The organism is Nocardia sp. GP40 (assembly GCF_050434125.1).
GTDB classification, from domain to species: Bacteria; Actinomycetota; Actinomycetes; order Mycobacteriales; family Mycobacteriaceae; genus Nocardia; species Nocardia albiluteola.
Genome location: NZ_JBNPVW010000002.1, coordinates 573,123 through 630,793, shown reverse-complemented (window position 1 = coordinate 630,793; position 57,671 = coordinate 573,123). Strand labels below are relative to the sequence as shown.

Genomic DNA, 57,671 nt, shown 5'->3' with positions numbered 1-57,671 from the left:
GGCATCTCGGCATTCGTGGTGGAGGCCGATTCCCCTGGGATCACCGTGGAACGCCGCAACTCCTTCATGGGCCTGCACGGCATCGAGAACGGCGTCACCCGGATGCACAACGTGCGCGTGCCGCGGCGCAATCTGATCGGCCGCGAGGGCGAGGGCCTCAAGATCGCGCTCACCACCCTCAATGCCGGGCGCCTGGCGATCCCCGCGATGTGCACCGCCGCGGCCAAGTGGTCACTGAAGATCGGGCGCGAATGGGCCGTCAACCGCGTGCAGTGGGGGCGCCCGGTCGGTGAGCACGGCGCGGTCGCGGAGAAGCTGTCCTACATCGCCGCAACCACTTTCGCCCTCGAGGCGGCACTGGACCTGTCGGCGGCGATGTGCGACGAGGACCGCAACGACATTCGGATCGAGGCGGCACTGGCCAAACTGTGGGCCTCGGAGATGAGCTGTCGGATCGCGGACGAACTCGTACAGATCCGTGGCGGGCGCGGCTACGAGACCGCCGCCTCGCTGCGCGCCCGCGGCGAGCGTGCCGTCGGGGCCGAACAGTTGCTGCGCGATCTGCGCATCAACCGGATCTTCGAGGGCTCGAGCGAGATCATGCGGCTGCTGATCGCCCGCGAGATGGCCGATGCGCACATGGCCGCGGCCGGCGCGCTGGTCGATCGCAATGCCGAGTTCAAGGACAAGGCCAGGGCGGCGGTGGGCGCGAGCGGCTTCTACGCCAAGTGGTTCCCGCAGCTGGCCGTGGGGCCCGGCACGATGCCCGCGACATTCACCGAATTCGGGCCGCTGGCAAGGCATCTGCGCTTCGTCGAAAGGTCCTCGCGCAAGCAGGCCCGGGCGCTGATGTACGCGATGGGGCGCTGGCAGGCCAAACTCGAGTACCGCCAGGGCTTCCTGGGCCGCATCGTCGATATCGGCGCGGAGCTGTTCGCGATGTCGGCGGCCTGCGTGCGGGCGCAAGCACTACGCGCACAGGGTGATTCGCAGGCCGAGGCCGCACAGGAACTGGCCGACGTGTTCTGCCGCCAGTCCCGCGTCCGGGTGCGCGAGCTGTTCGACAAGCTGTGGGACAACACCGATGACGCCGATACCCGGCTGACCCGCGGCGTGCTCGACGGACGGTACAGCTGGCTCGAGGACGGCGTGATCGACCCGAGCGAGGGCACCGGCCCGTGGATCGCCGAATGGCAGATGGGCCCGTCCACGGAGACCAACCTGCTGACCCCCTTCCTGCCCTCGACCCGAAGCACCACGGCGACCTGACGCTCCGGCACCGACCGGAGAACCATCTCCGCCGGGGCGAAACCGTCGCTGTCGGTTGATCATCGGCACCGACGGGCCCGGCGGTGAATGGGGTCGTCGCCGCCTCGCGCCGATCCAGGCGTGCAACCGCCGTCGTCCGACGCGCACCCGGCGGGGATTCTTGCGGTGGATCCGCCGTCGCGATCGGTAAATATTCAGCAATCTAGATAATTTACTAGATTGTCGTATAAAGATCTGAGAACTCACGAGGCGGGCATCTATATCGATCTATAAGAGATCGGCTAGAAATTGGTAGAAACCCATCGGGAACCCTCCCTAATGACACCTGTAAGCGTCCGGCTCCACACCGGCCCGCCCGCAATCGACGCGCGGCGACAATCGCACAACATGTGCATAACGGCCGGTTAGAGCGGTTAACACGCCGGAAATATCTACCGACAACCGGGCAAGAGCGACTCTTACAGGAGGCGTTGTGTCCATACCAACAGGAGATGGCAAGTCGGCGGGTCCTGCGGAGCCCACGGGGCGGGTAGGACCTGTGCGCGCCGCCGACTACGACGGCCATCACATCACCGTCAGCGCGGACGACGGAACCCCGCTCGCCGTGCGCGAATTCGGCCCGTCCGACGCACCACTCACCGTCGTGTTCGTACACGGCCACTGCCTGCGCGCCGACTCCTGGTCCCTGGTGTGCGAACAGCTGCTCTCGCACGGGGAATGGTCCGGCGGCGGTGCGCGCATGGTGCGCTACGACCACCGCGGCCACGGCGCCTCCGGCGCGTCCGACCCGGCCGCCTACACCATCGATCAGCTCGGCCGGGATCTGGACGCGGTGCTGCGCGCGGTGGCCCCCGCGGGGCCGGTTGTCCTGGTGGGACATTCGATGGGCGCGATGGTCGTGCTCGCCTATGCCCGGCTGTTTCCCGCGGCGATCGGCACGCGCGTCGCCGGCATCGGCCTGATCGCCGCGGCGGCCGGCGGCATCGCCCACGTCGGGCTGGCCCGGTTCCTGAACCGGCACACCGTGACCTCGCTACAGGTCGCGGTGCGCCGGGCGCCGCGGGTCATGCAGGCGTCCAAGCGGTTCAGCCGTCACCTCTTCGAACCGATCATCCGCGAGGCAAGTTTCGGCACCCGGGCGGTGAGCCCGCGCATGCTCGCCCTCGCCACCACCATGATCAACGACACGCCGCTGCTGACCATGGCCTGCTTCCTGGATTCGCTGATCCGGTTCGACGAGAACTCGACGCTGCGGCTGCTGGCCGATCTGCCGACCCTGGTGCTGGCCGGTTCGGCCGACATCCTGATCCCGTTCGCACACTCGGTGGTGCTCGCCTCGCAGCTGTCGGGGGCCGAACTGGTCCGCCTCGACGGCGCGGGACACAGCGTGATCCTGGAGCGTCCACAGGAGGTAGCCGTCGCGGTCGTCGCCCTCGTCGAGCGTGCGCGGGGCGCGACGAGCGGACCGGGCACGGCACTGGCCGCGGCCGGATGACAAGGCGTTTCAGGCTCCGGACGAGCCAAGATGCCAAAGATCCGCTACTGTGTTGTAGATCACGATGTGCGGTCAGTCACAGGATCGCACACTCGGGCGGCGCAGCGCAGCGGTCGTCCACCACACGGGCTCGAGGAGGTTTCGATGACACGCAGCGATATTGCAGAGCTCCATACCGTCGTCAGCCAGCTGCAGAAGTGCATCGGCACGCTGCGGGACCACTACGGGAACGCCAATCCCGTGCGGCGTCTGGAAAACGACCTCGAGCGGCTGCTCCTCGACTCCGAAGACTTCGAGCAGGCGCCGCCACCGGAGATCACCTCACGCCGCGAGCAGGAGGTCATCTACGTGCCCGACAGCAAGTCCGACGAGGCGGCGTGGATGGGCGCACAGGACGAGGGCCTCGGCTTCCACTCCCGGCCTCGCACCAAATAGGTATCCAGCTTCGTAATCCCCTCGCGTAGTCCGGCCGGGCGCGTCGGTGCGTGTCCTTGGATGCGCGTGCCCTGGCCGGGCTTTGCCGTGTCGCCAAGCCCGATCCGCTTCTGCCGTCTACGCGTCGCCGCCCCACACGGCAGACTGTTCACCTGGGCCGCCGAGCCTGGGAACTGCCGAAGGGCCCGAGCGATGTTCCGCTCGCATCGCCGGGCTTGTTGCGACCGACCGGATCACCCCACTCGCGCGCGACGGCCGCCTCCGGCGCCCACTCGCCCAGCTACCGCATCGCCCACCCGCCGCCATTCGGATACGCCGAACACCCCTATCGGCGATGCCCGGCCGCTATCGATGCGGACGCTCCGCCCGCCCGTCGATCATGGTCCGCCGGGTTGTTGCTGGTGCGCGGGAGCGCGGCAAGGTAGTTCCGATACGAAACGCACCGATTCGAATCCGTGCCGAATGACCTTGTTGGCCAACCGAGTTCATTAGATTTGCTTAGGGTTCGCCCGCCTCCGGCACGCCCGGCCATGATCAGAAAATGTGGCGCAAATCATATGAATCGAGCCGGGTCGATATTCCTGAGACTCGTGACAGGCCATAGCGCAGGTGCCGTATGGTGCTCAGCATCACATTCGATGCCGGAGGTAACGATGACGTTCCACGGGGTAGATCAGCGAGGCATTCTGCTGTGAGCGAACTGGCAACACGTTCAGCTACCGATTCGGGCACGGGAGTCTTCAGCCGGGGCCGGGCACGAATCGCGGACCGCACACTGCGCACCGACCGTTGGTGGGTACCCCCGCTGGCGACGGTGCTCGGGCTGGCCGCATTCGTCATATACGCAACGGTCAGAGCCTTTGTGCGGACGGCCTATTGGGTCCCGGACTACCACTATCTGACGCCGTTCTATTCGCCGTGCATCAGCACCTCGTGCGCGCCGGGCGCCAGCCACTTCGGCCACTGGGTGGGCGCGCTGCCGAGCTGGATTCCGCTCGGCTTCCTGGCCCTGCCGTTCCTGCTGCTGTTCCGGTTGACCTGCTACTACTACCGCAAGGCCTACTACCGCTCGGTGTGGTTCTCCCCGCCGGCCTGCGCGGTGGCCGAGCCGCACGCGAAATACACCGGCGAGACCAAACTTCCGCTGATCATCCAGAACGCACACCGCTACTTCTTCTACATCGCGGTCATCGTCTCGCTGGTCAACACCTACGACGCGATCATGGCCTTCCACGGCAAGACCGGCGGATTCGGCTTCGGGCTGGGCAACATCATCCTGGTGGCCAACGTGATTCTGCTGTGGGCCTACACGCTCTCGTGCCACTCCTGCCGGCACATCGCGGGCGGGCGCCTGAAGCACTTCTCCGCGCATCCGGTGCGGTACTGGTTCTGGACCCAGGTGTCCAAGCTGAACACTCGTCACATGACGCTGGCGTGGACCACGCTGGGCACCCTCGCGCTGACCGACTTCTACGTCATGCTCGTGGCCAGCGGCACCCTCACGGACCTCCGGTTCGTCAACTGATCGCCGCAGTGGTCCCCTCACCATCCCCAAATCCCTGCCCTTACAGGAGTATTCGGTTCCATGCCTGAAGTCGAACGGCACAAGTACGACGTCGTGGTGATCGGTGCCGGCGGCGCCGGACTGCGCGCGGTGATCGAGGCGCGCGAACACGGCCTGTCAGTCGCGGTGGTGTGCAAGTCGCTGTTCGGCAAGGCGCACACCGTCATGGCCGAGGGCGGCTGCGCGGCGTCGATGGGCAACGCCAACGAGAAGGACAACTGGCAAACGCATTTCAAGGACACGATGCGTGGCGGGAAGTTCCTGAACAACTGGCGGATGGCCGAGCTGCACGCCCTCGAGGCCCCCGACCGGGTCTGGGAGCTGGAAACCTATGGGGCGCTGTTCGATCGGACGGCGGACGGGCGAATCAGCCAGCGCAACTTCGGCGGCCACACCTATCCGCGCCTGGCGCACGTCGGCGACCGCACCGGCCTCGAGATCATCCGCACCATGCAGCAGAAGATCGTCTCGCTGCAGCAGGAGGATTTCGCGGCCACCGGCGACTACGAGTCGCGCATCAAGGTTTTCGCCGAATGCACCATCTCCGACCTGATCAAGGACGGCGACCGGATCGCCGGGGCCTTCGGGTACTGGCGCGAATCGGGCAACTTCATCCTGTTCGAGACCCCTGCGGTGGTGCTGGCGACGGGCGGAATCGGCAAGTCCTACAAGGTGACCTCCAATTCCTGGGAGTACACCGGCGACGGGCACGCGCTGGCGCTGCGGGCCGGGGCGACGCTGATCAACATGGAGTTCCTGCAGTTCCATCCGACCGGAATGGTCTGGCCGCCGAGCGTGAAGGGCATCCTGGTCACCGAGGGTGTGCGCGGCGACGGCGGGGTGCTGAAGAACACCGAGGGCAAGCGGTTCATGTTCGACTACATTCCCGCGGTCTTCAAGGGGCAGTACGCCGAGACCGAGGAGGAGGCCGATCAGTGGTTGCGCGACAACGATTCCGCGCGCCGCACCCCGGACCTGCTCCCGCGTGACGAGGTGGCTCGCGCCATCAACGAGGAGGTCAAGGCGGGCCGCGGCACCCCGCACGGCGGCGTCTACCTCGATATCGCTTCCCGGCTGCCCGCCGAGGAGATCCTCAGGCGGCTGCCCTCGATGCACCATCAGTTCAAAGAGCTTGCGGACGTGGACATCACGAGCGAGCCGATGGAGGTCGGGCCGACCTGCCACTACGTCATGGGCGGTATCGAGGTGGACCCGGACACCGGGGCCGCGGCGGTGCCCGGATTGTTCGCTGCCGGTGAATGTTCCGGCGGCATGCACGGATCCAACCGGCTCGGCGGCAACTCGCTGTCGGACCTGCTGGTCTTCGGCCGCCGCGCGGGCCTGGGCGCGGCCTCCTACGTCGAGGGGCTCGCCGATCGTCCCGCGGTGTCCGAGGCCGATATCGAGATGGCCGAGAAAACCGCGCTGGCGCCGTTCGATCCGCCCGCCGACGGCGCGGCCGAGAACCCGTACACCCTGCACTCCGACATGCAGCAGACCATGAACGATCTGGTCGGCATCATCCGCAAGGAACACGAGCTGCAGGAGGCCATCGAGAAGCTCGGCGAGCTGCGCGAGCGCTTCGACCACGTCACCGTGCAGGGCAAGCGGGCGTTCAACCCGGGCTGGCACCTGGCGCTGGATCTGCGAAACATGTTGCTGGTCAGCGAATGTGTGGCCCACGCGGCGCTGCTGCGCACCGAGAGCCGGGGCGGGCACACCCGCGACGATCATCCGAAGATGGACGCGGACTGGCGCAATACGCTGCTGGTCTGCCGAGTCGATCCGGACGGGGTGGGCCAGACCGTGCCCGCGGTCACCGTCACCATCGAGCCGCAGCAGCCGATGCGCGAGGAGCTGCTCGCGCTATTCGACCTCGGCGAACTCGAGAAGTATTACACCCCTGCAGAACTCGTCGATCATCCGGCGGCAGCAGAATCCTCCGTGAAAGGGGATGCGTAGCAATGGGTTACGACGCCCAATTCCGAGTATGGCGCGGCGACACCGAGGGTGGCGCCCTGGCGGACTTCACCGTCGAGGTGAACGAGGGCGAGGTCGTGCTCGACATCATCCACCGTCTGCAGGCCACCCAGGCGCCCGATCTGGCCGTGCGCTGGAACTGCAAGGCGGGCAAGTGCGGATCCTGTTCGGCCGAGGTCAACGGCCGCCCGCGGCTGCTGTGCATGACGCGCATGTCCACCTTCACCCGGGAGGAGGTCGTGACGGTGACCCCGATGCGCACCTTCCCGGTGATCCGCGATCTGGTGACCGACGTGTCGTTCAACTATCAGAAGGCCCGGGAGATCCCGTCGTTCACCCCACCGGCCGACCTGAAGCCCGGTGACTACCGGATGCAGCAGGTCGACGTGGAGCGGTCGCAGGAGTTCCGCAAGTGCATCGAGTGCTTCCTGTGCCAGAACACCTGTCACGTGGTGCGCGATCACGAGGACAACAAGGCCGCCTTCTCGGGCCCGCGGTATCTGATGCGGGTCGCGGAGCTGGAAATGCACCCGCTGGATGTGGCCGATCGTCGTGATATGGCGCAGGACGAATTCGGTCTGGGCCTCTGCAATATCACCAAGTGCTGCACCGATGTGTGCCCGGAACATATCAAGATCACCGACAACGCCCTGATTCCGATGAAGGAACGGGTCGCCGACCGGAAATACGATCCGATCGCCTGGCTGGGCAACAAGCTCTTCCGGCGGTAGCCGGACACCACACTGCCCCGTCCCGATGGTCGATCGGGACGGGGCAGTGTGGTGTTCGGTGGGAATGCTTTACGGCAGGGCCCTGGCCTGGGAATCAGCCTCGCGGCGTGGGCCCGCGGCGGGCTAGAGCTGGGTGACCACCCCGACGGCCACGCCCGCGACGAGCAGGCCGATGAGCAACGCCGAAAACACCGCCCCGGTCAGTGTGTACACACCGCCGGCCGATACCGCGAACAGCATTCCCACAATCAGGCGTTCCACCCAATCGCCGGGCAACGGCTTGCGGTACCGCGGAGTATTTTTCAGCCCTCGGTCCACATATAGGGCTTACCCATAACAGACATTGGCAAACATGGTTTCGTTGCACAACGGCCACCGTTTCGTGATCATCACCGCCACTCGGGCCGAACAGCGAATATTCGGCCACGCCGATGGCACCCCGGGCGGGTCCGCGCCCGGATGCCGGACCCGCCCAGCGTGCGGCGATCAGTGGTCGAAGCGCCCGCCGCACACCGCCGAGGTGAACGACGCCCAGTCGTCCGGGCCGAAGATCAGCGCCGGACCGCCCGGATTCTTGCTGTCCCGGATGCCGACCCGCCCGGTGCCTAGAAAAGCGACCTCGACGCACTCCTTGCCCGCGCCGCTACGACTGCTCTTGAACCACCGAGCGCCGTCCAGCTCTGTGCTCATCCTCTCGTCCTTTCCGGCGCGAGCGCGGTTCGCACAGCGCGGGACCCCACTCATGCCATGTATTCCTTCGCGATCTGCCGAAGCAGTTGCCTGCTGCTGTCAACGTCCAACGCGCTGCGCTGCAGAGCCTCGTGCGCCTGTCGATACCGACACACGTCGGCTTTCCTCTCGAGATACAGGTCTCCGGTGAAACCCTCCACGTACACCACGGGAGGCTCCACCGGCTGCCCCTTGCTGTCGGTACCGAACTCGAGAATTACGAACGGGCCTGGCGAAAGCCCCAGGGGGACACCGGCTGCGAAGGGCAAGATGCGCAGCGTGACATTGTCCCGAGTACTGATGTCGGCCAAGTGCCGAAGCTGCGCCGCCATCACCCTTGCACTTCCGACGACGCGGCGCAACACGGACTCGTCCAGCACCACGTTCAGGGTTGCCGGGTGATTTCTGCGAGTTATCAAGGCCTGCCGCTGAAGTCGCAGCTGGACCCGCCGCTCCAGCTCCGCCTCGGTGTCCCCGGGATAGCCCAGGCCGTTCAGCGCACGGGCGTATTCGGCGATCTGCAGCAGGCCCGGAACCAGTTCAGACTGGTGGGAGGTCAGGCGCTGCGCCGATGCCTCCAAACCCACGAAGACATCGAAGTTTTCGGGGATCAGGTCACCGTAGGCGTGCCACCAGCTCTTCACCGCGGCCTGCTGGGCCAGGCCCTTGAGTCCCTCGGCGAATTCCTCCGGGATGCCGTAGATGCGGCAAAGTTCCTGAATGTCTATGGTGCGTATGCGATCTGCCTGTCCCTTCTCCAGGCGCTGCAGCGTGCTAGCGCCCCACTCCATCAGCCGCGCCGCCTCCGCGATGGTCTGACCCGACTGAGTTCGCCAGTCCCGCAGGTGTCTTCCGAGCTGGCGTCTCGGCAGGGTCGACGACGAGGTGTTGTCGGCACTCGTTTCGGAACTTTCAGGCACAGCACACTCCGTTCCATTCGGATGCCGCCGGCATCAAGCACTGGCCGGGGGAGAGTGGAGCCCCCTTGCGCGCTCCCCGCCCCGGCCTCCGTCGCATCGACAGGGGGCCTCTCGTCCACTATGGAGAATCTTCCTCCCCCAGATGGATTCGCTGCTGGACATTCGCCCGAATTCGCCATGGATATCCAATCCGGGCGCGTCCCTACGGCGATTGGCGGATGCTGGATGTGTGCTCGGAGTTAACATCTCTGGTACACGCGCTCTGTGGACGGCGCGATCTCGAAACCTCCGGGCACCATCAGGATTCGCACGCAGGAACGAGGAGTCATGGCAGTACACGTCATCGGGTCGTCGTTGATGACCAGCGACCGCACCCCCCACAGGGCCCGCAGCGTCGGGCAGGAGGGCTGGGTGGTCTCGTATCTGCCCGGCCGGACCCTGACCTGTGCACAGGCGGTGGCCGCATTGCAGGTTGCCGAAGCGGTGCCCCCACTGCTCGATTCGGTCGGGGGTCTGGCGACCAAGGTGGGACTGACGCTCCTGGAAGCACTCGGCATGGCAATCCATCAGCAGCCCTGGGACGACCAGCCGCCACCGCGACGACGCGGACAACAACGCGAGGGAGCCCTGTCGTGCAGCTGACCAACCTGAACATGCCCGTGGCGGGACTACTACGTTGCGGGGTCGATCCGGGCATCATGACCGTCGAACAGGCCCACGCCGCAATGCAATTGCACCTGGAGTGCTCGGTCGACCTGTGCCGGGTGCGCCGCCGAGCCCGCGCCGTCCTGGTCGAAGAGGGCCGCTGCGTACTCGACGAGCGGGCCCTGCCGTGAACACCCCGGCGGTCAGAGGGGCCGTTACCAGCCGCACCGGCGCCCGGCGGGCAGACGCGCCCGCGCGCCACACTCCCGCCCCCGGCCGGAAGGGCGCCACGCTGTATCTGGTCGCGCCGGCGGCCCGCAGGCCGACCCGCCATTGCGCCCCGGTGCCCCGCACGCTGTTCCGGGGCCGCCCGGCGCATGTGCCGCTCAACGGCTACGACCGCTTCTTGTTCTGGGTTGCGGGTTCAATGCTGCGACTACGCACGGCGATGGTCGGTGAGCGGGTCCTGTCGGAGCACTGCGCGCATTAGGGCCCAGGCACATCCGCCGGGCGGAAAGGGGTTGACGCCCGGCGGGCCTGGGTAGCGGCGAATCACGACGATGACCAGGGCCGACACGGTGAAGATTCGCCGCCGGCCGCGGGCCGCCGACGCACACCGCGATTCGGATCGGATATCGCTCCTGCGCCCTGGCACCTATTCTCTTCGGTACGGGGCGGGTCCATCGCACAGGGTTCCTGCTCGAGTGAGAGGAACCGCATGGCGCGCCGCAACCAGTCCGACGCCGAGGGATGGGCACCCCCGGGCGGTCCGTGGCCGGTTGCCGAGTCGCAGACTCGCGGCGTGCAGGCCCCTACCGCACAGGATCGGCATTGGCAGCCCGTGGATCTGCCCGTCCAGGCGCCCGCCGCGGATCCCTGGGACACGGTATTGAACAGTCCGATGCAGGCGCCCGCCGCGGAGCCGTGGGAGGATCGGCGTCCGGATGAGCGCTACGTCAATGGACAGCGCGCTGCATCCGCCGCGCGAAACGGCGCCCCCGCCAACGGACGAGCTCCAGGTCTACCCGATCCGATATCGGACGGGGGCTATTCCAATGGACAGGCCGTCCGGAACGCGCCGTCCGGGGTCGAGGGTGTCTACCCGACCGCGCAGACTCGCCGATTACCGGCCTCCCCTACGGAAGCCGGCCACGCCAACGGGAACGCTCACCGGCTACCGGCTTCGCCATCGGAAACCAACGGCGCCAACGGACATGCGCCCCGACTACCCGCGTCACCGCCGGAATCCAACTACGCCAACGGACAAGCCTTCCGACTGCCCGCTTCTCCGTCAGAAGCCAACCGCACCAACGGACATGCGCCCCGATTACCGGCCGCCCCGTCGGAAGCCGACTCCACCAATGGGAACGCTCCCCGACTACCCGCCTCGCCGTCAGAGGCCAACTACGCCAACGGCCGGACAGCCCGGCTCTCTCCCGCCCCGACGGAAGCCGACTACAGCAACGGGTACACCGCGCGACTGTCCCCCTCCCCATCGGAAGTCGGCTACACCAACGGGCATACGGCCCGGCTATCCCCGTCGGAAGACGACAGCAACCGGTATACCGCCCGCCTGTCTTCCTCCCCTTCTGAAGCCGGATACGCCAACGGCCAGGTCGGCCGGGCGCCGGACGACTGGTCCGGTAACGGACAGGCGCTTCGACTGCCCGAGCCGACCACGAACTATGCCAACGGACAGTCCCACCGACCACCAACCGACCGCGGCCACCCCAACGGACAGCCGGTCCGGCCGACCGCACCCGCACCCGACCGTGACTACATCAACGGACAGTCCACCCGACTACCCGCACCCGACCGCGGGTACCCCGGTGGACAGCCGATCCGCTCGTCCGCACCGGCCCCGGACTACGACGACATACAGACGCACCGACTACCAGCCGCCGTGGCGGAACCGGTCTCCGACAGCGGACACCAGACACACCGTTCGACTCCCGCGATAGAGAAGGCCTATGACACCGGACAATCCCGCCGAAACCCGGTTTCCGAACTCGAAGAGTCCTATGACAGTGCGGCAGACGAGCCGGTGGCTCCCGCGGCGGAACAGCCGCACGACACCGGCGCGCACCGGCAGGTGGTCGAGGTGACCGAAAGGCTGTACGACACCGGACAATCCCGCCGGGGCGCGGCCGCCGAGGAGGAGGCATACGAGACCGGCACCGTGCGGCGGCGCCCGCACGCGTCCGAGGAGGACGAGTCGTACGAGTCGAGGAGCCGCCGGCGGTCCGGGCGGGTGCGGGTCGAGGCGCCGCCGATCGTCAATCCGTATTCGATCGTCGCGCTGGTCGGCGCGCTGCTGGGATTGTTCCCGGTGGCGATCGTGTTCGGGCTCATCTCCTTCGGCCATCCGCGCGGCCGCATCATGGCACTGTTCGCGATGATGATGGGCGTCGCGGAGGTGATGATCGTCGGCGGGCTGCTGGTCATGTCCGGATTCACGGTGCCGCACAACCCGTTCCATACGCAGGCGGCCTCGGGTACCCCCACGGTCGCGCCGGCGACGCAGAGCGCCGCGCTCGCACCGTCGACCGCGCCGGTCACCGCCGCACCGGTCACCACGACCACGACGGCCGCATCCAACAGCGCGCCGGTCGGCGTCGTCCAGGGCGAGACGTGCACCGCCGCACAGGCCGCACTCATCGGCACCGCGGCCGACAGCAGCACCCTGTTGTGCCTGCAGGGCAGCGGCGGTTACCGCTGGACCGGGCCGTACAACGTCTCGACCGCCGTGTACACCAACGGCACCGCCTGCACCCCGGCCACCGACAAGAGCGCGCGGACCTCCGACGGCCGCGCCCTGGTCTGCCAGGGCAGCGGCCACAGCGCCGTCTGGACGCTGTGGACCTCGTGAGTTCCCCGGTTGTGAACTGATACCTACTCTCCGGTTCGTATGCTGCTCAGTGGACTGGCCCACAGCAGACGACAGGAGCACACCACCATGGCCGATAAAGTTGCCGTAGTTTCCGGAGCCGCCCGCGGGATCGGCGCCGCGGTCGCCAAGCGCCTGGCCGCCGACGGGCTGGCCGTGGGCGTGCTCGACCTCGATGCGGCGCACTGTGCCGACACCGTCGCGGCCATCACCGATGCGGGCGGGAAGGCGGTGGCGCTGGGCGCGGACGTGTCCAACGAGGCCTCGGTGGCCGCGGCCGTCGAGGAACTGGCCGGCTCGCTGGGCGGGCCGACCGTGGTGGTCAACAACGCGGGCATCCTGCGCGACAATCTGCTGTTCAAAATGAGCGTCGATGACTGGGACGCGGTGATGGGCGTGCACCTGCGCGGCGCCTTCCTGCTCACCCGCGCGGTGCAGTCCTACATGGTGGAGGCGAAGTGGGGCCGCATCGTGAACCTGTCGAGCACCTCGGCGCTGGGCAACCGCGGGCAGGCCAACTACTCCGCGGCCAAGGCGGGCATGCAGGGATTCACCAAAACCCTCGCGTTCGAACTGGGTAAGTTCGGCGTCACCGCCAATGCCATCGCCCCGGGCTTCATCGTCACCGATATGACCGCCGCGACCGCCGCGCGGGTTGGCGTCGGATTCGAGGACTTCCAGAAGGCCGCCGCCGCTCAGATCCCGGTCCAGCGGGTCGGACGTCCCGAGGATATCGCGCACACGGCATCGTTCCTGGTGAGCGAGGGCGCGGGCTTCGTCTCGGGGCAGGTCATCTACGTCGCGGGCGGGCCCACCAACTGATCCGCCGTCCCTCCGCTCGCGGTCTCGGCCGCCTGGATGACCTACAGGTACGCCGACGGCCAGGTCCGGATTCTCCGACGGGAAGCCGCACCGGGGTAGATCGCATCGGGCGGGCTGAAGTCGACCGGCAGCACTGCGCGCGCAGTCACCCGCCGTGCGATCGATCCTCACCCGCTGATCGGCGGAAATCCATGATCGATCGGGAGGATGTCGGCGTGCGCCCCATCGGGTCGCGCCCCGGGATCAACCAACAGCGATGTCCGAGGGCCAATTCAGCGAGAGCGGGACAGACCGCGTGCGGCTCACCAATCGCGGCGATGTGCACCGTCAGCGCGAGGCACACAACACACCTCGCCGACGGTGGTAAGCGAGCGCGGCGGTGCACGGGTAGGTTCGCACGGTGTGAACCGACGTGAGATGCGTCGTGCGCTGACAAGTTATGCGCTGCTGCTGCCGAGCCTGGTCGGGGTCGGCTGTTTTCTGCTGCTGCCGATCGCGGTCGTGGCCTGGCTGAGCCTGCACAGCTGGAATCTGCTGGGGCCCATGCGGTTCGTGGGCCTGCGCAATTGGCGTGCGGTACTGGGTGATCGGGATTTCGGGCATGCGCTGCTGGTGACGCTGGCGCTGGCGGTCATCGTGGTGCCGGTGCAGACCGTGCTCGGCTTCGCCGTCGCCGCGCCCCTGGCCCGGCGGCGCGGCGGGACGGCGCTGCGGGTGGTCTTCGCGTTGCCGTGGATGTGCGCGCCGGTCGCGGTGGGCGTGGTGTGGCAGTGGCTCTTCGCGCCGACCGGCGGTGCGATCGATGCGCTGCTGGGGCGCCGGATCGAGTGGCTGTCCGATCCGGCCCTGGCGCTGCCCTCGGTTGCCGCGGTGAGCATCTGGTCGAATTTCGGCTATGTGGCGCTGTTCTTCGTGGCCGGGCTGCGGGCCATTCCGCAGGAGATCCTGGACGCGGGCGCGCTGGACGGGGCGAGCGGGTGGCGGCGGATCCGCTGGGTGCTGCTGCCGCTGCTGCGACCGACCATGTTCTTCGTCCTGGTCACAGGGGTTCTCACCGCATTCCAGACCTTCGATTCGGTGTATGCGCTGACCCGGGGCGGGCCCGGGAACCACACCGATGTGGTGGCGATGCGGATCTTTTCCGAGGCCTTCGACGCGGCGCGGCCGGGGCGGGCGGCGGTGATGGCGATCGTGGTGTTCGTGGTGATGTTCGCGATCACGCTGGCGCAGCACCGGTACTTCCGGAATCGGACCGCGTATGAGTTCTGAGACCGCGCCCGGTTCGGTGCGTGAGTGTCGCGCCCGCTCCGAACGAATCACCGCCCCAGGCCTTTTCCGCACCGGCGCGGTATATCTGCTGCTCTTGTGCGGCGCGTTGCTCACGGTGGCACCACTCGTGCTCAGCGCGCTCACCGCGATCAAGACACCCGGGCAATTCGCGAACGAGTCCGCGCTGGCTCTGCCGGATCCGCCGACCTGGGACAACTTCTCGACGGTGCTGCAGCATGGACTCGGCCGGGCGGTACTGGTCACCGCGCTGATGACGGTATTCATCACCGGGGGACAGCTGTTCACCTCGATCCTGGCCGCATACGCGTTCGCCCGCACCAAATTTCCCGGCCGCGAGGCGCTGTTCTGGGTCTATCTCGGCACCATGATGGTGCCCTCGATGGTCACCCTCATCCCGCTGTACCTGATGTTCGCGAAGCTGCACTGGCTGAATACGTTCTGGGCGTTGATTCTTCCGTTCGTGCTGGCCTCCCCGTACGCAATCTTCCTGTTGCGCCAGTACTTCCGCGGGATCCCGGAGGAATTGCTCGGCGCCGCACGGCTGGACGGTGCGAACACGCTGGACATCCTCGTCCACGTGATGGTCCCGATGAGCCGCCCGATCCTCGCCACGCTCGCGCTGATAACCATCGTGTCGCAGTGGAACAACTTCATGTGGCCGCTGGTGGCCTCGAGCGGGGACACCTGGCGGGTGCTGACCGTCTCCACCGCGAGCCTGCAGACCCGGTACAACGCCCAGTGGACCCTGGTGATGGCCGCGACCACGCTGGCGATCGTGCCGCTGGTACTGCTGTTCGTGGTGTTCCAGCGACAGGTGCTGCGGTCGATCGCGTGGACGGGGCTGAAATGAAGACCTCGACACGAGTCGTCCTGGGCCTGGCGCTCAGCGTCGCACTGCTCGTCGCGGCGGCGTTGTGGCTCGGGCACAGCGGCGACGGATCGGGCCGCACGGTGCTGCGCATGCGGATCTGGGATCAGAGTTTCGTTCCCGCGTACCGGGCCTCGCTCGATGCCTTCCAGCGCGCGAATCCGGACGTGGAAGTGCGGATCACGGTGGTGCCGTGGGCCAACTACCAGGAGAAGCTGCGGCTGGACGTGGCCGGGGGCACCGCCGACGACGTGTACTGGTCGAACCTGTACGAGGACTACGCCGACGCGGGCCGGCTCATGGACATCGGCGCGCTGCTGGGCCCGAATGCCGCGCGGGCCTGGGATCCGGCCGCCGTGGCGCAGTACACCCGCCGCGGAAAGCTCTGGGCGATACCGCAATTCGTGGACGGCGGCACGGCGGTGTACTACAACCGGGACCTGCTCGCGGCCGCACACGTCGACCCGGACGAATTGTCCACGCTGCGCTGGGGTCCCGCGGCGCAGGACACCTTCACCCCGCTGCTGCGGCGGCTGGCGGCCGTTGCGCCGTGGCCGTACAACGCCGCCAACGATTTCCAGTCGATCATGCTGCCGTTCCTGGGTTCGGCCGGTGGGCGTCTACAGGGGCCGGACCAGCGATTCGTCTTCGACAGCCCCGAGGGTGCCCAGGCCTTCGACTATCTGGTGCGGCTGATCGCCGAGCACCTCTCGCCTTCGGCGGCCGACACCAACGACAACACCGATTTCACCAGAAATGCCTTCCTACAGGGGAAGCTGGCGCTGTTCCAGTCCGGGACGTACAACCTCGCGCAGATCGCCCAGCAGGCGAAGTTCGCATGGGGAGTGGCGATGATCCCGCAGGGTCCGGCAGGGCGGGTCAGCACCGACAACGCGATCGGCGTCGTGGCCAGTGCCGCGACGCCACACCCCGAGGCGGTCCGCCGGCTGCTGGCCTGGCTCGGCGGCGCGCAGAGTCAGGCCTACCTCGCCCGGGACGGCGCGAGCATTCCCGCCGTCGTCGCCGACCAGGGCATCTATCGAGATTACTGGGCCCACAAAGGAATCGATGTCTCGCCCTTCTTCGATGTGTTGCGCGGTCCCCGCATCCCCAGCGGCGGCGGACCGGGGTTCCCGGCCGCCTTCGACGTGCTCACCCAGGGACTGTCGGAGATGTTTCTGGGCCGGATCCCGGTGCCCGAAGCCCTGTCTCGCACCGAGGCCGCCGCGAACGCGGCGATGGATCAGCGCTAGCCCGGTCAGATGCGGGTGATGTCGACCAGCGGGGTGCGGGGGCCGAACTTGGGCTTGTGCGCCTGACCGGAGATCTCCAGCAGCCGCACGGCCCGGTAGCGGTGCGGGCGAAGGGGTTCGAGGTATTCGACCATCGCGTCGTCGTCGATCGGGTGGCCCAGCAGGGTCCAGCCGATGGTCGCGGCCAGATGGAAATCGCCGACCGACAGGGCATCCGAGTCGCCGAGGGCACGCTGGGCGGTCTCCGCGGCGGTCCACACGCCGATGCCCGGAACCGTACGCAGGCGTTGGGCGGCGGCGGCGGGATCCATCGTCGCGGCCTGTTCGAGCTTGTCGGCCATCCGCGCCGCCAGCACGATGGTCCGAGAGCGCTGTGGATCGACATTGGCGCGGTGGTAGTCCCAGGACGGGATGCGCCGCCAGGTCTGCGCATGCGGCGGCACCCGCATCGGGACGGGGGTGGGGCCCGGGGCCGGATCGCCGAATTTCCACACCAGCCGGCGCCACGACGCCCGCGCGGACGCGGTGTGCACGCGCTGTTCGAGGACCGCGGGCGCCAGCGCCTCGAAGATCAGGCCGGTGCGCAGCATCCGCAGGCCCGGGTGGCGCCGGTGCGCCTCGGCGATCTTCGGATGCACCGGGGCGAAGTCCGCGACGTCCTCGTCGAGGCAGAGCATCCCCGGCAGCCGGTCGACCAGTTCCGCCGCACCCGGACCCCAGGCCTGAGCCGTCACCGCCCGCGGCCCGGCCTGGGCCAGTCGGTAGGTGACCGGGCCGGTCGGCAGCCTCGAGGCCCGCCAGTGTGCCCCATCGCGCGCGACGGTGTGACAGGGATCACCGTGGCCGCGCCGCAGCGGCGCAACGGTGTTGGCGAGATCGATCGGGCGCTCGGCGGTCACCGTCCGCGCGGCATCGATCCTCGTATCCACCGGGACATTGTGCGCCGGGCGCGGATCGGCCACGATGCCGCCCCGTCCGTCCCGGGATCCGCGGCGCCGGATCCTGCTCCCGGGGCGGGGAACCGGGATCCGCACCGTTGATCCGTCGAACAGTACCGTGTAACGCGTCCGCCGAACCGGACGATTTTCAGCCCGATTGAGCTAATCGGCAATCGATTGGCATACGCAATGGAGGGCTCGAATGATTACCAACCTGCTGAATGCGATCCTCAACATCATGGGCGGGGTCTTCGCCGGCAGCTCCGGGTATCAGATCGCCCCGGGCACCCTGCCGTTCGGCAGCTGATCCCAAGCCCGTAAGCGCTCGCGCGACGGGCGCCTTCAGCGAAGGACTCAGTGCTCCAGCAGGAATTGGGCGAGATGTCGGCCGGTGCGCCCGTCGAGCTGGACCGCCTGCGTACGACAGGAGAAACCGTCCGCGAGGAATTCGGCCCCCGCACCGCCCCTCCGCAGGGCGGGCAATAGTCCGTTTTCCGCAACCGCGACCGATACGTCGTAATGTCCGGATTGCATGCCGAAATTTCCGGCAAGTCCACAGCAACCAGCAATTTCGGTGATCTTCGCGCCCGTTTGCTCGAGCAGTGCGCGGTCCGCGTCGTGACCCATGATCGCGTGCTGATGGCAGTGCGGTTGGACGACGACGGTCCGCCCGCGGCGGTCCGGCGCACGCCAGGCCGGGTCCCCGGTCAGGAATTCGGCCAGCGTCCGCACCGCACGCGCGGTCGCCGCCGCCCGTGGATCGTCGGGCAGCAGCTCGGGCAGGTCGGAGCGCAGCGCGGCCGTGCACGAGGGCTCGAGCCCCACCACGACACCGCCGGCGCGCACATGGGCATCCAGCGCGGCCAGCGTGCCGCGCAGCCGCCGCCGCGCACCGTCGAGCTGTCCGGTGCTGATCCAGGTGAGCCCGCAGCACACCCGGCGTTCGGGAATCGTCACCCGGTGCCCGAGCGACTCGATGAGTTCCACCGCGGCCCAGGCGATCTCGGGGGCGAACGCATCGGTGAAACTGTCGATCCAGAGCATGATCCCGGGATCGTCGCCCGTCGTGGTGTCAGCGCCCCGCTCGGCCCACATGCGACGAAAGCTCTTGTCCGCCAATCGCGGCATCTCCCGGCGCGGGTCCATGCCCGCCAGCCGGAAGCCGGCGCGGCGGAGGGGGCCGATCGCGGCGACGGCGTTGGCCGCGCGCGGCGCCCGGACGCCCACGGCGAGCCAGCGCGGTAGCCAGCCCAGGGCGTAGTGGTCGATCGGGCGGAGGCGATGCCGGTAGCGGCGGTGCAGGACCTCGGATTTGTAGGTGGCCATGTCGACCCCGGCGGGGCAGTCCGACGCGCATGCCTTGCAGGACAGGCACAGGTCCAGCGATTCCGCGACCTCGTCCGAGCGCCAATCCAGCGCGCCGCGTACCACCTCCTGCAGGACCCGGGCGCGTCCGCGGGTGCTGTCCTTCTCATCGGCGGTGGCCAGGTACGACGGGCACATGAAACCGCCCGTGGCGCGGGAATCGGCGCGGCACTTGCCGATTCCGACGCAGCGATGCACGGCCGCGCCGATGTCGCCGTCGGCGGGGTAGGCGAATCCGCCCGCCGCGGGCGCGGGGCGCAGGCCCACCAGCCGCAGGTCGGCATCGATTGCCTTGGGGCGCACCAGAACTCCCGGGTTCAGCACGTCGTCCGGATCGAACAGGGCCTTGAATCCGGCGAAGGCGTCCAGGGCCGCCGGGGAATACATGCGCGAGAGCAGTTCCGAGCGGGCCCGGCCGTCGCCGTGCTCGCCGGACAGCGAGCCGCCGTGGCGTACCACCTGATCCGCGGCATCCTCGAGGAATCTCCGGAACCGCTGCGGCGCATCGGCTATCGGCAGATCAAGCCGGACATGAATGCATCCGTCGCCGACGTGGCCGTACATCAGTCCGTCGACGCCGTGCGCGCGCATCAGCTCCTCGAACTCGCGCAGGTAGGCTCCGAGATGCTCGGGCGGCACCGCGGCGTCCTCCCAGCCCGGCCAGGCCGGATGTCCCTCGGGGGTGCGCCCGGCCAGGCCCACGCCGTCCGCCCGGATCCGCCACAGCCCCGCCGCCACACCGGAATCGGCGATGATCCGGGAATCCAGTGCGTGCGCGGTGCGGCACAGCGCGACCGCCCGGTCGAATGCCTCGTCCGCGGTGTCACCGGGCAACTCGACGAACAGCCACCCGCGTCCCTTCGGCAGGTCCGGGACCGTTCCCCGGTGCGCCCGGACAACGTCCACCAACCGGGCGTCGATCCCCTCGACCGCCGTGGGCCCGCTCGCCACCACCGCCTTGACATCGTCTGCGGCCGTGGGCATATCGGGGTATCCGAGCACCACGAGCACGGTGTTGCGGGGCACCGGCACCAGCTCGACCGTCGCCTCCAGCAGCAGCCCGCAGGTGCCCTCGGAACCGGCGAAGGCACCGGCCGCCGAGGGATTGCGTTCGGGCAGTAGCCGTTCGAGACCGTATCCGGAACCCTGGCGGTCGAAGCGGCCCAGCTCGGTGCGGATGACAGCGAGGTGCGCGTGGGTGAACTCCGTCAGCCTGGGCACCGACTCCAGGCCCGCGCCGAGCACCCGCTCGGCGCCGATTCCGTCGAGTATGCGCAGCTCGCGCAGGGTGTCGGAGGTGCGGCCCCACGCCATTGCGCGCGGTCCACACGCGTTGTTGCCGATCATGCCGCCCAGCGTGCATCGATTCTGGGTGGATGGATCGGGTCCGAAGCGGAGCCCGTGCACCGCGGCCTCGCGCTGCAGCTGCGCCAGCACCACTCCCGGCTGAACTCGTGCGCAACGGTTTTCGGGATCGATGCCCAGCACCGCGGACATGTGCCTGCTGAAGTCGATCACGATACCGGGCCCGATCGCGTTGCCCGCCACGGACGTTCCCGCACCGCGCGCGGTGACGGACACCCCCGCCTCGCGCGCCGCGGCCAGCGTCGCCGCCACATCGGCGTCACCGCGCGGGAATACGACCGCGGTGGGCAGCACCCGGTAGTTCGAGGCGTCCGAGGCGTACTCGGCACGACGTCGCAAACCACTGTCGATCTCGCCGTCGATCCCGTTCCGCAACGCCCGCAGCCACGTCTGGGTCATAGCGCCAGCCTATGCCGGGTCGGGGGAACCGGTTGCCGTCCTCGGCCATGCGGATCGGCCGGCCATCCCCGGATGGACGCGGCGACACCACCGCAAGCCGGTCGCCATCCCCGGCCATACGGACTGGCCGACCATCCCCCGACCGGCGGGACGCGCGGCGAGCCCACCCGACAGACCCGCATTCCCGCAGCTGACGACGACACACTGCCGGGCCCGGCCGCCGCGCGTACCGTCGAGCGCATGCAGACCTCGACCGAGCGCATTCTGTCCATCGGCCTTCATCCCTCCGCGCTCGACTACAGCAAGCTCCCCGGCCTCGACGAGGCGACCATGACGGCCCGGATCGAGGCCGGAAACGGCGCGCTGCGGGAGGCGGGCTTCGACGCGGTGCCCTGCTACCTCGGCAACGATCCGGACGAGGCCGAGCGGCAGGTCCGAAAGGCCCTGGCGGACGGGCCGTTCGGGCTGGTGATGATCGGCGCCGGACTCCGCGCGAACGTTGCCTATACGCTGCTGTTCGAACGCATCCTGAACGTCGTCGTCGAAGCGTCGCCCGGCATCCGGTTCTGCTTCAACACCTCACCGGAGACCACCGTGGACGCGCTGCGTCGCGGACTGGGTGCCTAGCCCGAATCAGCTCGGCAGCAGCACGATCTTGCCCAGGCCGTGGCCGGTCTCGCTCTCGCGCTGCGCCGCGGCGGCCTCGGCCAGCGGATAGGTGCGGGCTGGGCCGGTCAGCAGGAATTCGCCGGCGGCAACCCGCTGCGCGACCTTCTCGACCTCCTGCAGTGCCGGGCCCTCGGTCCGGGAATAGAACCGCACGCCCTTTTCCGCGGCGTCGCCGTCGGCGATGGTGATGACGCCGTCGGTGCTGCCGCGCAATTCGATTGCGGCATCGAGGAATCCGTGCCCCGCGCAGTCGAAGACCGCGTCGATGCCCCGGGGCGCCAGGGCGCGAACCCGCTCGACCACGCCCTCGCCGTAGGTCGTCGGGGCCGCGCTGAGCCGGGCCACCACCGCCTGATTCGCGGCCGAGGCGGTCCCGATCACCTCGATGCCCGCGGCCCGGGCCAGCTGCACGGCCATCGCGCCGACCGCACCCGACGCCCCGTTCACCAGCAGGGTCTGGCCGGACTCGAGGCCGAGCACCTCCAGGCCGCCGCTCGCGGTGTTGGCCGCGACGGGAATCGCGACGGCCTCGGGAAACGACAGCCCGGCGGGTTTGGCCGCCAGCCGCTCGGCGAGTGCGTAGTCGGCGTAGCCGCCGTTCTTCGACCAGCCCATGACCTCGTCGCCGACTCGCCACGGGGCCTCGGGGCCGACGGCGTCGACCACCCCGGCGATCTCGAAACCAGCCACGCGCGGGAGCTCCTGCGGGCCCATGAACCCCTGCCGGGTCTTCCAATCCGCGGGATTCACCCCCGCCGCGCGCACAGCCACCCGCACCTGCGCTCCCGTGGGCTCGGGCAGCGGTAACTCGACGAGCCGCAGTACCTCGGGGCCCCCGACTGTCTCGTACTGGATCGCATGCATGGCACCGAGCCTAGAACGATCTTGCGCAGCAGCCGGTCAGACGCGCACAGGCGTCCACGAAACCGGGGCGTCCAGGAGTGATCGCGAGTCCGGGCCGCAGCGCCGGACGCTCGTGCCGCCGTCGAGCCGATGGATCCGATCCGCAGCGGTGCGACGGCGGCCGGACCCGGGTCGATGTCCGACAACCCCACGGGCGCCGGGCGCGGCGTGGGCTCGGCACCCTCATGCGGTCTCGTCCAGGCAATTTCGCCGGACGCGAACGAGATCCGCCGCGGAAAGACTTGTCCTCAACCATTGTTCAGGTCTTAGTGTCGGTGCACCGGAGTTCAATGGGCCGGGACTGAAGGGACTGAGGATGACTATCGAATCGGTGGCGTGGAGCCAGCTGTATCGGCAGGCGAACGCGCCGCAGGAGCGTCGCTCGTTCCGGCGCGCCACCGCGTGGCGGATTCTGCGGTTCGCGCGACCGCACCGGGCCCTCCTGATCGGATTCCTCATATTCAGCGTGGTCTCGGCGCTGCTGGAGGTGGCCAATCCGGTGCTGGCGGGGCGGGTGGTCAACGACATCGTCGGGCATTCCGCGCCGCGCTCGGTCGTCACGCTGGCGATCGTCATCGGCCTGGTCGCGGTGCTGGACAACGGCCTGGGGATCCTGATCCGGTGGCTGTCCGCGCGCATCGGCGAGGGCCTGATCCTGGATCTGCGCACGGCGGTCTTCGACCATGTGCAGCGGATGCCGATCGCCTTCTTCACCCGCACTCGCACCGGGGCGCTGGTGAGCCGGCTGAACAACGATGTGATCGGTGCGCAGCGCGCGTTCAGCACGACGCTGTCCGGCGTGGTCACCAATATCGTCACGCTGCTGCTCACGGTCGTGGTGATGGTCCGGCTGTCCTGGCAGATCACCCTGCTGTCGCTGATCCTGTTGCCGCTGTTCATGATTCCGGCGCGGCGCATGGGCACGCGGATCGCGGGCATCCAGCGCGAGGGCGCGCAGCTCAACGCCGCGATGAGCACACAGATGACCGAGCGCTTCTCCGCACCCGGCGCGACCCTGGTCAAGCTGTTCGGGCGGCCGAGGCAGGAGTCGGCGGAGTTCGCGCTGCGGGCCGGGCGCGTACGCGATATCGGCGTGCGCACCGCGATGCTGCAGACCGTCTTCGTGACCGCGCTGACGCTGGTCTCGGCGCTGGCGGTGGCACTGGTGTACGGCCTGGGCGGCTGGTTCGCCCTGCACGGGCGGCTCGACGCGGGTTCGGTGGTGGCGCTGTCGCTGCTGCTGACCAGGCTGTATGCCCCCCTCACCGCGCTGGCCAGCGCCCGGGTCGACCTGATGTCGGCACTGGTGAGCTTCGAGCGGGTCTTCGAGGTGCTGGACCTGAAGCCGCTGATCGAGGACGCGCCCGACGCGGGTTCGGTTCCGGCGGGCCCGGTCTCGGTGGAGTTCGACGAGGTCCGCTTCGGCTATCCGTCCGCGGACAAGGTCTCGCTGGCCTCGCTGGAGGATGTCGCCACCCTCGACACCCGCGGCGGCACCGAGGTGCTGCACGGCATCTCGCTGCACGCCCAGCCCGGCCAGGTGATCGCGCTCGTCGGCTCGTCGGGGGCCGGTAAATCGACCATCGCGCAGCTGGTTTCGCGCCTGTACGACGTGGATGCCGGTGCGGTACGGCTCAACGGCGTCGACGTGCGCGAGCTCACCGGGAGCTCGATCCAGGACACCGTCGGCCTGGTCACCCAGGACGGCCACCTGTTCCACGACACCATCCGCGCCAACCTGCTGCTGGCACGCCCCGAGGCCACCGACGAGGAGCTGTGGGATGCGCTGGGCCAGGCCAGGTTGCGAGATCTGATCGACTCCCTGCCCGACCGGCTGGACACCATGGTCGGCGAGCGCGGCTACCGCCTTTCGGGCGGCGAGCGCCAGCGCCTGACCATCGCCCGCCTGCTGCTCAAGCAGCCGCGTGTGGTGATCCTCGACGAGGCCACCGCCTCCCTGGATTCCACCTCCGAGGCCGCGGTCCAGGAGGCGCTGACGGCCGCCCTCGAGGGCCGCACCGCGCTGGTGATCGCCCACCGCCTGTCCACCATCCGCAATGCCGATCAGATCCTGGTCCTGGAGGACGGCCGGATCATCGAACGCGGCACCCACACCGAACTCCTCGCCGCCCGCGGCCGCTACGAGGAGCTCTACCGCACCCAGTTCGCCGGCGAGACCGAAACAGTCGCGGTATGAATTGCGCCAGCTACGGACGGATCGCGGGACGAGGGACCTGCGATCCGTCCGCTCGACTGCCACTCGAAGAGCTCGTCCGCAGAGTCGATGGACTTGATCTCTCCCCCACGCCAATCACGCGAAGAGTTCGTCCGCGGAGGTGATGGTGTCGAGCCGGTCTGCCCAACGCTCGATCTGTTCGAGATCGGTACAGGCCATGATCCGGCTCACGACGTCGTCGGTGACAGTAATCCCGCGTCGACCCAAAAACCGCAGTAGCATTCGGGCTTCGCCCTGAGCGCGCCCCTCCTGGCGCCCCTCCTCGACATACTTGCGAGCAAGGTTGCTTTGATACTCGCGTGTCGTTGCCATGAGCTCCTCCAAACGGCGCTGACCGGCGTGGAACAGCACGGCAGTTACCAGGTCAGTGTACAGAAGTCGTTTCCGGCAGCGCCGAGATTCGCGGCCGCCGGAGCCAGGGCGAAGACCCGGCTGTTGAGCGTGGGATTGGTACCGAAACCGAAGGCGCCCAACAGGAATACCAGGACGTCCACCGCGACGGCCGGATGGGCGGCCAGGGCCAGCAGCACCGAGGTGACGCTCACCCCGGCGACGCCGACGACGAGGCTGCGCATCGGGTGCGCATCCGCAGTCCGGCCGCCGACCACGATGCCGCCGAGCGAACCCAGGCCGTAGAGCCCGAGGACAACCGGGACCCAGACCGCGGGCAGCCGCGTCGTCTCGGTCAGCAGGGCGCCGAGGTATCCGAAGGTGACCAGCAGCGCGGCGGTCGACAGCGCGATGGTGCCGTAGAGCAGCAGCACCGGGGCGGTCGCCGAGGCGCGCAACTCCTTTCGGATCGCGGAGACCTCGCCCGGACGCTCACCCGGCACGCACAGCGCCACGCCCACCATCGCGATCACCGACAGCATCGCCACGGCCCAGAACGACGCGCGCCAGCCGACATGCTGACCGATGAAGGTGCCCGCGGGCAGCCCGATGACGGTCGCCACCGTCAGTCCGCCCGCCACGATGCCCATGGCCCGGCCGCGCGCGGCGACCACGTGCGCGGCGACGAAGACCACCAGAAATGCCAGCAGCGCGTTGCGCCGCGACCAGCGCTGCGTGACCACGGCCAGGATCAGCGCGCCGACCAGCATGCCGACCGCGAACCCGGAGATCAGCAGGCCCGCCTGCGGGACGGAAACGCTCAGGTCGCTGGATATTTCGGTGAGCAGACCGGCGAGCATGAGCTCGGAGGTCCCCTGGGCGAAGATCGATAGGCCCAGGATGTAGACGGCCAGGGGCATCGGAGCGCCACAGCAGCGCCCGCACCTTGTCCCGGGCCGATCCGTCACCGTCGAGAATCCCGACGATGCCGGAGTTCTTCTCCCTCATGTACCGCCGCAGCACCCGTTCGAAAGATCGCGCTTGCCGGAGAAGGTGTTGTAGATACTGCTGCGCCCCAAACCGGTTGCGACACAGAGCTCTTGGATCGATGTGGCCTCGAATGCACCGGCCCGAACATGCTGCCCTGCACCTACGCGGTCTCACACGACGGACCCGGAGGCAGCATCCTCGTGGTCACGACCAATCATTTCCGCCCCGACAATTGGTTCCATACCCCGGCGCCACCGGTGCTTCCCGCGGACGTTGCCGCGACGATCCGGCTGGCGCTGGCCCGGGGGTGGGGACCCGCCACCGACGGATCCCCCTTCCACCTGGACCTACGCGAGAGGTCCGGACAGTGACTCAGAACTCCCCGGCAACTCCCAGCACCGTGCGGCCGGAATGCTTGCCCTCGCGGATCGCGCGCAGCACGGCGTCCGCCTCGGTGATCGGCGCGTAGTTCTCGAGCTCCGAAAGGTGTTGCGGTTTCAGGTCGTTGCCCAGGCGGGTCCACAGCGCGCGGCGCCGGGCGATGGGGAAGTTGACCGAATCGATGCCGATCAGGGCGACGCCGCGCAGGATGAACGGCAGCACGGTGGTGGGCAGTTCGGAGCCGCCGGTGAGCCCGCTGATCGCGGCCGCGCCGCCGTATTCGATCGTGCTGAGCACATGGGCCAGGGACTTGCCGCCGACGCTGTCGACCGCGCTCGCCCACACCGCCTTGCCCAGGGGGCGCGGCTTGGCATCGGGATCCTCGGGCAGGCGGCCGATCACCGACTTCGCGCCGAGGGCCGCGAGCTGCTCGCCCGCGTCGGTCTTGCCGGTCGAGGCGACCACCTCGAAGCCCAGGCCCGCGAGGATGTCGACCGCGACGCTGCCGACGCCGCCGGTCGCACCGGTCACCAGCACGGGACCCGAGCCCGGCGTCAGACCTCGCTCCAGCAGCGCCTGAACGCTCATGGCGGCGGTGAATCCGGCCGTGCCCAGGGCGGCGGCCTCGCGGGTGCTCAGACCGTCCAGCTTCACCACCCACTCGGCCGGGACCCGCGCCAGTTCGGCGAATCCGCCGTGATGCGAGACGCCGATCTCGTAGCCGTGCGCGATCACCGCGTCGCCGGGGGCGAAATCCGCACTCTCGGACGCGACCACTTCACCGGTGATATCGATGCCCGGGATGATCGGATAATTGCGCACCACCCCGCCGCGCGGCGTGATCGCCAGCCCGTCCTTGAAGTTCGCACTGGAATAGTGCACCTTGATCGTCACCGTGCCCGGCCCGAGGAAGTCGTCGCCGACCTCCTCGCGCACCAGCGCCACGCCGTTGTCCGTCTCGTGTGCCACCATCGCCCAGAACGCCATGGGTCCGAGCATATGCGCGAGGTACTCGCCGGGCGAGCGACCCGCGACTGGCGTCGCGCCCTCCATACACACGAATCAGCACGTCATCCGCGGCACGAGCAGGCCATTCCACGCGGCATTGTCAATGGCCGTATGACGCCACACCGATCGGGCCAACGCCCAGGCAGAGGTTCAAACCCGGTGTGGGAGAGCCGATTCGTAGCACGGATCCGTGGCCGATGATGCGGACGTAGACCGTGTGCAGTCCCTTCCGGACGGGGGCCAGCACGGTTTCGCCGTGCTCGAGGGCGACGGTGAGGTAGCCGTCGCGGCCGGCGAGGTAGTTGAGCTGGGCGGTCCAGGCGTTGTCGATCATCGGGCCGTCGAGGGGGATCGGAACCGGCTGGGCGGTGGCAATGCGATAGCCGCAGCCGGGGGCCGGTCCGGGCAGGATGCCCCGGTTCCACCAGACCGCGGCGTCGACGATCCGGCCGTCGTCGGCGATCATCCGCAGGTGCGGGGTGGCATGGGCGAACATTGTCGCGGGGGCGAGGGGCGAGAGCGCCACGCTGATCCGGTTCAGCGGATATGTCAATGGGTTCAGTACATCCCAGGGCAACTCCTGCTCGAGCAGGGGCGCGCCCCCGGCTGCGAGCGCGGATTTCACGTTGGTCAGATAGGTCCTGGTCGGGCTGGCCGACCAGGAGCGGCCGAAGGTCCAGGTGGACCACAGGCTGCTCACCATGAAGGCAACCGCCAGCGCACCGACGACCACGGGGCGTAGTGCCCGTGGCCCGGGACGCCGCGGCCGCGCCCGCAGCAGCAGCGCTCCGGCGATGGTCAGCGGCACGGTGAGATCCGCGAGATACCGCAGGGATTGCGACAGCTCGGCGGTCGTATTCGGCCCGCCGCGGATCAGCGCGATGGGCAGCTGCGCCGCCACGACGTACGCCACCACCGCCAGCAAGACGGGCAGCACTCGGAGCCGGGTCCGAATCGATTGCACCGCAACGAGACCCAGCACTATCCACGCCAGCCCGACGGTCCATCCGGGCGGCACCGCCCACGGCGTCGACGGCATCCACCGCTCCCAGCCCCACGGCCCACCCAGCAGCGCGGGCACGATGCCCCGCGAGATGGCGTGGTGCAGCAGCGCGCGAACGCCCGCGGGGGGGCTGCGCACCACCGAGATATGGTGCACCGCAGTGAAATAGACGGCGATCCAGCCGCCCAGCACCGCCGCGGAACCGATCCACAGTCCCGCGGCCCGCCGGATCACGACCCGGATCGCACGATCCTCGCCATCGACATATCGAGCCAGCGCCGCCGCCGCGATCGCGACGAACGGCACGATCACCGACTTCTCGAAGAACAGCAGCGCCACCAGCAGCACAAGGCAACCTGACACCGCATACCGCCGCCGCCCGCTGCGCACCAGCAGCACCGCATCCCCGGCCACCCACGCGAGTGCGAACTGCAGCGGCAGCGCGTTCAGCGACGCGGACCACCACGCGAAGGCGGGCAACGTCAGCGGGCAGAACAGATAGAAGACCAAGGGCAACAGAATCACCCAGCGGGTCCGACCCCCGAGCGCCGCCCAGCGTTCCGATCGAGATCGCGGACTCGCCCTGTCCTCCTCGACCGGGTGGCCTGTAACGAGCCCCTCGGCATCGTGGTCGTGCGAGGGGCCGCGAGGGGCGCGCTCCGCGGTAGGCCCCCCCGGCCCACGCACGACGACCTTGCGCGACCCATATCCGGGCACGCCGAGCACGAGCAACATCCGCAGCACCGCGACCGACGCGCCGAGCTGGAGCACCAGCATCGAGATCACCGGCCCGGCCCAGACGTACGGGGCCAGGCGGGTGATGATCCATGCGACGGCGAAGGCGGCGGGCATGAAATGGCCGTCGTGGTTGTACAGCAGCACGTCGGTGGAGAACAGCGGATATCTGCCCGCACGACCGGCGAGAATCAGGTCGTCCCAATAGAAGTAGCCGCGCCCGGCCACCCAGCCGCGGACCACCACCTGCACCGCGATCAGCGCGAGAGCCACGACCAGCGGATTCGCATATCGACGCAGCGCACCGCGCGAGGTTCTCGGACCGGACAACGGCTCCGGCGGTGCGGCCAACGCGGAATGCATGGCACCCGACCCTACGGCCTCGCGCGCGGTCCTGCCGGTCCGGTCGCGGCCACTACTTGGATCGCCGGCATCCATGCCCGTTGCACCATCGAACCCGCCCATCCACGCCGCGGAGCAGCGCCGGCCGGGCCGCCGCGATCACCTCGATCTCCGCCCGCCACGCCTGGCCACGAATCGGGTGACGACGGTCAGCACCTCGTCACGAAATGCGCGCGTTGGCCTCGGGATCGCCAGATCGCCGGGGATCATGCCGGTCCGGCCGCCGCGATCGCCTCGATCTCCAACAGCCACGACTCGTCGTAAATGCCCGTGATGATTACCGTCAGCGCCGGGCAGTGACCACCCAGCACCTCGTCACGGACGCGGGCGTTGGCCTCGCGATCGCCCCGATCGGCAAGAAATACGGTGATCTTCACGAGATTGCGGAGGGTCATCTCGGCTTGCGCCAGCACGTTCGCGACATTGCGCCAGGCCAGCCGAGCCTGTTCCTCGAAGTCCCGCGGTACTTTTCCGTCCGGCGATTCCGGGACCTGACCGCTGATGAACAAAAGCCGATCGGCGCCCGTCAGCAACGCTCCCTGACCATAGGAATTGTGCTGCGGCTCAATGCTGGTGATCTGCACGGCTTCGACGATATGTCCGCGTGACCGGTGGGGGCGTTGGTTTCGAGTGCGCAGGCACCGCGGCCGTCGCCTATCTGAACTCGGGGGATCGTTTGCCCAGGAAGGCGGCGATCCCCTCCTGGCCGTCCGCGTCGTCGGCGGCGGCGGAGATGAACGCGGCCTCGCGGGCCAGCTGCTCCTCGAGGGTGTGGTCCGAGCTGACCAGCAGGAGCTTCTTGACGTTGGCGTTGGCATGGCGCGGACCGGCGGCGAACCGGGCGGCCAGCTCGTCGGCCGCGGCGCGCAGCTCGGCGTCGGGCACGACGCGGTGCAGCAGGCCCCAGTCCAGGGCCTCGGCCGCGGTGAGGGTGCGGTTGTTGAGCATCAGCTCCTGGGTGCGGCGCAGGCCGATCAGGCGGGGCAGGTAGTAGGAGGCGCCGCCGTCGGGGCTGAGCCCGGCCCGGGTGTACGCCATCGTGAACGAGGCCGATTCGGCGGCCAGCACCAGGTCGCCGGTCACCGCGAGACTGAAGCCCGCGCCCGCGGCCGTGCCGTTCACCGCGACGATCAGCAGCGCGTCCATCCGGGCGAACGACGAGATCGCCTTGTGCAGATCGTGGGCCAGCCCCTTCACATAGGCGCCGGCACCGCCGCCCTGCGCCGCCATCGCCTTCAGATCGCCGCCGGCGGAGAAGAACCGGCCGGACCCGGTCAGCGTGACCACCTTCAGCGCCGGATCGTCGGCGCAGCGGGCGGCGACCTGCGCCAGCTCCCGTCCGAGCACGTGATCGATGCCGTTGGCGGCGGCCGGCCGGTTCAGCGTGATCCGGGCGATCGCCCCACTCTGCTCGAACTCGATCGTCTGGAACTGGCTCATGGACGACTCCTCCATCGTTGCGTCGGCCCACTCAGCATGACAAATGTCCGGAAGCGCCCGACCTCCGCCCGGATCCTGCCGAAGTCACCCGACGCGGACGCACGGGCGCGATACTGGACGCCGCCGAATCGAGGACGGTGCTATGGGGCCGCTGTGACGGGCCGCCGATGTCCGGGAGAGCAAGTGCCGCAACCTACTCCGGAACAAGCTCCAGGCGCACGCCGAGCAGCCGAATAGGACGATCAAGCTCGAAGCGCGCCAGCACCTCCAGGGCGGTGTGCGCGATCTCGGCGACATCGGTCGTCGGCGCGGGAAGTTTGCGCTGCTTGGTACGGGTGTAGAAGGTGCTGGTGCGCACCGTGACTCCGACGCGCTGGGTGATGCGGCCGGTGGCGGCGACCTCCTCGGCGACGGCGGTCGCCAACCGCACCACCGCGGCGTCGATGTCGGCGCGTTCGGTGAGATCCTTCGGGAATGTCTCGGATTTGCTGTGGCCCACTGGAATTCGTGGCTCTGTGACCACCTCGGTATCCCCCATGCCGTGCCCGAGGACCCACAGATACGGCCCGGTGTTGGGACCGAACTCCGCGGCCAGCAGCGCGCGGTCGGCGGCGGCGAGCTCGGCTATCGTCGTGATCCCCAGGGCCTCCATGCGTTTCGCGATGCGGGCGCCGACACCCCATAGCGCACTCGTCGGGCGATTCGCCATGAGTTCGGTCCAGTTGGCGGCGGTGAGCCGGAAGATGCCGGTCCCGGTCCTACCGTCGGCACCGACTGACTCCGGCGTCCCAGCGTCCGGATGCCGGGCGCGATCCCGGGTGCCCGAATCGCCGCCGCCGATCCCGCTTGCGGCAGTGCCATTCGAATCGCCGGCACCATCGCCGCCGCCGGAAACAGCCGCGCCATCGGTGCCATCCGTGCCGTCGGTGCTATCCGATCCATCCGAGCCACCGGTGCCATCCGAGCCTCCGGACGCATCCACGCCGTTCTGGGTGCCCGAGTCGTCGCTGCCGTTCGGGACGTCGGTACCGATCTTGTCGTCGATGCGGACGGGCGTATCGCCCTTGCCGACGGACTTGGCGAATCCGGTGGCCAGCTTGGCGCGAAGCTTGTTGTCCCCGATGCCCACCGCGCAGGTGAGATCCAATGCTGCGATGGCGCTGCGGATCTCGCGGGCCAGCCGTTCCGGGTCGTCGGTGTCGGCGGCGAGGAATGCCTCGTCCCAGCCCAGCACCTCGACCCGGACCGGGAAGGTGCGCAGCAGGTCCATGACCTGCTCGGAGGCCTCCTCGTAGGTGGGAATGTCCAGCGGCAGGAACACCGCTCCGGGGCATTTGCGCGCCGCGGTGCGCAGCGGCATCCCGGCCCGCACCCCGTAGCCGCGGGCCGGATACGACGCGCAGGTGACGACCTTGCGGGGCTCGGCCGGATCACCGTGGCCGCCCACGATGATCGGGCTGCCGCGCAGCTCCGGGTGGCGGCGGTATTCGACCGCCGCCTGGAACTGATCGAGATCGACGTGAAGCAGCCACCGGGGCACGGGTCCAGTCTTACCGCAGGCCACCGACAATTCCGGCCATTGCGCCGCATCGGCCGACAGAACTATATTCTGTCTGTGCAGATTCGAGATCGGTTGCTGGAGGCGGCCGAGCGGCAGTTCGCGGAGAAGGGTCCGCTCGAGACCACGCTGGCCGAGATTCGCGAGGCGGCCGGGGCGAGCGTGGGCGCGCTGTACCACCACTTCCCGGATAAGGCCGAGCTGTACCGGGAGGTCTGGGCCCATGCCCTGGCGGACTATCAGCGGCATTTCTGGGCCGCGGTCGGCGAGCGCACCGACGCCCGCTCGGGGATCGTCGCCGGGGTCACCGAACACCTGCGCTGGGTCACCCAGACACCGCATCGGGCGAGGATTCTCCTGTCCGCCCGGCCGCCCGGGGTGCGCGAGAGCGAGAGCAACCGCGAATTCCTGCGCGCCGCGCTGCGCTGGTGGCGCACGCACGCCGCCTACGGCGCGGTCCGCGACCTCGATTTCGACCTGGTCTACGCGCTGTGGCTGGGCCCGGCCCAGGAGTTTTCGCGGCTGTGGCTCGGCGGCGAAATCACCACCGCCCCACTCGATGTGGCTCCCGAACTGGCCGAGGCGGCCTGGCGGGCGCTGCGCGTTGTCCACCCCGAACCGGAGAGATGACCGATGACCACGACCCTCGATCTCGACACCGCCCGCACAGTTCTTGCGGCACAACCCTTCAGCGTGCTGGTCGGCGCGGAGATCACCGCGTTCGGCGGCGGCGAGGCCACCCTGGAGATCCCGATCCGCCCCGAACTCTGTCAGCAGTTCGGGTTCGTGCACGGCGGTGTGCTGGCCTACGCGGCCGACAACGTCATCACGTATGCGGCTGGCACAGTCCTCGGCCCGAACGTGCTGACCGGCGGTTTCACCATCACCTACCTGCGTCCCGCCAGCGGGGTCCGGCTGCGCGCACACGCCCACGTCACCGGTTCAACCCGTCGGCAAGCCGTGTGCTCCTGCGAGATTCGCGCCGTACAGGAGAACGGAGAGTCGGTGTTGTGCGCGGTCGCGCAGGGCACGGCGACGTCGGTGGAACGCACACTTCCCCGGTCGGACAAAAACCAGATCAGCGTACATATTCTGCCCGATTGACAACCGGGCAGAATCCCAAACTGAACGGCCTTGCGGGTTAGACGGCCGAGATGTCGAGGACGATCTTGCCCGTGGTTCCCGCTTTGGCGCGGAATGCCTCGGCGGTTTGCGGCAGGGGATAGATCGCGCCGACGCGGCTGCTTAGCCGGCCGGACTCGGCCAACCGGGCCAGTTCGGCGGGCTGGCGGCGGTCGGGTAGCCGAGGGAGTCGGGCAGCGGCGCGAGGTTGCGCGCCTCCACCGCGACATATTCGGCCGCCGCGCCGTCGCGCCGCCAATCAGTCGGGCCGAAGACCCGGTCACCGACGGCGAATCCCGCGGTGCCGTAGCCGAGGACGGTCACAACACCGACGACTTCATGGGTGGGATCGAGGGCGCGGTCGTGGCCCGCGCGGTCGAGCCAGGTGCCCGGCCAGTCCAGCTCGCCGGGGGTGAAGGCGGCGGCGTGGACGCGCACCGCCACCTCGCCCTCGTTCGGTCGCGGATCGGGGGCCTGCTCGAAGACGAGCCCGTCTATGCCGGTGCGCTGGTGAATTCTTATGGCTTTCAACGCTGCTCCGTTTCGGTCCGCCGGTGGCGGGCGGGTCAGGAATGACTCGGGCCGATGCCCGCACCGGATGTGATGATGGCGCCTGAGATCTCGTCCAGATCGGCGGCGGTGAGGTCGACGTCCGCCGCCCCGATCCAGCCGTCGACTTGCTCGGCATTGCGGGCGCCGACGATCGCGCCGGTGACGCCCGGCCAGTGCAGCACCCAGGCGATGGCGATATCGGCCACGCCGACTCCATGGCGGGCGGCCACGGGGCGCAGCGCATCGGCGAGAGCCAGGTTGGCGGACAGACCGGTGGTGAAATCGGCGTGGGCCGAACGCCAGTCGTCGGCGGGCAGCCGGGCCGCGCGCTCGGCGGTGAACGCGCCGCTGAGTAGACCGGACTGCAAGGGGGAGTAGGTGATCACTCCGGCGTTGTTGGCGTGCGCCCAAGCGATCTCGTCGGCCGCGGACCGGTTGATGGCGGAGAACGGCGGCTGGATGCTGTCGACGTGGGCGATCTTTTCGGCCTGTTCGATCAGGTCGACGGTATGGTTGGACAGGCCGATCGCGCGCACCTTGCCTTCGGCCTTCAGGTCGGCCATGACCTGCCAGTACTCCTGCAGCGGGGTGGCGTTGGGCGACACGGCGCCGAAGCCGCCACCGGCGTACTCCAGCGACTCGCCGGTGTCGGGATAGTGCACCTGGTACAGGTCGATGTGGTCGACCCCCAGCCGCCGCAGCGAGTCTTCGAGTTCGCGGCGCACGCTGGCGGGCTTCATGATCCGGCGAGGCGCGGCCGACGGATTCTCCGGGTCCCAGACCAAGCCGACCTTGGTGAAAATGTACGGGCGGTCGGCTTGCGGCAGGCCGGCGATGGCCTTGCCGACCAGTTCCTCGGAGTGGCCGAGCCCGTAGACGGCGGCGGTGTCGATCCAGTTGACGCCGGAGGTGATCGCGCGCCGGATGGCGGCCACCGACTCCTCGTCGTCGGTGGCGCCCCAGCCGAAGCGCCAGCCGGAGCCGGACACGGCCCAGGAGCCGAAACCGAGGCGGGTGATGTCCATGCCCGTGGTGCCGAGCGGGCGAATGGGCAGGCTGTCGGTCATTCTTTGTATCTCTCTATCGCGTGGAACAGGTGGAAGCTGTGGTGGCTCAGCGGAAGAGCCAGGTATGGAAGCGGCGAGTCAAGGCCGGCATGACGATCCACACCATGGCGGCCACCGCGATGGGGATCAGGACGGCCAAGCGCAGTGGTACGGCGAAGTCTTTCAACAGTGGCGCAGTGGCGGTCACGAGTGCGGTGATGATCGGGTAGATACCGCAGACGGTCAGTAGCCACAGTTTCCACGGCGTGGGCTTGGCGGGCGTTGTCATATTCAGGCGAGGCAGTCCAGCACCAGCCGGGCGGCTTCGGGCAGCTCGATGTGATCCTCCGGGTAGGCCCCGAGGTGCCCGCCCTCCGGCAAGACGACCGCGGTGGCGCCGAGTTCGCGCACCAGTACACCGATGTGCTCCAACGGATTCGGGGCGTTGACCGGGTCGTCGATGGCCGCCAACGCTCGGAACCGCGTGGCTCCGGCGCGGATTCGGGGCCAGTCGAATCCGCCCTCGAAGAACTCCGCCAGCAGGTCGTAGCCGACCTCGTGCACCGAGGTCGACACCAGCACCGCGCCGGCGAATACCCCGCTCGCGGGGTCGTACTGCTCGAGGAAGCGAAGGATGTTGACGGCGCCGACGCTGTGTCCGACCAGCACGGTGTCTTGGGCGGGTGCGCGGGACGCGGCCTGCGCCAAGGTCTCCCGCCAGGGTTTCACCTTGGGCGCCGCGGAGTCGGGCAGATCGGGAATGACGACCTGGTGTCCAGCCGCCTCGAGTTCGGCCCGGAACGTGGGAAACCAAACGCTGTCGCTGCGCGCCTCGAGTCCGTGGGATACGACGAGGGTGCTCATGTGATTCTCCATAGTGTCGGAAGGAATGTCAGAAAGGCAGGGCGGCGGGTGCGTCGGTCTGCTGCAACAGGCGCGACTGGGTGAAGAACCCCGGGTCCCAATGGCTGCCGAACCCGCTGTCGCGGAAGCTGCTGACCGGTGAGTACGGGTCCTCGTCCACGGTGTGGTGGTTGATCGGGTTCTTGCCGCCCAGCTCCAGCACCACCGGAGTGAGATGCCGGCCCGCCAGCTCGCCGACGATCTGTCCGACTCCCGTCTATCCGGTGAATCCCACGCGCCGGACCCGGGAGTCGGCGATCAAGGCCGCAACCACCTCGGCGGCGTCCGCCCGGTCGTTGGTGATCACATTCAGCACCCCGGCGGGCAGCCCGGCCTCGGCCAGCACATCGGCGAGGAACAGCCCGGAGGTGATCGGCGCGTCCTCGCTCGGGCGCATCACCACTGTATTGCCCACCGCCAGCGCGACGGTGACGGCCCGCACAGCCAGCACCAGCGGCGCGTTCCACGGCACGATGGCCGCGACGACACCGGCTGCCTCGTAGGCGATTGCGGACCAATCACCGCCTGCGGCGGACCCTATGGCCTCGAGGTTCGCACCGGCGGCAGCCTTCGTGGCCTCCTGCATCAGCCGGGCAGCGCCAATGATGTTGAACCGCGCCCACTTCGCTGTCCCGCCCGTCTCGCGGCGAAGTATTTCGGTGAATTCGTCGAGTCTGTCCAGCAGCAGCTGCGCTGCTCGATCCAGGACGGCCCGGCGTTGCGCGGCGGACGCGCCCGCCCAGCTCGGGAAGGCCTGCTGCGCCGCGTCGACGGCGCGGGCCACGTCCTCGGCACGGCCCGCGGCAATATTTGCGTATACCCGCGCGGTATAGGGATCGGTATCAGTGGTCTCGGCGCCGGCCGCCGCAGGCAGCTCGACGCCACCGATCAGCAGTCCGCGCCGAATAGCCTGTGGTGCATTCACTGCGAGACTCTCCGTCACTCGATGTTTGCCGAACACGCCAAGTTTTGCCACGTGTCGGAGGTTGCGGGAGGTCTGGATGCGCCAACCGCGGTGCAAAAACGTGCCACAGTTCACCGGAGGCTGTCAGGCGCCCCAGCGTTGTACCGCGCGTCGGGCGGACCGCCGATCCTCATAGCGAGGAGCGCGGCCTGTTCCGAACGGGTGAGTGATCCACCGGCCGCGGCGTTTTCATAGCGCCTGCGCCGGGCCCGGGCGAGTTCGGAGCGCCAGGTGGTGCCGTTCTCGGCCAGTCGTCGTTGCAGCGAGCGGCCGTCCCCCGTCCGCCCGACGAGCAAATCTTCCGTCGCGCAGCGGCACGCCGAAGTTCCGGGAGGCGGAACGAGCCGTGCGCCTCCCGAAGGAGTGCGCACGGCCCCTGACGCACCGATCAGGCCGAGGCCGCGAGGGCCCCGTACGCCGGCTCGGCGACCGGCTCGATGGCGTAGCCCAGGATCTCGGCCACGTCGGCGACGGGGCGGACATCCAGTGCGGCAAGCACTTCCGCGGGGACGTCGTCCAGGTCCGGCTCGTTGCGGGCCGGGATGAACACCGTCTTCAGTCCCGCGCGCTGGGCGGCGAGCAGCTTCTGCTTCACCCCGCCGATCGGCAGCACCCGGCCGTTCAGCGTGACCTCACCGGTCATGCCGACATCCGAGCGGACCTGCCGCCCGAGGGCCAGCGACACCAGGGCGGTGACCATGGTGACGCCCGCGGACGGACCGTCCTTGGGCACCGCGCCCGCCGGGAAGTGGATGTGGATGTTGCGATCCAGCACCGAGGGCTCGATCCCGATCTCCTCGAGGTGCGAGCGGACGTAGGTCAGCGCGATCTGCGCGGACTCCTTCATCACATCGCCCAGCTGCCCGGTCAGGGTCAGCGAGCGCTCGCCCTCGGCGGCGTTGGCCTCGATGTAGAGGACGTCGCCACCCGCACCGGTGACCGCCAGGCCCGTCGCCACGCCGGGAACCGCGGTGCGCTCCACCGAATCCGGGGTGAAGCGGGGGCGGCCCAGGTAGTCCTTCAGGTCGGCCAGTCCGATCACCAGCTGATCGGAAACCACCGGTACCGTGCCGGATTCGGAATTCAGCAGGGCTTCGTAACCCAGATCCGGGTCGTAGCCCAGTGCCTGCCCGTCGATCCCGATCTCACCCTCGGGCGAGACACCGGAATCGACAATTCCGGCACCGGCATTCGCAGCGGTCCGAATCCCCGGGTCCTGCTCGGACAGCTTGGTCGCCGCCTTGCGCAGCGCCTTGGCGATCAGGCGCTCCATCTGCCGCACGCCCGCCTCGCGGGTGTAGTTCGCGGCGATCTCACGCAGCGCCTCCTCGGTGATCGAGACCTCCTGTGCGGTCAGCGCATTGCGCTCGAGCTGGCGCGGCACCAGGAAGTCGCGGGCGATGGCCACCTTGTCGTCCTCGGTGTAGCCGTCGACCGTGATCAGCTCCATGCGGTCCAGCAGCGGGCCGGGGATGGTGTCCATGACGTTCGCGGTCGCGATGAACAGCGTGTCGGACAGGTCCAGGTCCAGATCCAGGTAGTGGTCGCGGAACGTGTGGTTCTGCGCCGGATCCAGCACCTCGAGCAGCGCGGCGGCCGGATCGCCCCGGAAGTCCGAGCCGACCTTGTCGATCTCGTCCAGCAGCACAACGGGATTCATCGATCCCGCCTCCTTGATCGCGCGCACGATGCGCCCGGGCAGCGCGCCGACGTAGGTGCGCCGGTGCCCGCGGATCTCCGCCTCGTCCCGCACGCCGCCCAGGGCCACGCGCACGAACTTGCGACCCAGCGCCCGGGCCACGCTCTCACCGAGCGAGGTCTTGCCGACACCGGGCGGGCCGACCAGCACCAGCACCGCGCCGGAGCCGCGTCCGCCCACGACCTCGAGCCCGCGCGCGGCCCGCCGCGAGCGCACCGCCAGGTACTCGACCATGCGGTCCTTGACCTCGTCCAGGCCGTGGTGATCGGCGTCCAGCACCGCCCGCGCGGCCGAGACATCGGTCGAATCGGTGGTCTTCACCGTCCAGGGCAGTTCCAGCACGGTGTCGAGCCAGGTGCGGATCCAGCCCGCCTCGGGGCTCTGATCGCTACCGCGCTCGAGCCGGTCGACCTCGCGCAGCGCGGCCTCGCGGACCGACTCGGGCAGGTCCGCGTTCTCCACGCGGGTGCGGTAGTCGTCGGCGCCGTCGGGCTCGCCCTCGCCCAGCTCCTTGCGAATCGCGTTGAGCTGCTGACGGAGCAGGAATTCGCGTTGGGACTTCTCCATCCCCTCGCGCACGTCCTCGCTGATCTTCTCGGCGACCTCGGCCTCGGCGATGTGATCCTTCGTCCAGCCGATCAGCGCGGTCAGGCGCGCGGTCACATCGGGGGTCTCGAGGATTTCGCGCTTCTGCTCGTCGGTCAGGTACGGCGCGTAACCGGCGGTGTCGGCCAGGGCCGAGGGATCGGTCAGCTTGTTGACCGCGTCGATGACCTGCCAGGCCTCGCGGCGCTGCAGGACGGAGACGACCAGCTTCTTGTATTCGGCCGCGAGCTCCTTGGTGCGGCCGTCGGTCGCGGGGGTCTCGACCGGCTCGGCCTCGACCCACAGGGCCGCGCCCGGCCCGGTCACGCCGTGGCCGATCTTGGCCCGGTGCTCGGCCTTCAGGACCGCGGCGGGCGCGCCGCCGCGCATCCGGCCGACCTGTTCGATGGTGGCGACCACGCCGAAGGCGGCGTAGCCCTCGGCCAGGCGGGGGGCGAGCAGCACGGCGTCCAGCCCCGCGGCCCGCGCGGCGTCGATGGCGGCCTGCGCCGACTCGTCGAGCTCGATGGGCACAACCATGCCCGGCAGCACGATCGGATCGGTGAGGAACAGCACCGGCAGGTTCTGTGGTGTAGTCACGTTCGACCCTTTCCAAAGTTGAGCGATACCTGCTCAACCCCGGACCCGGCGGTTCTGTTCCGAACCCGTGTTCACCGACCGCGAACAGGTCAGCGATCCAAAGTTGAGCGTCACCTACTCAACAGCGATCGTCCGTGGATTGTTCCGATCTGAACATCCGGAGATTACAGATCGGGCCGACCGGCCCCCTCGCACGCCCGGACCTCTACCCTCATGCGATTAGGAGGTGCTGACTCATGTCGCCACGATCGGGTCTGACGACGGACCGGGTGGTCCGGGTCGCGGCCGAACTCGCCGACGAGATCGGGTTCGACAAGCTCACGCTCTCGGCGGTCGCCCGGAGGTTCGGGGTGAAGGACCCGAGCCTGTACGTCCACGTGCGCAATGTGCACGATCTGCGCGTGCGGGTGGCCCTGCTGGCCAGCGCCGAGCTGAACGAGCGAATCGGATCGGCCCTCGAGGGGCGGTCCGGCCGGGACGCGCTGGTCGCCTTCGCCGACGCGTACCGGTCCTACGTGCTGGATCATCCGCAGCGGTATGTGGCGACGCAGATCCCGATGGACCCGGCCGAGGTGGCCGAGGAACCCGCGCTGCTGCGCAGCATCGAACTCACCACCGCCCTGCTGCGCGGCTATGACCTGGGCGAGGCCGAGGGTTTGGACGCGGCGCGCCTGTTGCGCAGCACATTTCACGGATTCGCCACGCTCGAGGCATCCGGCGGTTTCGCGCACTCCCGTCCGGCCGAAGCGTCGTGGCCGCACATTGTCGACGCGCTGCATCTCACCCTGACGAACTGGCCGTCCTACGCGTAGGCAAGGCGTCGCGCCGGATCACCCTGGCCGCGAACCGTGTCAGGGTGCGGAGAGTTTCACGACGTGGGGAGAACAACCGATGCCGCCGCACGTATCCCGGTGGGCGCGAGCGGGTTTCGAGGGTGGAAGGGATTCGTCGTGAAGGCCGTCATCGTGTGCAGGTCGGTGTCGCACGGCAATACCAGGAAGGTCGCCGACGTCATCGGTGAGGTACTGGGGGCACGCGTCGTCGATCCCGCGGAGATCGATGCGACCGAGCTTCCTCGTGTGATTCGAACCGCGGCGGCACATCCTGATCCGTGCTACCGGGGCGCACTCGGATTCGAACTTCCCGGGTGCATTCGGGCCCGATCGCCGCGCAACGGGGCGGCATCTGCCCATATATTTCGGGCCGGTGTGATGAACAGTCCGTGCACCATCAGCAACGTAGGCGCATAGGGAGCGTGGCGCGTTCGGCCGAATCGCCGTACGGGGCCATCGTCCGGGCGGCGAGTATCCGACCGGCGGCACCGACAATGTAACCAGTGAAATCTACTGGGCGACAGCATGATCGGTTGTCATAGCAGTTTCCACGACGACGAGTTGCACGGCGTCCGGAGTCGATCCCACCGCCCTGCGGATCGGCGTTCGGACGGTTGACACCTGCGCCTGAGCGCCCATTCGACGCCGCGCCGAGGTCCTCGGTGCCGGATAAAATGTAGCTGCACGGTTTCCGGCCCCGGCGATCGTTGTTCAGCACAGGGGAGCCCGAGCGGATGGATCACCCGAGTAAGGGGATCGGCCGGCGCAAGGTGCTATTCGCCCTCGCGGGCTCCGTCGCACTCACCGCGATGACACAGCCGATGCAGGCGGTGACTATCGCGCGGAAGGCGCCGACAGGGCCCGAAGGCCCCGGGGAGCGGGCGCACCTGGCGGAGCGGGCGATCATCGAACGTCACGTGCACATGCTCTGGGGGCAGTCGGGGATGCGGCTGGGCACGCTGCACTGGCCATCGTCGCTGCTGGATCAACTGCTGCTGGCGCGATGGTGCTACTGGTGGCAGGCCCACCTGCTCGACTGCGCGATCGACGCCGCATACCGCGCCCGCACCCCCGAACGCATCGACCGGATCGGCGACCTCGCGCGGGGCATCCACACCCGCAATCTCACCGGCTGGACCAACGGGTACTGCGACGACATGTCGTGGCTGGTCCTGGCGCTCGAACGCGCCGACCGGCTACTGGGCGTCCGGTTCGGCGACGCCGTTCCGAGGCTGCGAAACGCCCTGGTCGACGGCTGGAATCCGGCCGTCGGCGCGGTGCCCTGGAAGATCGGCAACGACTACTACAGCACCTCCGCGATCGGCCCGACCGGCATCGCCATGGCGCGCCTGGGCAATGTGCCGCGCGCCGCCCAGCTCGCCGACTTCCTGAACACCCGGCTGCGCGACGCCGACAGCGGCCTCGTCCTCGACGGTGTGCACGAACCGAGCGGGCAGGTGAACCGGGTCCTGCTCACCTACTGCCAGGGCGTGGCCATCGGGCTGGAAACCGAATTGGCCGTCCGCACAGGCGATTCGGGTCATCGCGACCGCGCCGCGGCGCTCGTCGCCGGGACCGCGGACCGGCTCACCACCGCCGGCGTCATCGCCCCGGCCGCCGGGAACGACTCCGGCCTGTTCATGGGCATCCTCGCCAGATACCTCGCCCAGACAGCCCTGGCCCTGGGCGACACCACCGCCGCGAGGATCGTGCACGCCTCCGCCCAGGCGGCCTGGGCCAACCGCGCCGAGGTGGACGGGCTGCCGCTCTTCGGCGCGGACTGGACCCGCCCGGTAGCCGCACCCGGTAGCCTGATGACCCTCCCCGACCTCACGGACCCGCCCACGGGATCCGCGCCGAACCTCACCCGCGACCTGTCGATCCAGCTGAGCGCATGGATGCTGCTCGAGGCGGACTATCAGCTCACCGCCGCCGGACGCTGAGTCCCCGGCTTCCGGCGGAAGCGGGGTATTGCTGGTTGCCGGAATTACCAAAGATTATCGAGATTGAGCAATTCACCTGGATCAAGCGCAACCGGAAACGGTGCGTCGATGTGGAGCTTTTCACCGGCATAGAACGTCACCGGCCGACCGTATGCCCCGTCCACCAGCGAGTGGACTGCGATTTGGGGACGCGGATCCAGATCGATAATCCAATACTGCGGAATCCCGGTCTCTGCGTATTCGTACAGCTTGTCGACTCGCTCGGTCTGCTCGCTACCGCTGCGCCGCGAGACAACCTCGACCGCCAAAAGAACATCGCGTCCGTAATAGGTACGCATCCCGGTCTCCATGGCGACACGCGCGGCCTCACCATCTATCACCGCGACATCGGGTTTGCGGACTCCTGCCGAGGTGGAGATATCCATAGGTGCTTGAATGTAGACCTTGGCACCAGCACTACGTGCAGCCGCTCGGAAGTAATCCCTCAGGGCATCGGCGACCCTGTCGTGCAGAGGGCTCGGTGACAACGGAATCAACCACCCGTCGGCAAGCTCGTACCCCTTGCCCTCATCGGGCATAGCGTCCAGATCGTAGATCGTGTACGGCCCGAAGACATGGTCATGGGCAACACTCACGGCGTCCGGCGTCCTTCCTTTCGGCCGACTTCCTCCCGTCCACAGCGTACCCGTCGACACGGCACGCACAGGGTCCTCGGCGCCCCCGCTCCCCGCGGAAAACGTGTTGCTGACTTCGGCACTGTCCGACTACTTCTATCGTTGACGGCATGGGGTCGGTGTGCCGGAACGCGGTGGCCCGCGCCGAGAGGAGCATGGGTGAGCACGGGGCATGACTGGCGGCAGGCCGGGTTCGTGCTGGCGATCGTGGGCGCGTTGATCGCGGTGCCCGCGGTGCTGGCGGCGGTGGTACCGACGCGGGGGACTGCGGTGGGGGCGGGGGAGAAGATCGTGCTCAGCGCGCCGGGCGAGGCACCGGACACCATCGAATTCACCGGGATCGACGGGTGGACGCGGCGGCCGACGGGGGACGATACGACCGCGGTGCTGGACGGGCCGAACCGGCGGGTGCTGCTGGTGAATGTCGTCAACGGGGTGACCGATTTCGACGCCGCGGCGCGGTGGCGGCAGAAGGTGCTGGGGGTGCAGGCCTTCGACGTGGTCACCGACAACGAGCAGATCGGCAATACGCACGGGTTCTCCGGGCCGACCTGCCACGGGACGACCCACCCCGGCGTGTGCGCGGTGCTGGGCAATCACAATCTGGCGGTGTCGGTGCTGCTCAGCGGGCAGTCGTCGATGTCGGATCTGCTGCCGGTGATCTACTCGCTGCGGGCGAAGTCGTGAACGGCCCCCACGTCCCGGGAGGCGGGTGGCCGCCGCGGGTCGCGATGCCGAACCCGATGCCGGTCGCCAGGCCGCAATATCAGTACGCGGGCCCCGCCGGACCGAACCCGTGGTTCCTGCCCCGCTCGGCTCTGTGGTGGATCTACTGGCTGGTCTGCCTCGGCGGCCTGGCCGCGCTGGTGTTCCAGCTGCTGCCGGCCGCGGTGCTCACCTGGTCCGGGATTCTGGTGGGGTTGCCGTTCGCGGTGGTGACGCTGCTGGTGATCGCGACGCTGATCCTGTGGCTCGATCTGTTCCGCGCGCACGTGCGGATCGTGAACGTGCTGGCGATGGGCTTCGTGTGGGGTGCGGCGGGCGGCACGGGCATCGCAATGTTCGCCAACGACAACATCACTCGCATCATCCAGAACGTGTTCGGCGACGCGTTCGCGGAGAACTGGCAGGCCCCGATCGCGGCCACCATCGTCGAGGAGAGCCTCAAGGGCCTGGGCGTGTTCACGGTGGCGTGGCTGAGCCGTCCGCTGCTGACCCGGCCGATGCACGGACTGTTGCTGGGCGGATTCACCGGGCTCGGATTCCAGGTCATCGAGGACATCACCTACGAGGCCAATGCGGGATTGCTGTCCGCGCAGGGGGATATCGGCAGCGCGCTGATCGTCGGGGTGCTGCGGCTGTTCACCGGATTCGTCTCACACTGGATGCTCACCGGCATCGCCGGGATCGGCATCGTCACGGCGCTGGGCGCGCCGGGATGGTCCCGGGCGCGGCGTGCGGTGGTCTTCGCTATCTTCTATTTGCTCGGCGCCGCAATGCATTTCGGCTGGGACTCGCCGACCTCCGACGATTCGGGCCTGGGCGGTACCCTCCTGAAGGGCGTGCTCTTCGTCGTCATCTTCGTCGTGGTCTACCTGTGGGTGGTGCGCACCGAGCAGCGCTGGTTCCGCGCCCTGGTCGACTTCGTGGCAGCGCAGCGGATGGCCCCGCCGGACGAATTGAACACCTTGGTCTCCCGCCGCGCGCGGCACCGGGCCCGCAAGGCGCAGCGCGTGCCCCAGCGGATCGCGCGACTGCGGCGGCACGAACTGCTCGACTGGGCGCAGGCCGTGGACGCCCACCTCACCGCGACCGGCGGTGCAATACTCAGCAGGCCGACCGGTTCGATGATCACCGAGCCCGGCGCCCGCTGAGCTCACCGACCGCCCACTCGTGAGGAGCACCCGACCATGCTTGCCGCACGCCTGCATCTCGGCGCCGAACGCCGCCTGGAACTCGACGAGATCCCGACCCCGGAACCCGGCCCGGATCATGTGCTGATCAAGGTCGAGGCCGCGGGCGTGTGCCTGTCCGATGTGCATCTGATCGACGGCACGCTGACCCCGCTGTTCCTGGGGGGCGACGTGGTGACCCTCGGGCACGAGGTCGCGGGCACGGTGCACGCGCTGGGACCGGGCGTCACCGCGGCGAAGGTCGGCGACCGGGTGCTGCTACAGGCCGGCGAGCGGCGCGAGGAGCAGGTGTTCACCCGCGGGGTCGACTACGACGGCGGCTGGGCTGAATACGCCCTGGCCCGCGTGGACACGCTGGTGCCGATCCCCGACGATCTCCCGTTCGAGCAGGCCTGTTTCATTCCGGACGCGGTGTCCACGCCGTGGGCGGCGATCACCGCCACCGCGCAGGTCCGCCCCGGCGAGGCGGTCGGCGTGTGGGGCGTGGGCGGGCTCGGCGCACACGGCGTCCAACTGCTGCGGATGATGGGTGCGGCGCCGATCATCGCGGTCGACCCGCTGCCCGGCGCCCGCGACCGCGCGCTCGAATTCGGCGCGGACCTGGCCTTCGATTCGGCCGACGCCGCTCTGCGCGGCAAGATCTTCGCCGCGACCGGCGGTGCGGGACTGGCCGCGGCCTTCGACTTCGCCGGGGTGGCCGCCGTGCGCGAGCAGGCCATCGTCTGCCTCGGCGCGCGCGGGCGACTGACCCTGGTCGGCCTGACCAACAAGCCGATCACCATCACCGGCGGCACCGCGTTCAGCTTCTTCCAGCAGCAGCTGCGCGGGCATTACGGATCGGAGCCCGAGCACGTCACCGAACTGGTGAAACTGCAACGGCTGCACCGCATCGACTTCGCCCGCTCGGTGAGCGCGGTGGTGCCGCTGGCCGATGCGCACAAGGCCGTGCACGCCCTGGAGGCCAAAGAGGGCAACCCGATCCGGATCGTGCTGAAGCCATAAACGGGGATGGCACGCCGCCGGGCTTGCGGGGTGGGTAAGACGAGTGCGCGTCGGGCCGACCGGGTGGGTGAGGACTAGGGTGAGAACCTCGGTGCCTCGATATCTCAGCACCAGCTCGGCACAGCGTTCGACCACAGAGGGGGACCCCAGATGACGACGGTCGCCGGCGGGGTCTTCATCGACTGGGAGACTCTCACCCATCAGACCAAATTCGTCGTCGACCTGGTCAGTTTCCCGATCTTCAGCGCCGCCGCGGGCTGGCTCACCAACTGGACCGGCGTGCTGATGCTGTTCTGGCCGTTGCAGTTCCGCGGCGTCCGGATTCCGGGGCTGACGGTGCTGTATCCGTACTTTCCGCGGCGGGTGCAGGTGCTGCCGACGTTCTCCGGAGACGGCCGGCGGATCGGCTTCCAGGGATTCATTCCCGCCCGCGCCGAGAAGATGGCCAGCATCTGCGTCGACATGGCGATCATGCGGATCGGTAGTCCCCGGGACTTCATTCACGAACTGGATCTGCAGGGCATCGCGGACTACATCGCCGAGACCGCCCGCCCGCAGGTGCCTGAGCTGGTCGACAGCGTGATGCACCGGGAGAACCCGGAGCTGTGGCGGGCGGTGCCCCGGGCCGCGCGCCAGCTGCTGTACCAGCGGGTCGAGCGCGAGTTGCCCGCGCTGTGCCGGCGCGCGTTCGAGCAGCTGGGCGACAACGTCGATCAGCTCATCGACATCAAGATCTTCGTCATCCGTTATCTGCGCGAAAACCCTTACATCCTCGAGGATCTGACCACCACCATCGCGGCGCCGGAGCTGCGCTTCATGGTGCGCGTCGGCCTGCTGGGCGCGCCGTTCGGATTCCTGCTGGCGCTGTATATGAATGTGCACAAACACATTTCGGTGATCGGCTGGATTCCGGGCTGGGTAGTCGTGCTGGCGGCCGCGGCCGCGATCGGCGTGCTGGTCAACGTGATCGCGATCAAGATGGTGTTCGAGCCAGGAGATCCGCAGCCGCGCTACAAATACCTGTGGAAGCAGGCGCTGCTGGCCAAGCGGCAGCCACAGGCGGCCGGCGATCTGGCGCACATCCTGGCCTACGAGGTGCTGACGCTGCCCAATCTGGCCGGCGAACTGCTGGAGGGCCCGAACGGCGACAAGACCTATCAGATCGTGGAAACGCTGATCGCCGAGGAGATCCATCGCCAGCTCGGCATCACCACCGGCGTGGTCCGCGCGGCGTTCGGGCGCCGGCAGTTCGACAACCTGAAGACGGGCGCGGCCGGCGCCGCGGTGGGCCTGGCGCCGTCGCTGGTCGCGGACGAGGCCTTCACGATGGAGCAGGCCAAGAAGATCGAGGAGTTCGCCGCGCGCAAGTTGCAGCACCTCACCCCGGGCGAGTTCATGGAGATGTTCTACGCCTCGGTCGAGCAGGACGCCTGGCTGCTGTATCTGCACGGCGCGGCGCTCGGGCTGGTCGTGGGCGCGGTCCATCTGATTCTGTTCGGCTGGTAAACGCCAACGTTTCACGATAAACAAGCACTCATGCTTGCATTTTTCCGGGCGCGTTTGCGATGCTGGGTCGATGGCTGACCTGGTGACACTTCTCGACGACTTCGCGGCCGAATGCGCCGATCTGGATGCGATCGTCGCGGCGCTGCCCGCCGCGGAGTGGGCATTGCCCACACCCGCGCCCGGCTGGACGATCGCGCACCAGATCGGGCATCTGGCGTGGACCGACGACGTCGCCGCGCTCTCGGCGACCGACCCCGACGCCTTCGCCGAACTGGTGCGCCAGGCCCTGCCCAAGGCCCTGACCTTCGTCGACGAGGGCGCCGAGCAGGCCGCCGCGACCCCGCCCGCCGAGCTGCTCGACCGCTGGCGCCGCGGGCGATCCGCGCTCGTCGAGGCGCTGGGAAAGGTTCCGGCCGGGGTCAAGCTGCCCTGGTACGGACCGCCGATGAGCCCGTCGTCGATGGTCACCGCTCGCCTGATGGAGACCTGGGCCCACGGTCAGGACGTGGCCGACACGCTCGGCATCACCCGCACCCCGACCACGCGGCTGCGCAGCATCGCCCACATCGGCGTCCGCACCCGGAATTTCGCCTACACGGTGCACGAACGGCCCGCTCCCGCCGAGGATTTCCGGGTCGAACTGACCGCGCCGGACGGCGACCTGTGGACGTGGGGCCCGGAATCGGCACCGCAGCGCGTGACGGGAACGGCCCTGGACTTCTGCCTGCTGGTGACCCAGCGCAGGCACCGAGACGATCTGGCCCTGCGGGCGAGCGGCGCCGATGCGGACGAATGGCTCGGCATTGCCCAGGCCTTCGCCGGCCCCTCGGGAACGGGCCGGGCCGCGGGACAATTCGCCTGATACGAAGACAGGCGGGCGAGCGCCGACTTGGTTCGCGCCTGCCTGATGCCGACCGGACGCCTTTGGCCGGAAGCTCCGTGTTGGCAGTCGAAGCAGGCGCTCGCCTGCCGGTTTGCTGATTACCCTGTCTCCCACAACTGGAAACACGCGAAATAACGAGAATTTGACGTGCGTGCCGCATGACGGGCCAACGGGGGCGCCTGACGGCAGTGGGGCGATTCACCACTGCCGCCAGGCTTTTGGGGAGGCCGAGCTCAGAAGAGGGTCAGAGCATCGGCCGGTTCCGGTGCGGGCCGGGAGGATTTCGGGCGCAGGGCAACCTTTGCGACGCCGGACGCGAGCGCACGGTCGACCTGCACCCCGGGCTGGCCGACCAGGACCCTCGGATCCACAGGCTCGACCACCGGAATGGGCTCTGTCGTCGGCTCGATCACCGGGATCGGGTCGGTCGGCGGGGCCGGGTCGATCGGCCGAGCCGGATCGCCCAGCGACAGCGAGGGGAGGTCGGAAATACCCGTCGCGTTCGCATCGGGTGCGGCCTGGGCCTCACGGGCCGCGGCGCCGGCGAGCTGATCGGCCTGCTCGTTGTAGTAGTTGCCGACATGGCCACGGACCCAGCGGAATCGGACCGGGCCGGGGCGGGTGCAGATGGCGCGGTCGATGTGCCGGACCAGTTCGACGTTCTTCACGGGGCCGCCCGTGGAGGTGCGCCAGCCGTTGCCCCGCCAGCCCGAAACCCATTCCGACGCACACTTGATCGCATACAGCGAATCGCTCTCGATGAACAGCGGCTCCTCGCCCGGATGCGCGACGATCGCCTCGAGCACCGCACGTAGTTCGGCAACCTGATTGGTGCCGGCCGAGGCGCCCCCACTGGCGGAGGCACCCTGATGATTGACCCAGGCCCATCCGATGGCGCCCCCGGGATTGCGGAGGCAGGATCCGTCGGTGCTCACGATGATCATGCACGTACCCTACGCAATTCGGCCGACAAGATCCGTACCGTGGAAATCCTCGATAGCCCTTCGTAATTGCGATTCGCTGCGGCGCAGCATCCATTGCAGGGTCGCGCGGATCGGCGTGGCACACAGCCGGACCGAGCGTCGGCGCGGCGCCGGGTACTCGATCTCCGAGGTCAGCACGGCACGGCCGTATCCGAGGGGGTCGAAGCGCAGGGTCAGGGTGCACCATGCGGGTGCGGATCCGGATACCGCAGGCGTCACCTTCCCCGGGCGACGCCTGCGCAGCGTGTATCCGATGACCGCGTTGGGGCGGTACTGCGTGATCTCACACTCGACCGTGGTGCGCCACATCCCGAAGCGCAGGGTCGCGGCATAGACGGCGCCCGCCCCGCAGCCGGTCTCACCGGCCGGTTCGAATGCCGCGATGCCGACCATCCACTCCGGCACGAACGCGGGATTATCCGTGTACGTGAACGCGACCTCCACCGGTGCCCCGACGTCGCTCGCGTATCTGATGTGGCCCATAGGTGTGCTGACTTCCTGTTCCACGGCTGCGGATAAAAGTACTACAGGACTCCTATTTATTAAAAGGGAACCGGCGAACCGGGTCGACGACGAGCGGGCGATCGCGGCGATCAGTCCAGGAGTTGGCCGACGATGTGTTCGGCGATCGGATAGGCCGACGTCGCCGCCGGCGACGGGGCATTGAGCACGTGCACCGAACGCTGGGTGCGCTCGATCAGGAAGTCGTGCACCAGGGTTCCGTCGTGCAACACCGCCTGGGCGCGGATGCCGCACTCGCGCGGGCGCAGATCCGCCAGGGTGAGGTCCGGGCAGTATCGGCGGCACTGCGCCAGATACCCGCGCTTGAAGACCGAGTCCCGCATTTCGCGCAGGCCGGTCCGGACGTTGGCCGCCGCGACGCGGTGAAATCCCCGGTAGCCCAGTATCTCCCGGGCATCGCGCAGATCGACGCTGCCCTTGCGATAGCCCTCCCGGGACAGCCCGAGTACCGCGTTCGGGCCGACGGTCAGCTCCCCGTCGATGGTCGGGCTCAGATGCACGCCGAGGAAGGGCAGGTCCGGATCCGGGATCGGGTAGATGAGGGTGTTCACCAGATCGGCTCGGGTGGAGGGCAATTGGTAGTACTCACCACGAAACGGCACGATACGCAACGCGACCGGCAATCCCGCCAGCCGCGCCAGCCGGTCGGATTGCAGGCCGCCGCAGACGACCAGCCGCCGCGCTCGCCAGGACCCCGCCGGGCCGGAAATCGTGACGGCATCGGAGTTTTCGTCGATCGCGGTGATCTCCGCACCGAGCACGATCTGCGCGCCGCGGGCCCGCACCTGCTCGGCGAGCGCCGCGGTGATCCGGACGTAGTCGACGATGCCGGTGCTCGGCACGAACAGCGCGCCCGTCCCGCGCACGCGGGGCTCGCGCCGCACCAACTCGGCGGCATCGATCAGTTCCACCTCGACGTCGTTGGCGACCGACCGCTCGTACAGGTCCAGCATCCGGGCGTGCTCGACGGAATCCGTGGCCACCAGCAGTTTTCCGCACACCCGATACGGAATGCCCTGTGCGGCCGCGAACTCCTTGGTCCACTGCGCGCCGCGGCGGCACATCCGGGCCTTGAGGCTGCCGGGCGCATAGTAGATCCCGGAATGGATCACCCCGCTGTTGTGTCCGGTCTGATGGGCCGCGAGCGCCGCGGCCTTGTCCACCAGCAGCACGCTCGCCCCGGGGCGTTCCTCGAGGAGCCGGTACGCCGTCGCCACCCCGACGATGCCCCCGCCGATCACGCAGTAGTCGTACACCCGGAAAGTGTCACACGCCGGCATGCGAACAAGAAGCACGGCCGCGGCGAGCGACCGCACCGGAGCCGAGCACCACCCGAGCTCAGTCCGTACCGAGCCGACGATCCGGCCGCACGCACGGCGGCCCAGTCCCTGACCTGCGCGGGAGCAGAACGCCGGTCAGGCTCAGGCCTGTGCGATCTGGTCTTGATGGTCCGCCGACGCGGGCTCGGTGTGCCGCGGGGACAGCTGCACGGCGTGCTCGCCGAGGGCCGGGTCCGAGACCGCGAGGGTGATCCGGCCGTGCCGGACGTCCAGGTCGGTGCGGAGCTGGGTGTCGCCGACCTGCGTGCCCGATGCGTCCGCCCCTGCGATCAGCTCCGTGAACAGATTGGTATTCACGGTCATCGACAGCGAATCCGGTTCGGTGCGACTCACTTTCGCGCCCAGATAGGCATCACTGAGCGACGGCAGCCGATCGCCCATGGTGGGATTCGTCTGCACCGCGACGACAGTGGGTGAGACGGCCGGCTGGGTAGTGGGGGCGGCGGGCCGCGGGACGGCAGCGACTGCGGGGTAGACCCGGGCCTGCGCGGTGAATCTCGCGGTGACGACCGGTTGCTGCGGCGCAGCGGCCTGCTCCGCGAGCGGCCCGTCCATGCCCGGCGGGCCGGGTTCGACGCGGACCGGGCGCGCGGCTGCGTCGCGCTGATTGGATGCCATCTCATTGACGATGTAGGTACCGGCCGCGACGGTGAACCCGATGCTGGCCATTCCGGCGAGCACCACGGCGGCGTGCCTGGCGATCTGCGGCGATTTCACGGTGCGTCTCCCTCTCCCTGGTCCTCCCTGCCCGCCCGACCCACACCGTTGAAAATCGGACGCACGTCCAGGTTACTGTGTCAGGGGGTACCGCACCGGACCGATGATCAAGATCACAGCACCGATCAGGGAAGACGACCCGGCGCATCCGACGCTGCCGTCAGCCGGAGGATCGGATCAGGCGCAGGATGGGCACCCCCTTGGGCGGTTGCCGACCACGTCCGTGCACGAACGGCCGGTCGGCATCGGCAGACGCAGATCGCAGACGCAGGGACTATTGCACGCGCATGACCAGGGCCGCGCCGGTCGAACCTGATCGGCGCGGCCCCGCTACTGGTTCAGTTACCAGGCTGCTGACTGTCGCCGGGCGCGGGCGCGGTGTTGGCACCCGGCGCCGGCGCGTTGTTCTGCATGTCTTGTGTCATCGGCGACTGGAAGTTGTCGACCAGCCACTTGCCGTCCTTCTTCTCCAGTGACGCCACCACACCGATGGTCAGGTGCTGCGGCTGCGGGGTTGCGGCCTTCGACTGGATCTGGGTGATCAGCATGACCACGGACGCCTTGTCGGAACCGCCGGACTCCCACGCGCAGTGGATCTCGCTGACCGACGAGCTGGCCTGGGCCTGCTGGGTGATCTGCTTCAGCGCGGTCGAGGCGCCGTCGAACTGGGTGAGCCAGTCACCGGCCGAACGATCCTTGACCCGCTTGACGTAGTCGTCGAAGTTCTTCGACTCGTAGGTACCGACCTGCCGGCCGAAATCGCAGGCCGCGGCCACGGCGCTGTCGCGCGCGGAGAGCTGATTGCCGCGGTCGTGGGCCTGCAGACCGAACCAGGTCACCGCCGCGGCCGCGGCGACCACCACGACGCCCGCCGCGAAGGCACCCGCGATCGGCACCCAGCCACGCTTGCCGCCCTCGGCACCGGCAGGTGCCGCGGCGACGGAATTCGCCTCGGCGGTAGGAAGTTTCACGGTCGGCTCGGCACCGGACTGCGATGCGGCCGCGGACTCCAGCTTGACCGTGGCGTCCTCGGCGGACGCGGCGGCCGGGAGCTTGACCGTCTTGTCGCTGTCGGCCTTCTCGCTGTCGATCTTCGCGGTCGCGGCATCGTCCGCCGCGCCGGCCTCGGTCTTGCCCGCGTCGGCGGCATCGCCCGGCGCGGCGGCACTCTCGGCGGCGGCACTCTCGGCGGCGGCACTCTCGGCAGCCTCGTCCGCCGAAGCCTTCGCCGTCACGTCCGCCTCGGTGCTGTCTTGCGGCTGATCGACCTGCGCGGACTCCTCCGCGCCGGTATTCGTCTTGTCTGCAGCGTCATCGGACATGAATGAAGGTGTCACTTTCTCGGTGCGCGGCCGCGCACCGTATTGCCGGATCGGGCCGGGTCAGTGCCCCGGCCCGCGCGAACTGTCGGCGAGTATGCCCGCTCGCCGGGGTCACCGTCGAGTGGCGTGCATCACCGTACGGGAGGCAGGGTCCGAGCGTTCGGGTCGACTCCCGCCGGCATCTGGGCGCCGTTGTTGGGGACAGCGGGCCGCGGTGCGTTCGCCGACCCGCGAATCTGCTGGTCCGGCGGCGGATTGGTGCAGTAGTTGTACCTGTTGACGGTACCGTCGCCCGCCTTCCACGGATCACTCGTGGGGTGGTTGTACGAGCAGTACGGGCGCGGCCAGATGTCCACGATGGTGTTGAACTCGTTGTCGTGGGCCGGCACGCCGAGGGCGGAACTGCCCACCACGAGCGCCGGAAACAGCGCCTGCAGCGCCGGGGTGCGCAACTGCGCCGCCTTGGTGATGGCCGCGAAATTGGCCGCCAGCTTCGTGATCGGATCCGCGGTCTTGTCCAGCACCGCGCCCAGCTCCTGCATCTGGGCGGGAGCCTTGTCCAGAATCCTGTTCAGCTCGGAGTTCGCCCTGTTGAACTGGTTGAACAGCGTGGACGAATTCCGCACCAGGGTGCTCAGATCCGGCTGGGCATTCGAGGTCGTGGCCGCGATCGTGCGCAGATTCGCCAGCAGATTGGTGGTCTGCGGCGCCAGATTGTCCAGGCCCGCCGTCACCACGCTCAGCGCGTCGATCAGGCTGCGCATCTGATCGGGACCTCCGCTCAGCGCGGTGTCGAGCTCGGTCAGGATGGTGCTCAACCGGGCCGGGTCGATCTGGGAGAAGAAGGCGCTGGAGTTGTCCAGCACCGCCCACACCGGCGTGGGGGTCGTAACCCGCTGCGCATCGAAGGGAACCACCGAGCCGTCGCCCAGGTAGGGCGCCTGATCGGTGTTCGGCCGGAAGTCGATGTACTGCTCACCCGCACCGGACAGCGCCTGCACCGCGACCGCGGTGTCCTTGGGAATGCGGTAGCGGGAATCGATCGCGACATCGGCCTTGATGCCGGCGCCGTGCTCGGTGATGGTGATGTTGTTGACCTTGCCGATCCGGAAGCCCCGCAGCGTCACGTCGTTTCCGGGCTGCAGGCCGCCGGACTGGTCCAGATCCACCGCGACCGAGTAGGTGCTCCGCAGCGGATTCACCCGCATCACGCTGACGGCCAGGTAGGACGCGCCGATCGCCAGCGCGATCAGCAGCCCCAGATTCGACATCAGAGCCTTGTGCTGCCGGACCCAGTTCATCGGTGACCCCCCTGCAGGCGGTGCTGCACGACCTGCAGCACCTGGATCAGGCTGCCCGTGAAGTCCTGCGCGTCGCGCAGATCGAAGAACTTGCTGTGCGCCGGATCGGTGATCAGGCCGACGTCGAGATTGGTCAGCGTGGCCGCCACCGCGAGGCTGTTGCCCTTGAACGAGGCATCCGCGCCGGGGCGGATCTCGCGCAACGCGTCCAGCATCGGGCCGAAACTCCGCTGCGAGGCCGACAGCGCCGACATCAGCTTGCGCAGATTGTCCAGCAGGCTCGACAACTGGGCGGAGGTGGTGTTGGAGTAGTCGCCCAGTGCGGCGCTGGTCACGGACACCTTGGCGAGCAGATCGCCCAGCGACCTGTTGTTCTCGGCGATGGTGCCGATCATCGAGGGCAGGGTGTCGGCCACCTGGCCCAGCTCGTTGTGATGCTGCTGCACGGTGTTGACCATGGCGTCGAATCCGTTGAGCACGCCGTCGATCCGGGCGCTGTCCGTGTGCAGGGTGGTCACCACGCTCGTCATCTGCTTCAGCAGATCGGCCAGCTGCTGCGGGCGCCCGCCCACCACCGAGTCCAGCTCGGAGGTCAGGTTGCTCAGCGCCGCGACGCCGCCGCCGTTGAACAGCATCGAGACCGACAGCAGCAGCTCCTCGACCGAGGCACCGGCCGAGGTCCGGTCGATGCCGATCGTGTCGCCGCCCTTCAGCGGCGGCTGATCGGCCGAGTTCGGCGGCCGGGACACCGCGACGAACACATCACCCAGCGGAGTGGCCTGGCGCAGTTCGGCGGTGGTGTTCTCGGGCAGATCGATGTCCTTGCGGATCGTCAGGTCCACCACGGCCTGGAAATTCTTGGTCGTGATGTGCGAGACGGTGCCGATGTCCGAGCCGCCGATCTTGACCTTGGCCTGATCGGGCAGGTTCAGCGCGTTGGCGAATACCGCGTGCACGGTGTAGCTCTCGCCCTGCGTGCCCGGCTTGGGCAACGGCAGGCTGTCGACCGTGAGCCCGCAGCCCGAGGCCACGGTCAGCACGCCGGTCGCGACCGCCGCGGCAATGAGGCTGCGCCCCACTCTGTTCCGGATCATTTCGTCAGTCCCAGCATCGCCGCGGTCAATCCGAAGTCGGGTCCCAGATCCTGCACCTTGCCAGTGCGGCAGCCGTCGGCCCGCATCTGGATCTTCTCGCAGAAGGAGGTGATGATTCCGCCGTCCAGGACGGTGCCGATCAGGGCGTGCAGCCTGATGATGCCCCGGTTGCGGTCCATCGAATTGTCGATGTTCTGCAGCGCCAGCGGCGCGACGTCGATGACCTCGGTGAGGTTGGCGGCATTGGCGCGCAACTGATTCGTGACGTTGGTCAGCCCGGTCAGGCTCGAGGCCAGCTGATTCTGGTACTGGCCGAACACGCCGCTGGTGTTGGACAGGAAGGCGTTGATCTGATCGAGCGTGGCCTGCAGGCCCGGCGCCTGCTGGGCCAGCAGGGCCGAGAGCTGGGTGAGGCGATTGCTGAACTCGCGCACCGATTTGTCGTTGTCGGCCAGCATCGTGGTCAGCTCGTTGAGCTTGGTGATGATCTCCGCGACCGCGTCCTTGTTGTTCACCCCGACCTTCAGCGCGCCGGACAGGGCGTTGAGTGTGTCGCGGATCTTCTTGCCCTGGCCGTCGACCATGTCGTAGAGCAGCGAGCCGTCCAGCGGGCCCTTGGTGCTGCCCTTGGCGGGCGAGAGCGCGGCGGTGAACTGATCGATGGTCTTGATCAGCGTGTCCAGCTCGACCGGGGTGCGGGTGGACTCCAGGGTGAGGTACGAGTTGTCCGGCAGCGTTGGCCCGCCGGTGTAGACCGGGCTCAGCTCGATGTGCCGATCGGTGACGATCGAGGGCGAGATCAGCGCCGCGATCGCGTTCTTCGGGATCTTCACGCCGCTGTCGATGGTTATGTGGACCTCGGCGTACTGGTCGTGCGGCACGATCTTGTCCACCTTGCCGACCTGCAGGCCCAGCACGGTGACCGGATTGCCCTCGAACATGCCCGCGATATTGCGGAATTCGGCGGTGATGTGGGTGGCCCCGCCGACCGTGTTCTGCACCGAGGTCGACAGCGAGGAGCAGCTTCCCACCACCACGGCGGCGGCGCCGATCGCGATCGCCTGCGTGGCGCGGCGAAGTGAGATCATCCCTGGCACCCCTCGATCACTCGGGCGAAGCACAACCAGTTGTCCGGGAACAGCCACGGCACACCGACATCGCCGTAGGGGCCGTTGCCGAGCGCGTTGTTGAGCTGGCGCAACGAGACCGGCATGATCGACAGCAGCCGATCGAGGTTGTCCTTGTTCTTCTGCAGGCCGGCGGCCATCGTGTTGAGCTGATCGATGGTGGGGCCGATTTGATTCCGGTTCTCCGCACCGATCTGCTGCAGCTGCCTGGTCAGGTCGGCCACGTTGTTCAGCAGCTCGCGCAGCAGCGCCTGGCGCTCCATCACCCGGTTGGCGATGGCCTCGCCCTGGGTGATGACCAGCAGCAGGCTGTTGCGGTTGTCGGCGAGGATCTTTGTGACCTTGTCCAGATTCTTGAGCAGGCCGTCGACCTGATCCCGGCGGTCGTTGATGGTCTTGGCCAGCGCGCCGACGCTGTCCAGGGCCTGCG

Annotated in this window: 57 protein-coding genes and 1 pseudogene (2 of these 58 cut by a window edge); 26 read left to right on the top strand and 32 right to left on the bottom strand. The window is 68.5% G+C overall.

The window, feature by feature from the left end; translation table 11 throughout:
* The 6 genes from ABH933_RS07480 to ABH933_RS07455 form a co-directional block, all read left to right on the top strand.
* Positions 1-1,269, top strand: partial view of an acyl-CoA dehydrogenase family protein gene (locus tag ABH933_RS07480; protein ID WP_429418611.1) — the 3' portion only. It extends 687 nt beyond the left edge of the window; 1,269 of the gene's 1,956 nt are visible here — the last part of the coding sequence; its start codon lies off the left edge, out of view; it ends in the stop codon at positions 1,267-1,269.
* A 538-nt stretch (positions 1,270-1,807) separates the two neighbouring features.
* Positions 1,808-2,764 (top strand): alpha/beta fold hydrolase, encoded by a 957-nt coding sequence (locus ABH933_RS07475; RefSeq protein WP_429419224.1) that lies wholly within the window; start codon positions 1,808-1,810, stop codon positions 2,762-2,764.
* Between the two features lie 144 nt (positions 2,765-2,908).
* Complete coding sequence (locus ABH933_RS07470; protein WP_429418609.1) at positions 2,909-3,199, top strand: hypothetical protein; 291 nt, start codon at positions 2,909-2,911, stop codon at positions 3,197-3,199.
* Positions 3,200-3,899: 700 nt separating this feature from the next.
* Positions 3,900-4,724 carry a hypothetical protein gene (locus tag ABH933_RS07465; RefSeq protein ID WP_215915832.1) on the top strand — a complete coding sequence of 275 codons (825 nt, stop codon included), beginning with the start codon at positions 3,900-3,902 and terminating at the stop codon, positions 4,722-4,724.
* A 60-nt stretch (positions 4,725-4,784) separates the two neighbouring features.
* Positions 4,785-6,725, top strand: a complete 1,941-nt coding sequence (locus ABH933_RS07460; RefSeq protein ID WP_429418607.1) for a fumarate reductase/succinate dehydrogenase flavoprotein subunit — start codon at positions 4,785-4,787, stop codon at positions 6,723-6,725.
* Positions 6,726-6,727: 2 nt separating this feature from the next.
* Positions 6,728-7,474, top strand: a complete 747-nt coding sequence (locus tag ABH933_RS07455) for a succinate dehydrogenase/fumarate reductase iron-sulfur subunit (protein WP_429418605.1) — start codon at positions 6,728-6,730, stop codon at positions 7,472-7,474.
* A gap of 123 nt (positions 7,475-7,597) precedes the next feature.
* Here ABH933_RS07455 and ABH933_RS07450 read toward each other — a convergent pair whose 3' ends face one another.
* From ABH933_RS07450 to ABH933_RS07440, 3 genes are all read right to left on the bottom strand, one after another.
* Positions 7,598-7,792, bottom strand: coding sequence for a hypothetical protein (locus tag ABH933_RS07450; protein ID WP_215914917.1), 195 nt, complete (start codon positions 7,790-7,792; stop codon positions 7,598-7,600).
* A 168-nt stretch (positions 7,793-7,960) separates the two neighbouring features.
* A complete protein-coding gene (locus tag ABH933_RS07445; RefSeq protein ID WP_429418603.1) occupies positions 7,961-8,164 on the bottom strand; it encodes a DUF397 domain-containing protein in 204 nt (67 codons plus the stop codon).
* A gap of 50 nt (positions 8,165-8,214) precedes the next feature.
* Positions 8,215-9,123, bottom strand: a complete 909-nt coding sequence (locus ABH933_RS07440; protein WP_429418601.1) for a helix-turn-helix domain-containing protein — start codon at positions 9,121-9,123, stop codon at positions 8,215-8,217.
* Positions 9,124-9,450: 327 nt separating this feature from the next.
* Between ABH933_RS07440 and ABH933_RS07435 the strand changes: the two genes are divergently transcribed.
* From ABH933_RS07435 to ABH933_RS07400, 8 genes are all read left to right on the top strand, one after another.
* Entirely contained in the window at positions 9,451-9,765 is a 315-nt protein-coding gene (locus tag ABH933_RS07435) for a hypothetical protein (protein ID WP_215914920.1), read from the top strand.
* Positions 9,756-9,959 carry a hypothetical protein gene (locus ABH933_RS07430; protein WP_308166186.1) on the top strand — a complete coding sequence of 68 codons (204 nt, stop codon included), beginning with the start codon at positions 9,756-9,758 and terminating at the stop codon, positions 9,957-9,959. Before ABH933_RS07435 ends, ABH933_RS07430 begins: the two co-directional genes overlap by 10 nt.
* The gene (locus ABH933_RS07425; protein ID WP_429418599.1) at positions 9,956-10,258 is read left to right on the top strand and encodes a hypothetical protein; all 303 of its coding nucleotides are present in this window, start codon (positions 9,956-9,958) and stop codon (positions 10,256-10,258) included. Before ABH933_RS07430 ends, ABH933_RS07425 begins: the two co-directional genes overlap by 4 nt.
* Positions 10,259-10,486: 228 nt before the next feature.
* Positions 10,487-12,637: a hypothetical protein gene (locus ABH933_RS07420; protein WP_429418597.1), complete on the top strand. Its 2,151-nt coding sequence runs from the start codon at positions 10,487-10,489 to the stop codon at positions 12,635-12,637.
* 87 nt (positions 12,638-12,724) lie between these two features.
* Positions 12,725-13,477, top strand: coding sequence for an SDR family oxidoreductase (locus tag ABH933_RS07415; protein WP_215914923.1), 753 nt, complete (start codon positions 12,725-12,727; stop codon positions 13,475-13,477).
* A gap of 417 nt (positions 13,478-13,894) precedes the next feature.
* Positions 13,895-14,746 (top strand): carbohydrate ABC transporter permease, encoded by an 852-nt coding sequence (locus ABH933_RS07410; RefSeq protein ID WP_429419222.1) that lies wholly within the window; start codon positions 13,895-13,897, stop codon positions 14,744-14,746.
* A 46-nt stretch (positions 14,747-14,792) separates the two neighbouring features.
* Positions 14,793-15,617, top strand: coding sequence for a carbohydrate ABC transporter permease (locus ABH933_RS07405; protein ID WP_429419219.1), 825 nt, complete (start codon positions 14,793-14,795; stop codon positions 15,615-15,617).
* Positions 15,614-16,888, top strand: a complete 1,275-nt coding sequence (locus tag ABH933_RS07400; RefSeq protein WP_429418595.1) for an ABC transporter substrate-binding protein — start codon at positions 15,614-15,616, stop codon at positions 16,886-16,888. The genes ABH933_RS07405 and ABH933_RS07400 overlap by 4 nt, the downstream gene beginning before the upstream one ends.
* Positions 16,889-16,893: 5 nt before the next feature.
* Here ABH933_RS07400 and ABH933_RS07395 read toward each other — a convergent pair whose 3' ends face one another.
* The gene (locus tag ABH933_RS07395; RefSeq protein WP_429418593.1) at positions 16,894-17,817 is read right to left on the bottom strand and encodes a DNA-3-methyladenine glycosylase family protein; all 924 of its coding nucleotides are present in this window, start codon (positions 17,815-17,817) and stop codon (positions 16,894-16,896) included.
* A 363-nt stretch (positions 17,818-18,180) separates the two neighbouring features.
* Positions 18,181-20,955, bottom strand: coding sequence for an FAD-binding and (Fe-S)-binding domain-containing protein (locus ABH933_RS07390; protein ID WP_429418591.1), 2,775 nt, complete (start codon positions 20,953-20,955; stop codon positions 18,181-18,183).
* A 72-nt stretch (positions 20,956-21,027) separates the two neighbouring features.
* Here ABH933_RS07390 and ABH933_RS07385 point away from each other — a divergent pair, with 72 nt between their 5' ends.
* A complete protein-coding gene (locus ABH933_RS07385; protein WP_429418589.1) occupies positions 21,028-21,582 on the top strand; it encodes a hypothetical protein in 555 nt (184 codons plus the stop codon).
* A gap of 6 nt (positions 21,583-21,588) precedes the next feature.
* Here ABH933_RS07385 and ABH933_RS07380 read toward each other — a convergent pair whose 3' ends face one another.
* Positions 21,589-22,488, bottom strand: coding sequence for an NADP-dependent oxidoreductase (locus ABH933_RS07380; RefSeq protein WP_429418587.1), 900 nt, complete (start codon positions 22,486-22,488; stop codon positions 21,589-21,591).
* A 355-nt stretch (positions 22,489-22,843) separates the two neighbouring features.
* Here ABH933_RS07380 and ABH933_RS07375 point away from each other — a divergent pair, with 355 nt between their 5' ends.
* Positions 22,844-24,724 carry an ABC transporter ATP-binding protein gene (locus ABH933_RS07375; RefSeq protein ID WP_429418584.1) on the top strand — a complete coding sequence of 627 codons (1,881 nt, stop codon included), beginning with the start codon at positions 22,844-22,846 and terminating at the stop codon, positions 24,722-24,724.
* Positions 24,725-24,838: 114 nt separating this feature from the next.
* Here ABH933_RS07375 and ABH933_RS07370 read toward each other — a convergent pair whose 3' ends face one another.
* The 3 genes from ABH933_RS07370 to ABH933_RS07360 all read right to left on the bottom strand — a co-directional run bounded on the left by ABH933_RS07370 (position 24,839) and on the right by ABH933_RS07360 (position 26,199).
* Positions 24,839-25,075, bottom strand: coding sequence for a hypothetical protein (locus ABH933_RS07370; protein WP_429418583.1), 237 nt, complete (start codon positions 25,073-25,075; stop codon positions 24,839-24,841).
* 44 nt (positions 25,076-25,119) lie between these two features.
* Complete coding sequence (locus ABH933_RS07365) at positions 25,120-26,013, bottom strand: MFS transporter (RefSeq protein WP_429418581.1); 894 nt, start codon at positions 26,011-26,013, stop codon at positions 25,120-25,122.
* 84 nt (positions 26,014-26,097) lie between these two features.
* Positions 26,098-26,199, bottom strand: coding sequence for a hypothetical protein (locus ABH933_RS07360; RefSeq protein WP_429419217.1), 102 nt, complete (start codon positions 26,197-26,199; stop codon positions 26,098-26,100).
* 84 nt (positions 26,200-26,283) lie between these two features.
* Between ABH933_RS07360 and ABH933_RS07355 the strand changes: the two genes are divergently transcribed.
* Positions 26,284-26,454 (top strand): hypothetical protein, encoded by a 171-nt coding sequence (locus tag ABH933_RS07355; protein ID WP_429418579.1) that lies wholly within the window; start codon positions 26,284-26,286, stop codon positions 26,452-26,454.
* 1 nt (position 26,455) lies between these two features.
* On the opposite strand, the gene ABH933_RS07350 is transcribed toward ABH933_RS07355, so the two are convergent.
* The 5 genes from ABH933_RS07350 to ABH933_RS07330 form a co-directional block, all read right to left on the bottom strand.
* Positions 26,456-27,451, bottom strand: a complete 996-nt coding sequence (locus ABH933_RS07350) for an acryloyl-CoA reductase (RefSeq protein ID WP_429418577.1) — start codon at positions 27,449-27,451, stop codon at positions 26,456-26,458.
* Between the two features lie 121 nt (positions 27,452-27,572).
* Entirely contained in the window at positions 27,573-29,573 is a 2,001-nt protein-coding gene (locus ABH933_RS07345) for a hypothetical protein (protein ID WP_429418575.1), read from the bottom strand.
* Between the two features lie 245 nt (positions 29,574-29,818).
* On the bottom strand, positions 29,819-30,196 hold the full coding sequence (locus ABH933_RS07340) for a RidA family protein (protein WP_429418573.1): 378 nt from the start codon (positions 30,194-30,196) through the stop codon (positions 29,819-29,821).
* A 70-nt stretch (positions 30,197-30,266) separates the two neighbouring features.
* On the bottom strand, positions 30,267-31,052 hold the full coding sequence (locus ABH933_RS07335) for an enoyl-CoA hydratase/isomerase family protein (protein ID WP_429418571.1): 786 nt from the start codon (positions 31,050-31,052) through the stop codon (positions 30,267-30,269).
* Positions 31,053-31,245: 193 nt separating this feature from the next.
* The gene (locus tag ABH933_RS07330; protein ID WP_429418569.1) at positions 31,246-32,592 is read right to left on the bottom strand and encodes a DNA polymerase IV; all 1,347 of its coding nucleotides are present in this window, start codon (positions 32,590-32,592) and stop codon (positions 31,246-31,248) included.
* Between the two features lie 75 nt (positions 32,593-32,667).
* Between ABH933_RS07330 and ABH933_RS07325 the strand changes: the two genes are divergently transcribed.
* Positions 32,668-33,240 (top strand): TetR/AcrR family transcriptional regulator, encoded by a 573-nt coding sequence (locus ABH933_RS07325; protein WP_429418567.1) that lies wholly within the window; start codon positions 32,668-32,670, stop codon positions 33,238-33,240.
* Positions 33,241-33,243: 3 nt separating this feature from the next.
* Entirely contained in the window at positions 33,244-33,714 is a 471-nt protein-coding gene (locus ABH933_RS07320; RefSeq protein WP_429418565.1) for a PaaI family thioesterase, read from the top strand.
* Positions 33,715-33,751: 37 nt separating this feature from the next.
* On the opposite strand, the gene ABH933_RS07315 is transcribed toward ABH933_RS07320, so the two are convergent.
* From ABH933_RS07315 to lon, 8 genes are all read right to left on the bottom strand, one after another.
* On the bottom strand, positions 33,752-33,877 hold the full coding sequence (locus ABH933_RS07315) for a hypothetical protein (RefSeq protein ID WP_429418563.1): 126 nt from the start codon (positions 33,875-33,877) through the stop codon (positions 33,752-33,754).
* On the bottom strand, positions 33,856-34,263 hold the full coding sequence (locus tag ABH933_RS07310) for an alcohol dehydrogenase catalytic domain-containing protein (protein WP_429418561.1): 408 nt from the start codon (positions 34,261-34,263) through the stop codon (positions 33,856-33,858). The genes ABH933_RS07315 and ABH933_RS07310 overlap by 22 nt, the downstream gene beginning before the upstream one ends.
* Positions 34,264-34,298: 35 nt before the next feature.
* A complete protein-coding gene (locus tag ABH933_RS07305; RefSeq protein WP_429418559.1) occupies positions 34,299-35,351 on the bottom strand; it encodes an aldo/keto reductase in 1,053 nt (350 codons plus the stop codon).
* 46 nt (positions 35,352-35,397) lie between these two features.
* A complete protein-coding gene (locus ABH933_RS07300) occupies positions 35,398-35,619 on the bottom strand; it encodes a hypothetical protein (protein WP_429418557.1) in 222 nt (73 codons plus the stop codon).
* Positions 35,620-35,621: 2 nt separating this feature from the next.
* Positions 35,622-36,194, bottom strand: coding sequence for an alpha/beta fold hydrolase (locus ABH933_RS07295; RefSeq protein ID WP_429418555.1), 573 nt, complete (start codon positions 36,192-36,194; stop codon positions 35,622-35,624).
* Between the two features lie 28 nt (positions 36,195-36,222).
* Complete coding sequence (locus ABH933_RS07290; RefSeq protein WP_429418553.1) at positions 36,223-36,399, bottom strand: hypothetical protein; 177 nt, start codon at positions 36,397-36,399, stop codon at positions 36,223-36,225.
* Positions 36,400-36,450: 51 nt separating this feature from the next.
* Positions 36,451-37,158: an aldehyde dehydrogenase family protein gene (locus ABH933_RS07285; protein WP_429418551.1), complete on the bottom strand. Its 708-nt coding sequence runs from the start codon at positions 37,156-37,158 to the stop codon at positions 36,451-36,453.
* 427 nt (positions 37,159-37,585) lie between these two features.
* Complete coding sequence (gene lon, locus ABH933_RS07280; RefSeq protein WP_429419215.1) at positions 37,586-40,021, bottom strand: endopeptidase La; 2,436 nt, start codon at positions 40,019-40,021, stop codon at positions 37,586-37,588.
* 296 nt (positions 40,022-40,317) lie between these two features.
* Between lon and ABH933_RS07275 the strand changes: the two genes are divergently transcribed.
* Positions 40,318-40,893: a TetR/AcrR family transcriptional regulator gene (locus ABH933_RS07275; protein WP_429418549.1), complete on the top strand. Its 576-nt coding sequence runs from the start codon at positions 40,318-40,320 to the stop codon at positions 40,891-40,893.
* Between the two features lie 755 nt (positions 40,894-41,648).
* Positions 41,649-42,857, top strand: a complete 1,209-nt coding sequence (locus tag ABH933_RS07270; protein ID WP_429418547.1) for a glycoside hydrolase family 76 protein — start codon at positions 41,649-41,651, stop codon at positions 42,855-42,857.
* Positions 42,858-42,901: 44 nt separating this feature from the next.
* Here ABH933_RS07270 and ABH933_RS07265 read toward each other — a convergent pair whose 3' ends face one another.
* Positions 42,902-43,492 (bottom strand): Uma2 family endonuclease, encoded by a 591-nt coding sequence (locus tag ABH933_RS07265; protein ID WP_429418545.1) that lies wholly within the window; start codon positions 43,490-43,492, stop codon positions 42,902-42,904.
* Positions 43,493-43,690: 198 nt separating this feature from the next.
* Between ABH933_RS07265 and ABH933_RS07260 the strand changes: the two genes are divergently transcribed.
* The 5 genes from ABH933_RS07260 (at position 43,691) to ABH933_RS07240 (ending at position 48,814) form a co-directional block, all read left to right on the top strand.
* Positions 43,691-44,218, top strand: coding sequence for a hypothetical protein (locus ABH933_RS07260; protein WP_215914942.1), 528 nt, complete (start codon positions 43,691-43,693; stop codon positions 44,216-44,218).
* Between the two features lie 56 nt (positions 44,219-44,274).
* Entirely contained in the window at positions 44,275-45,405 is a 1,131-nt protein-coding gene (locus ABH933_RS07255) for a PrsW family intramembrane metalloprotease (protein WP_429418543.1), read from the top strand.
* A gap of 36 nt (positions 45,406-45,441) precedes the next feature.
* On the top strand, positions 45,442-46,446 hold the full coding sequence (locus tag ABH933_RS07250; protein ID WP_429418541.1) for a zinc-binding dehydrogenase: 1,005 nt from the start codon (positions 45,442-45,444) through the stop codon (positions 46,444-46,446).
* A 150-nt stretch (positions 46,447-46,596) separates the two neighbouring features.
* Positions 46,597-47,952, top strand: a complete 1,356-nt coding sequence (locus ABH933_RS07245) for a hypothetical protein (RefSeq protein WP_429418539.1) — start codon at positions 46,597-46,599, stop codon at positions 47,950-47,952.
* A 70-nt stretch (positions 47,953-48,022) separates the two neighbouring features.
* Complete coding sequence (locus ABH933_RS07240; RefSeq protein ID WP_429418537.1) at positions 48,023-48,814, top strand: TIGR03084 family metal-binding protein; 792 nt, start codon at positions 48,023-48,025, stop codon at positions 48,812-48,814.
* Between the two features lie 535 nt (positions 48,815-49,349).
* On the opposite strand, the pseudogene ABH933_RS07235 reads toward ABH933_RS07240, so the two are convergent.
* From ABH933_RS07235 to ABH933_RS07195, 9 genes and pseudogenes are all read right to left on the bottom strand, one after another.
* Positions 49,350-49,779, bottom strand: a pseudogene (locus tag ABH933_RS07235) (ribonuclease H family protein); the annotation flags it as partial.
* A gap of 9 nt (positions 49,780-49,788) precedes the next feature.
* Complete coding sequence (locus tag ABH933_RS07230; protein WP_215914947.1) at positions 49,789-50,301, bottom strand: SRPBCC family protein; 513 nt, start codon at positions 50,299-50,301, stop codon at positions 49,789-49,791.
* A gap of 110 nt (positions 50,302-50,411) precedes the next feature.
* Entirely contained in the window at positions 50,412-51,596 is a 1,185-nt protein-coding gene (gene lhgO / locus ABH933_RS07225; RefSeq protein WP_429418535.1) for an L-2-hydroxyglutarate oxidase, read from the bottom strand.
* 165 nt (positions 51,597-51,761) lie between these two features.
* Positions 51,762-52,397 carry a hypothetical protein gene (locus tag ABH933_RS07220; RefSeq protein WP_429418534.1) on the bottom strand — a complete coding sequence of 212 codons (636 nt, stop codon included), beginning with the start codon at positions 52,395-52,397 and terminating at the stop codon, positions 51,762-51,764.
* Positions 52,398-52,735: 338 nt separating this feature from the next.
* On the bottom strand, positions 52,736-53,719 hold the full coding sequence (locus ABH933_RS07215) for a hypothetical protein (RefSeq protein ID WP_429418532.1): 984 nt from the start codon (positions 53,717-53,719) through the stop codon (positions 52,736-52,738).
* A gap of 131 nt (positions 53,720-53,850) precedes the next feature.
* Positions 53,851-55,020: an MlaD family protein gene (locus tag ABH933_RS07210; protein ID WP_429418530.1), complete on the bottom strand. Its 1,170-nt coding sequence runs from the start codon at positions 55,018-55,020 to the stop codon at positions 53,851-53,853.
* Positions 55,017-56,114 carry an MCE family protein gene (locus tag ABH933_RS07205; protein WP_429418528.1) on the bottom strand — a complete coding sequence of 366 codons (1,098 nt, stop codon included), beginning with the start codon at positions 56,112-56,114 and terminating at the stop codon, positions 55,017-55,019. The genes ABH933_RS07210 and ABH933_RS07205 overlap by 4 nt, the downstream gene beginning before the upstream one ends.
* Complete coding sequence (locus tag ABH933_RS07200; RefSeq protein WP_429418526.1) at positions 56,111-57,202, bottom strand: MCE family protein; 1,092 nt, start codon at positions 57,200-57,202, stop codon at positions 56,111-56,113. Before ABH933_RS07200 ends, ABH933_RS07205 begins: the two co-directional genes overlap by 4 nt.
* Positions 57,199-57,671, bottom strand: the end of a protein-coding gene (locus ABH933_RS07195; protein ID WP_429419213.1) for an MCE family protein. 523 nt of this gene lie beyond the right edge of the window; the window shows 473 of its 996 coding nt (coding positions 524-996); its start codon lies beyond the right edge, outside the window — the gene reads right to left on this strand; its stop codon occupies positions 57,199-57,201. The genes ABH933_RS07200 and ABH933_RS07195 overlap by 4 nt, the downstream gene beginning before the upstream one ends.

Coding starts and splice junctions, on each gene's coding strand:
- ABH933_RS07420 (WP_429418597.1), top strand. CDS start 10,487: ATGGCGCGCCGCAACCAGTCCGACGCCGAGGGATGGGCACCCCCGGGC.
- ABH933_RS07435 (WP_215914920.1), top strand. CDS start 9,451: ATGGCAGTACACGTCATCGGGTCGTCGTTGATGACCAGCGACCGCACC.
- ABH933_RS07375 (WP_429418584.1), top strand. CDS start 22,844: ATGACTATCGAATCGGTGGCGTGGAGCCAGCTGTATCGGCAGGCGAAC.
- ABH933_RS07255 (WP_429418543.1), top strand. CDS start 44,275: ATGCCGGTCGCCAGGCCGCAATATCAGTACGCGGGCCCCGCCGGACCG.
- ABH933_RS07415 (WP_215914923.1), top strand. CDS start 12,725: ATGGCCGATAAAGTTGCCGTAGTTTCCGGAGCCGCCCGCGGGATCGGC.
- ABH933_RS07275 (WP_429418549.1), top strand. CDS start 40,318: ATGTCGCCACGATCGGGTCTGACGACGGACCGGGTGGTCCGGGTCGCG.
- ABH933_RS07295 (WP_429418555.1), bottom strand. CDS start 36,194: ATGAGCACCCTCGTCGTATCCCACGGACTCGAGGCGCGCAGCGACAGC.
- ABH933_RS07470 (WP_429418609.1), top strand. CDS start 2,909: ATGACACGCAGCGATATTGCAGAGCTCCATACCGTCGTCAGCCAGCTG.
- lon (WP_429419215.1), bottom strand. CDS start 40,021: ATGGTTGTGCCCATCGAGCTCGACGAGTCGGCGCAGGCCGCCATCGAC.
- ABH933_RS07370 (WP_429418583.1), bottom strand. CDS start 25,075: ATGGCAACGACACGCGAGTATCAAAGCAACCTTGCTCGCAAGTATGTC.
- ABH933_RS07345 (WP_429418575.1), bottom strand. CDS start 29,573: ATGCATTCCGCGTTGGCCGCACCGCCGGAGCCGTTGTCCGGTCCGAGA.
- ABH933_RS07380 (WP_429418587.1), bottom strand. CDS start 22,488: ATGCATGCGATCCAGTACGAGACAGTCGGGGGCCCCGAGGTACTGCGG.
- ABH933_RS07385 (WP_429418589.1), top strand. CDS start 21,028: ATGGACGCGGCGACACCACCGCAAGCCGGTCGCCATCCCCGGCCATAC.
- ABH933_RS07390 (WP_429418591.1), bottom strand. CDS start 20,955: ATGACCCAGACGTGGCTGCGGGCGTTGCGGAACGGGATCGACGGCGAG.
- ABH933_RS07230 (WP_215914947.1), bottom strand. CDS start 50,301: ATGGGCCACATCAGATACGCGAGCGACGTCGGGGCACCGGTGGAGGTC.
- ABH933_RS07335 (WP_429418571.1), bottom strand. CDS start 31,052: ATGAGCCAGTTCCAGACGATCGAGTTCGAGCAGAGTGGGGCGATCGCC.
- ABH933_RS07445 (WP_429418603.1), bottom strand. CDS start 8,164: ATGAGCACAGAGCTGGACGGCGCTCGGTGGTTCAAGAGCAGTCGTAGC.
- ABH933_RS07350 (WP_429418577.1), bottom strand. CDS start 27,451: ATGGCGTTCTGGGCGATGGTGGCACACGAGACGGACAACGGCGTGGCG.
- ABH933_RS07270 (WP_429418547.1), top strand. CDS start 41,649: ATGGATCACCCGAGTAAGGGGATCGGCCGGCGCAAGGTGCTATTCGCC.
- ABH933_RS07305 (WP_429418559.1), bottom strand. CDS start 35,351: ATGACCGACAGCCTGCCCATTCGCCCGCTCGGCACCACGGGCATGGAC.
- ABH933_RS07300 (WP_429418557.1), bottom strand. CDS start 35,619: ATGACAACGCCCGCCAAGCCCACGCCGTGGAAACTGTGGCTACTGACC.
- ABH933_RS07240 (WP_429418537.1), top strand. CDS start 48,023: ATGGCTGACCTGGTGACACTTCTCGACGACTTCGCGGCCGAATGCGCC.
- ABH933_RS07460 (WP_429418607.1), top strand. CDS start 4,785: ATGCCTGAAGTCGAACGGCACAAGTACGACGTCGTGGTGATCGGTGCC.
- ABH933_RS07410 (WP_429419222.1), top strand. CDS start 13,895: ATGCGTCGTGCGCTGACAAGTTATGCGCTGCTGCTGCCGAGCCTGGTC.
- ABH933_RS07365 (WP_429418581.1), bottom strand. CDS start 26,013: ATGCCCCTGGCCGTCTACATCCTGGGCCTATCGATCTTCGCCCAGGGG.
- ABH933_RS07200 (WP_429418526.1), bottom strand. CDS start 57,202: ATGATCTCACTTCGCCGCGCCACGCAGGCGATCGCGATCGGCGCCGCC.
- ABH933_RS07210 (WP_429418530.1), bottom strand. CDS start 55,020: ATGAACTGGGTCCGGCAGCACAAGGCTCTGATGTCGAATCTGGGGCTG.
- ABH933_RS07205 (WP_429418528.1), bottom strand. CDS start 56,114: ATGATCCGGAACAGAGTGGGGCGCAGCCTCATTGCCGCGGCGGTCGCG.
- ABH933_RS07320 (WP_429418565.1), top strand. CDS start 33,244: ATGACCACGACCCTCGATCTCGACACCGCCCGCACAGTTCTTGCGGCA.
- ABH933_RS07215 (WP_429418532.1), bottom strand. CDS start 53,719: ATGTCCGATGACGCTGCAGACAAGACGAATACCGGCGCGGAGGAGTCC.
- ABH933_RS07250 (WP_429418541.1), top strand. CDS start 45,442: ATGCTTGCCGCACGCCTGCATCTCGGCGCCGAACGCCGCCTGGAACTC.
- ABH933_RS07400 (WP_429418595.1), top strand. CDS start 15,614: ATGAAGACCTCGACACGAGTCGTCCTGGGCCTGGCGCTCAGCGTCGCA.
- ABH933_RS07245 (WP_429418539.1), top strand. CDS start 46,597: ATGACGACGGTCGCCGGCGGGGTCTTCATCGACTGGGAGACTCTCACC.
- ABH933_RS07455 (WP_429418605.1), top strand. CDS start 6,728: ATGGGTTACGACGCCCAATTCCGAGTATGGCGCGGCGACACCGAGGGT.